Origin of the sequence: Aeromicrobium sp. S22 (assembly GCF_009661045.1) — a bacterium.
Classification (GTDB): Bacteria; Actinomycetota; Actinomycetes; order Propionibacteriales; family Nocardioidaceae; genus Aeromicrobium; species Aeromicrobium yanjiei.
The window spans coordinates 56124-113219 of sequence record NZ_WJWV01000002.1 but is presented as its reverse complement, the minus strand read 5'-3'; the positions used below and the strand labels follow the sequence as shown (position 1 = coordinate 113219).

Below are 57096 nucleotides of genomic sequence, written 5' to 3'. Positions count from 1 at the left end.
CCAGGGCGACCAGCACCTCCATCTGCGCTGCATCGCGCACATCACACACCGCTGACGCGGCCACGTCGGGACCACCCAGGTGAGCGACAGCCGCCCGGCCGAGATCGGCGTCGATGTCGCCAAGCACGACCCGCGCTCCTTCGGCGACGAATCTCTCGGCGATCGCGAGGCCGATGCCTTGGGCGCCTCCCGTGATCACGGCGACACGGTCTTGCAGCAACATGGATGTCCTTTCAGGGTCGCAGGTGCGAGGGAGTTCGGTCATGCGATGACTGCTCGCCGCCTGAGATCGTCGATCTCGGCGGCGGCGTAGCCGACTCCCGCGAGGACCGACGACGTATGGGCGCCGAGACCCGGGACGGGATCCATCCGGGCCGCCACGTCGCGGAACGTGACGGGTGGCAACAGCGCCGGGATCGGTCCCTTCTCCGTCTCCACCTCCGCCCAGCGACCTCTCTCCGCGAGCTGCGGATGGCCGACCATGTCGGCCACGCTGTTGAGCCGCGCCGCTGGAACCCCGGCCTCGACCAAGGCGTCGAGCAGCTCTCGACTCGTGAACCGGATGGTCTGACCGCTCACGAGCTCGTCGACGGTCTCACGATGACGGCAGCGCTTGACGTTGGTCTCGTAGTCGGGATGATCAGCCCACTCGGGTCGGTCGAAGACCTCGGTCACGAGCCTGACCCACCCCCGATTGTTCTGGACGCCGATGAGCACCTGGCCGTCCTTGGTCGGATAGGCGTCGTAGGGCACGATCGCGGGATGACCGATTCCCATCCGGGGAATCTCCTGCCCCGTGTACATCGACATGTACATCGGGTGGCTCATCCACTCGATCGTCGCGTCGAACATCGAGACGTCGACGATGGCACCCCTGCCGGTCCGGGCCTTGCGGAAGAGCGCACCGAGAACGCCGGACAGCGTGTACATTCCCGCCGCGAGGTCTGCCGTGGGCACGCCGGTCTTGGCCGGCTCCTCGGGCGTCCCAGTGACCGCGATGAGCCCTGTCTCGGCCTGCACGAGCATGTCGTAGGCGCGGTGGTCGCCGAATGGCCCGGACGTTCCGTATCCGGACATGTTGGCGATCACGAGTCCCGGATACCGTGCCGCGAGATCCTCCAGGCCGAAGCCCATCCGCTCAAGTGCACCGGGTGCCAGATTCTGCAAGAAGACGTCGGCACCCGCGACGAGCCGTTCGAGCACCTCGACGCCGGCGGAGCTCTTGAGATCCAGGGCGACCGACTCCTTCGAGCGGTTGAGCCAGACGAAATGACTGGCCAGCCCGTCCACCACATCGTCGTAGTCGCGGGCGAAGTCGCCGCCGTCGATGCGCTCGATCTTGATGATGCGCGCACCCATGTCCGCGAGGTGACGCGTTGCGAGCGGCGCGGCGACGGCCTGTTCGAGGCTCACGACGGTGACGCCCTCGAGCGGTCTCTCCCCCTGGGTGGGGCCGGAGGTGGTCACGACCCCTTGCCGACGTCGCGCAGCAGCTGCCGGCCGACGATGAGCTTCTGGATCTCGCTCGTGCCTTCGTACAGCCGCAGCAGCCGGATGTCCCGATAGATGCGCTCGACCGTCACGCCTCGCATGTAGCCCGAGCCGCCGTGGACCTGCACCGCGAGATCGGCGACCCGACCGGCGGACTCGGTGCAGAAGAGCTTCGCCGCCGACGGTCCGAGTCGGCGGTCAGCACCGCTCAGGTAGGCGGCGGCCGCCTCGGTGACGAGCGCTCGTCCGGCCATGCAGAGGGTCTTCTGCTCGGCGAGCATCGCCTGCACCAGCTGGTTCTCACCGATCGGGCGCCCGCCCTGACGGTTAGTCGATGCAAAGGCGACCGACTCCTCGAGGGCGCGTTCCGCCTGACCGATCGCGAGGGCCGCGATGTGCACCCGTCCACGAGCGAGCACGCTCATCGCCGCCCGAAAGCCCGTGTCGACATCTCCGCTGACGACGGCATCGTGACCCACACGCACGCCGTCGAAGACGACCTCTGCGGTCGAAGCGCCTTGCTGTCCCATCTTCTTGTCCCTGGGGCCGACCGACACTCCGGCGGAGTCGGCGGGGACCAGGAAGACCGCGATCCCCGTGCCGTTCTCGTCGGCAGGACGGGTGCGGGCGAAGACCACGAACAGATCAGCCTCCGGCGCATTCGTGATGAAGCGCTTGTTGCCTGTGATGACCCAGTCGTCTCCATCGCGTTCGGCCTTGGTCGTCAGCCCTGACGGGTCGGATCCGGCCTCGGGTTCGGTCAGCGCGAAGGAGGCGACCACCTGGCCCGACGCGATCGGCTCGAGCCAACGCGACTTCTGCTCCTCGGTGCCGAATCCCACCAGCACCTGACCCGCGATCCCGTTGTTGGTGCCGAACATCGAACGGAACGACAGCGACGTGTAGCCGAACTCCAGCGCGAGCTGGACGTCCTGGGTGATGTCGAGACCCAGGCCGCCGTGCTCGGCGGGAATCGCATAGCCGAACAGGCCCATGTCGGCGGCTTTGCGCCGGATGTCATCGGGGATCGCGTCGCTGTCGGCGATCTCCTCCTCCCTGGGCACCACGTCGTGGCGAACGAAGGCACGCACCTGCTGCCTGATCAGCTCGAAGTCCTCGGCACCGACTGTCGCCTGCTTGCTGGTCATGTGGGTCGCCCTTCAGTCTCATCGCCCGCGATCGAACTGTCGCTCAGCATACACGCATACAGTTCACTCAATAAACGACATGACCCGCGGTTACGAGACGGCGACAGGCGGCGCGCTGCCCAGGTAAGCCTGCTCGATCCGCTGCGGCGACCGGGCCAGATCCGACGCAGCCCCCCGCAGCACTTCTTGGCCATGAGCCACCACGACCGCGGTGTCGGCCAGGTCGAGTGCCAGCATGACGTGCTGCTCCACCAGCAGGATCGCCGCACCGGTGTCATCCGCGACCCGGCGCAGCACGGGCAGCAGCCCCTCGACGATCACGGGTGCCAGACCCATGCTCAACTCGTCGATCAGCAACACCTTGGGATCCTGCATGAGGGCCCGGCCGATCGCGAGCATCTGCTGCTCGCCGCCGGACAGCTGTCCTGCACCGACCTTGAAGCGCTCCTTGAGCGCCGGGAAGTACGACAGGACCTTGTCGACCGTGGTGCCCTTGCGCTGTCGGGACAGGCGCAGGTTCTCCTCGACCGTCAGCGTCGTGAACAGCGCACGGTCGTCAGGCACCAGCACGAGACCGGCGCGCACAGCCGCCCGCGCGTTGCCCGACTTCACCGGGGTTCCGTCGATCTCGATGCTGCCGGACAGGCTCGGCAGGAGGCCGGACGCGGTGAGCAACATGGTCGTCTTGCCTGCGCCGTTGGGGCCAAGCAGCGCGAGGATCTCGCCCTGCTCGACGGCCAGGTTGACGTCGCGGACGACGGGGCGTCCACCGGAGTATCCGGCTGCGAGGTCCTTCAGCTCCAGGATCGTGCTCATGACATGACCTCCACGGGGGCATGAGTGGTGCCGAGGTAGGCCTTGACCACTGCGGGATTGGACTGGATCTCCGCGGGGGTTCCCACGGCGATGACACGACCGAGATCCAGCACGATGATGCGGTCGCACACGTCGAGCACGAGGCCCATGTCGTGGTCGACCATCACGACAGTGACACCGGCGTCGCGGACGCTGCGCAGCCGCTCACCGAGCCACCGGCTCTCGGTGCTGTCGAGGCCGGCGGCCGGTTCGTCGAGCAGCACGACCTGCGGGCCGCCCGCGAGTGCCCGGGCGATCGACACCAGCTGACGCTGCCCCTGGGACAGCTCACCCACGGCGCGGTTCGCGTCGTCGTCGAGGTCGAGCAGGTGGAACAGGACATCGATGTCGGTGACCGAGCCCGCCTCGTCGGCGGAGCCGCGAGCCGCGACCGATCCCACGGCGACGTTCTCGCGGACCGTGAGGTCGTCGTACAGCTCGATGCCCTGGAAGGTGCGGCCGAGGCCGAGCCGGCTGCGCGCATGCGGCTTGACGCCTGCAAGCTTGGTGGAGCCGAGGGTCACCGATCCGGTGGCATCGGCGAAGCCACTCATCGCGTCGATGAGCGTCGTCTTGCCGGCGCCGTTGGGGCCGATCACACCCACGATCTCTCCGCCGAACACGTCGAAGGACACATCGTCCACTGCGACCACGCCGCCGTACCTCACCCCCACGCCGTCGACACTGAGCAGGCGCTCGTCGCTGACCGGCCGTGCAGCGATCTGCTCGACCACCGGCGGCGCCGGGTTCGCCGAGGCCGATCGCGCCGGCAGGAACCGGCGGACGAGCCGACGGACGCGGGCCGCGTGACCGTGCAGGTGGCCGATGAGACCCTCCGGGTACAGGATGACGGTCAGGATCAGCGCCACCCCGCTCAGCACGGTGTAGTAGTCGCCCACGTGCAGCCAGCGCTCGGCAGCCATGAAGATGATGCCGCCGCCGGCGAGCATGCCGGCCAGGATGCCGCCCGAGACCGAGGTGATGCCGGCCAGGTAGACCATCGCGAAGACACCGAGGCCGGCGATGGCCGAGTAGGACTCCGCCGAGGCGACCGACTGTGCGTAGCCCAGCAGCGCGCCGCCCAGACCCGCGATGAAGGCGCCGATGGCGAATGCCAGCACCTTGGTGCGCGAGACGTCGATGCCCGCCGCCGCGGCAGAGCGCTCATTGGCTCGCACCGCGAGCATCGAGGCGCCCAGGCGGCTGGTCCGGAGCTTGGCCACGCCGAGCGCGACCGCGACGAGCACGGCCAGGCACATCAGGCCGAACTGGATGCGCGGGTAGTTCTCGCCCGCGCCGATCCCGAAGTCCCAGCCGAACAGGGTCGGATCGCCGATCGGCGCGCCATCGAGCCCGCCGTTGAGGTCGTTGTTCTTGAACCAGAACGCCTCGAGCGCGACCGCGATGGCAAGCGTGACCACCGCGACGGGCAGGCCGCGGATGCGCAGTGCCGGGAGTCCGAGGACGACACCGATGACCATCGCGATCAGCGCGGCGAGCAGCGGGGCGAGCGGGAACGGGATGTCCAGCTGGTCACCCAGACGGCTCAGCGAGAAGGCGGCGACCCCCGCGAGCGTGAGCTGCACCAACGAGATCTGGCCCGCGAAGCCGGTCACCACGACCTGGGACAGGGCGATGATCGCCATCGTCAGGCTGATGATGAAGGCGGCACGGTAGCTGCCGGTGGTGAGGAACAGCAGCAGGACGGCAGCGGCGACGGCCAGCAGCGTCGGGCCGAGCAGGTGATTCGGCCGCGGAGCACGGCCGAGAGTCTGCTGGATGATGGCGCCCCGGGACGGCAGCGGGCGACCGCGGACCACGAGCAGGACCAGGATCATGACCAGCGGGATGAGCTCGGACAGGCCGGCCTGCGGGAACCACGAGATCGAGCTCTGCAGGTTCGTCATCTCGGACTGCAGCATGCCGATGCCGATGCCGGCGAAGACCGCCGGGCCGATCGCGTTGAAGTTGCCGACCAGGGCCGCAGCCAGGGCCGGGACGATGAACAAGGTGTACGACACCGGGATGAGCGGGACGATCGGCGCGATCAGGATGCCGCTGAGACCTGCGACGGCGATGCTGAGCGCCCAGTTGCCGAAGGCGATGCGGTCGGGCGAGAGGCCGGTGACCAGTGCCCCCTTCTCGGACTCCGCTGCGGCACGGGTCGCCAGGCCGAACTTGGTCATGCGGAAGGCGAGCGTCAGCGCCATGGCCAGGGCCACGATGATCACCGCGAACCAGACCCGGTCCATCGGGATGCGAACGGCGCCCACCTCGACACTGTTGTCGGGGAGGATCGGCTCGACCGAGACCGGCGTCGTGCCGACCCGCATGGCCATCAGCGCCTGGACCACCAGCATGACGCCCACCGAGGCGACTGCCTTGGCGACCGGCGGCGCCGAGCGCAGTGGTCGGAACACCAGGACGTAGAGGAGCGCGCCCAGCATCGCCGCCAGCAGCAGCGACAGCGCCATGGCCGGCACGAGTCCCATCGAGTCGCCGACCGAGACCGTGGTCGGCAGTCCGGGGATCGGGATCAGGAACTCGCCATTGCGCAGGAAGGCGTAGGTGTACGCCACGTAGAGAGCGACTGCACCGGTGCTGAAGTTGACCACACCCGAGCTTCGGTAGGTCAGCACCAGGGCCAGGGCGAGGGCGGCGTAGACCGCACCGTTGCCGAGGCCAAGCAACAAGAAGACAAGATGTTCACTCACCGGTGCAGCCGTTCTCTCAAGGGGTGGGACAGGTGTTGCAAGGGGATGCCCGGCGAGCGGAATCGCTCGCCGGGCCGATCAGACGTCGAGTCCGATCACTTGACGAGCTCGGTCTTCGTCAGCTCGCCGTCCTTCACGGTGCCCACGAGGATCGCCGAGCTGCAGACCGCGTTCAGGCCCGGAACCGCGGTGCCGTCACACGTGAACGTGGCACCCGGCACCAAGGGCAGCGGGACGTCCTTGGCACTCTTGATCGCGGTCATGATCGACTCGCTCGTCGGCTCGCCCTCGAGATCGGCGGTGGCGCGGACCAGGCCGAGCATGCCGGCGTAGCCGATCGTGGCGTAGCCACCGATCTCGGTCTTGGGCGAGTACTTGGCCATCACGGCCTTGTACAGGTTGGCCTCGTCGTTGTCGCCCGAGACATCTGCTGCGGTGAAGACCGCCGCGCCGTCCAGGCCGGAGCCGACGGCCTTGATGGTCGTGGGATCGAAGCAGGCCTGGATGGTCATGGCCGGCACCTCGGTGCCCAGGGTCGCCGCGGCCTTGAACACCGACGTGCACATCGAGGCATCGCCGATGACGATGTAGCCGCCGGGCTTGCCCTTGAGACCGGCGCTCACCTGCGGGGTGGCGTCGGGCAGGCCCAGGGGCACGGGGACGATGTTGATGTCGATGCCGGCGGCCTTGAAGGCCGGTGTGGCGAACGACTTGGCTCCGCCGACGGCCGAGGGAACGTTGATGACGAACGCCGTGACGCTCTTGTAGCCCTTCTGGGCCGAGTACTTGGCCATCGAGACCAGCGTGCCCGGGAAGCCACCGGTCCACATCGCCGCACCTTCGGAGGTCAGCTCCGAGGCAGCGCTGCCCGACGCCGAGACGTAGGGGATCTTCGCCTTGGTGATGATGGGCGCCATCGAGTCGCCGTTACCGGTGGTGGTGGACAGGACGGCGGCGACCTTCTCCTCGACCATCTTGTTGGCGCAGGCGCGCGCGGTCACGGGCTCCTCGTCGTGGTTGCACACGACGGCCTCGATCGGACGACCACCGATGCCGCCCAGGTTGTCGTTCGCGTACTTGACCGCCGCAGCCGTCGACTCCCGCGCCTGCGGGTAGGAGACGGCCGGGCCGCCCTCGGGGTTGACGACACCGATCTTGACCGGGGTGCCCTCCGCCTTGACGCCTTCCTGCGTCCCGGCGGGGAAGGCGGCGCTGCTGTCCTTGTCGCCGCCACCCCCCGATCCCTCGTCCGAGCTGCTGCCACAGGCAGCGGCCACGAGGGCGAGGGCTGACACGGCGGCACCGAACCTCAGCGCCTTCGTTGCGCGCGAGCGCCGGGTGATGCTTCGTGGTGTTGTCATTGACTTCCTTCGGCCTTGGACGGTCATCTCGAGCACGCGCCCGTCCCTGCTGGGCGCCCGGATGGCGTGATCGACGCATCGCGTGATGCACGTCACCTAGGTAGATGAATGAGTTGAATGTAGTCGGTAACCGGCTTCCTGTACACGGATTGGGCGCACTTCCTGGCCATCACCCGCGGCGCCGCGCCTGAATGTGGCGAAGCGACTGCGGTTCAAAGGAAATATCCCCGCGAGTGATCGTGTCTCCCGGAGGTACCAGCGCATCGATCCGGTCGAGCACTGCGGCATCGAGCCGTACGTCGGCGGCGGGGAGCTGGCTCTCGAGCTGCTCCATCGTGCGCGGCCCGATGATCGCCGACGTCACAGCAGGGTGCTCGAGCGTGAAGGCGAGGGCCATGCCGATCAGGTCGAGGCCGGCGCCCGCCGCCAGATCGGACAGTCGAGGCACCAGATCCGCCTTCCGATCCGATCCGGGCGCGTCCAGTCGCCACGTGCCGCGGTCCAGTCGGTCGAAGCGCGAGCCCTCGACCGCGGGTACGCCCCCCGAGTACTTGCCGGTGAGCCACCCGCCGTTGAGCGGGCTCCAGACGATCGCACCCATCCCGTAACGCAGGCAGGCAGGAAAGATGTCGCGTTCGGCACCTCGGACGAAGATCGAGTAGGGCGGCTGCTCGCACCGCACCTTGACGTGCCCCCGGCGCTCTGACGTCCACTGCGCCTCGACGATCGCCTCAGCGGGAAAGGTCGAGGTGCCGATCGCGCGCACCTTGCCCTGTCGCACGAGATCACTCAAGGCGCCGAGCGTCTCGTCGAGATCGGTGTTCTCGTCGAGACGATGCACCTGGTACAGATCGATGTAGTCGGTGTCGAGGCGCCGCAGGCTGTCCTCGCAGGCCTTGATGATCCACCGGCGGGATGCGCCACGCTGATTCGGCACCCGCCCCATGGGGTTGTAGAACTTCGTCGCGAGCACGATGTCGTCTCGTCGCCCCTTGAGGGCCCGGCCGACGATCTGCTCGGACTCTCCGCGCGAGTACACATCGGCGGTGTCGATGAAGTTGATGCCGGCATCGAGCGCGCGTCCGATGATCCTGAGGCAGTCATCCTGGTCCGCATTGCCCATGCTCCCGAAGGACATCGCCCCCAGGCACAGGTTCGACACCTGGATCCCGGTCTTGCCGAGTAGACGCATCTGCATGTGGGTGCTCCATGTCTCTAGCAGGGACGGGCCCGTCCGACCCCTTCATCAATTGAGTTGATGATTACACTTTTTGTGCGTTTCGTGGCACGGATGGGGCTATATCCTGGACGCGTGTCGACGCCGATCCAGACCCCTCCGCCCGCCCGGCCCCGCCCAGAGCTGACCGACCGGTCGCTGTATCCCCGGTGGTACGAGATCAGCACCCGTTTCGGCGACATGGATCCGGCCAAGCACGTCAACAACGTCGCCATTGCACAGCTCTACGAAGAGGGCCGCGTTCGGTTCCACCGCGAACGTGCGGGGAACGATCCGATCGCTGTCGTGGTCGCGCAGATCGCGATTCACTACCTGGGCGAGGTCCATTACCCGGCACCCGTGCAGATCGGGACGGGAGCAGCTCATGTCGGCCGGAGCTCGTTCACGACGTCCCAAGCACTCTTCCAGGGCGGCATCTGCGTGGGGCTGGCCCAGACGACCGCAGTCGTCGTCGACGGCGACGGCGCTGCCACACCGCTGCCCGACTGGTTCCGGGCGTACCTCGAGCAGAGCCGGATCGGCGCACCCGTCAGCGCGTAGACGCGTCCTGGAACCGCTGCATCAGCTCGCGCTTGAGTATCTTGCCGCTGGGCAGTCGGGGAACCGGCTCGAAGGAGACCGAACGAGGCGCCTTGAAGTGCGCGAGCCGGTCGCGGCAGAAGCCGATGAGAGACTCGGCCAGCTCGGGGCCCGGTGTCGATCCTTCAGCCACCTCGATCACGGCGTGCACCCGCTGGCCCATCTCACCGTCCGGCAGACCGATGACTGCGACGTCTCCGACGGCCGGATGCAACGTCAGCGCATCCTCGATCTCGCGGGGATAGATGTTGACGCCACCGGAGAGAATCAGATCGGTTCGCCGGTCCGACAAGTACAAGAAGCCCTCCTGATCGACATGACCGAGATCGCCGAGCGTGCTCCACCCCTTGTCGTTGTACGCGGCCGCGGTCTTCACGGGGTCCCCGTGGTACTCGAAGCGCTTGTTGTCGCTGAGCCAGATCGTGCCGATCTCATGCGGACCCAGCTCGCGGCCCTCGTCATCGCAGATGTGGACGACCCCGGTGAGCGCCGTGCCCACCGAGCCTTTGTGTGTCAACCAGGTCGGCGAGTCGATCATGAAGAAGCCGTTGCCTTCACTGCCGGCATAGAACTCGACCAGCGTGGGCCCGAACCACTCGATCATCCTTTCCTTGACCTCGATCGGGCAGGGTGCTGCCGCATGGATCGCCAGCTGCACGCTCGACACGTCGTACGCGGCCCTGACGTCGTCGGCCAGCTTGAGCATCCGGACGAACATCGTCGGCACGAACTGGGCGTGCGTGATGCGGTGCCGGTCGATCAGGCGAAGCACCGCCTCGGCGTCGAACTTCTCCATCACGACCGCCGTGCCACCGTTGCGCACGGCTCCGATGCACCACGCCAATGGTGCTGCGTGGTAGAGCGGGCCGGTGCTCAGGAACCTGGTCGCGGCGCTGAACGAGAACGCGGCGCGCATCGTGTGGTCGATACTGAGTCCTGTGCCGAATGACTCGCCCGACAGCTCCGGCAGTATGCCCTTCGGCCGTCCAGTCGTCCCCGAGGAATAGAACATGTAGTAGCCCTCGGCCTCGTCGGAGATCGGCTCGCGCGACAGATCCGCGATGGCGGAGTCCAGGTGCTCGACGCCCTCGACCCGCTCACCGACCACGAGTCGAGAGGTCAGCCGCGATGCGGACGCCGCCGCGGGGGCGGCAATCGACTCGAGCGATGACGACGAGATGAGCAGCTTCGCTTCGCAGTTGTCGACGATGTAGGCGGCTTCGGCCGGCGAAAGATGCCAGTTGACCGGCGTGTAGAGCAGGCCGGAGCGCTGCGCCGCCCAGACGATCGGGAAGATCTCGAGCCTGTTCTCCAGCAGGATCGCGATGTGGTCACCCGCCCCGAGTCCGTGTTCGCGGAACAGGTGCGCGATCTGGTTCGAGCGCGCTTCGAGCTCCCGGTACGACAGGGTCTCCCCCGACGCTCCCATGATGATCGCCGGCTTGTCGCCGTGCTCGGCCGCGAGCGTGGTCAGCTGCATCACGAAGTCCTTGTCTCCCGCACGGTCTCCCGCACGACCATCAGTTCTCGTCCCAGCCGAGGAACGAGGCGAAATCTCCGAGCGGTGCGCGTTCGGTCCGGTAGTTGTTCGCGGGCTCGTCCCGGTCCTCGTAGCCGACCGCCAGGCCACAGAACAGCATCCACTCCGGCGGCGGATCGACGATCTCGGCCACGGTCCGGTGGTACGCCGACCATGCCTCTTGGGCACAGCTGCCAAGACCACGCTCCTGGAGCAGAAGCATGACCGACTGCAGGTACATGCCGAGATCCGACCATTGCGCGGAACCCATCTGCTGGTCGACGTAGCAGAACAGTCCCACGGGCGCCCCGAAGAACTGGTAGTTGCGGGCGAACCATGCGCGCCGTGCCGCCTTGTCCTGACGCGGAATGCCCACAGCGCCGTAGAGCTGCTCGGCGTTGCGGAACCGATAGTCGCGATACGGCGAGCTGACCTGCGCCGGGTAGATCGGGAACAAGGACTCGTCGGGCTCGCCGCCCGTCTCGAGCCGTTCAGACATCCGCTTCGTCAGATGCCGCAGTGGCGCGCCGGTCAGCGCAACGATCCGCCACGGCTGGAGATTGCCGCCCGACGGCGCGCGCGACGCGATCTCCAGCACCTCTTCGATCACCGCCCGGTCGAGGGGCGTGTCGAGGAAACCGCGGACGGATCGACGACTGACCATCGCCTCGGTGACGTTCACATGCAGCTCCTGGCCTCGTCAAATATAGTTAACGAAGTTATAATAAATGTCATGAGGCAGCAAGGCACGGATCGTCTCGATGAGCGGAGTTCCCCATGACCGTCGGCGAAGCCCCCTCGAACGGCCGGTCACCCAGGACTGTCTCGCTCTCCGGCGCCGACGGGCTCAAGCTCGCAGCCGACATCTGGGGGCCCGACACCGGCCCCAGCGTGCTGATGCTGCATGGCGGCGGACAGACTCGACACTCGTGGAAGGCCACCAGTCGCGTCCTGGCAGATGCCGGACTCAGGGTCGTCGCGCTCGATCTGCGCGGGCACGGCGACAGCGACTGGTCGCCCGACGGCAGCTATGGATTCGAGAAGAACAGCGAGGACGTGCTCGAGGTGCTCGACCAGATCGACACCCCGACCACGATCATCGGCGCGAGCCTCGGCGGATTGACCGGCCTTCTGGCGACCGCGGCCGCGCCCGACCGGGTGAGGCGACTCGCGATGGTCGATGTCGTCCCGCGCTTCGAGGCCGCCGGGAGCGCCCGCATCCGCGACTTCATGCGCGGAGCACCCCGAGGCTTCGCAAGTCTCGATGAAGCGGCCGACGCGATCGCTGCCTATCTACCGCACCGGGAGAAGCCGCGATCGACCGATGGCCTTCGTCGCAATCTCCGGCTGCGTGACGACGGCCGTTGGTACTGGCACTGGGATCCCCAGATGATGGAGAAGCCGCCGACCACCACCCCGGGGGAACGGTCTGCCCAGCTCGAGGCCGCCGCGCGAACGATCACGGTCCCGGTGCTTCTCCTCCAGGGCAAGCTGTCCGATGTGATCAGCGATCACGGCGTCGAGGAGTTCCGCGGTCACGTGCCGCACCTCGAGGTCGTCACGCTGAACGGTGCCGCCCACACCGCGGCGGGCGACGACAACGACGCGTTCTCGGCCGCTGTCGTCGAGTTCTGCTCGCGCCCCTGACGCGAGCACGGCGGTCAGGCGCCGAGCATCGTCATGCCGCCGGTCACGGACAGCAGCTGCCCCGTCACGAAACGGGAACCCTCACCGGCCAGGAAGACCATCATGGGCCCGAGATCGCGCACGGGATCGCCGAGACCTTCCCCGGATGAGCTGCTGACAGCCATCCTCGTCGCCAGCGACGCATGCAACGCCGCCGCCCCCGCGGGGCCCATGTACTCGCGAAGCCGTTCTGCACCAGGCGTCTCGACCGCTGGCACCAAGGCGTTGACCGTGACTCCCGACGAGCCCCACGACCGGGCGGCGGCTCGCGTCCAGCTGTGCACAGCACCTTTGCTCAGCGAGTACGCAGCTGCGTGCGCCACCCCCGTGATCGCCTCGCCCGAGCCGAGATTGATGATGCGTCCCCCACCGCCGCTCATCGCCCGAAACGCCGCCTGATTGGCGAACACCGTGGCCTTGACGTTGGTGTCGAGCATGTCGTCGAGCTCCGCGCGAGTGACGTCCCCGGCCAGCCCGGGTGCCCACCTGCCGGCGGCGTGCAGGAGGACGTCCAGACCGCCCATCCCGCGCGCGGCCTCGGCCACCGTGGCTTCGGCGTCCTCCTCGTCGCGGAAGTCGCACGGGAGCCATCTCGCCAGTGCCTCGACGTCGGATCCCGGCCTTGAATGACGGTACGTCGCGGTGACGGTCGCACCCTCGGCCGCGAACACGTGCACGGCCGCCGCGCCGATGCCGGTCGCCGCACCGGTCACCAGGATCCTTCTGCCTTCGAGCTGCCTGCCAGTCGTCATGTCGCCCTCATCTCGATCACGACCTTGCCGGTCGCCTTCCGCTCGGCCACGAGGCCCAGCGCCTTGCTCACGTCGTCGAGCGTGAAGACGTCAGTGACCAGTGGCGCCATCCCTTGTGCCACGAGATCGGACATCGCGCGGGTGGCCTGCCGGGTCGCGTCGGGACGATGCGTGCCCATCGTGCGCAGCTCGACGCCACGGACGAGGACGTTCTTCAGCAGCACCAGGTTGAGCGGAATGCGGGGAATCTCCCCGGCAGCGAAGCCGACAGTCACGAACGTCCCGCCCCAGCGGATCGCCCGCAGGGCCTGCTCGGCATAGCGGCCGCCGACGGGGTCGACGACCAGATCGGCTCCGCGTCCGGTGATCTCCTTGATCCGCGACTTGAGGTCCTCCTCGTCGTACGCGATCCCCTCGTGAGCACCGAGATCGAGGCAGGTCTGCACGCGCTCTGCAGTCGACGCCGCCGCGATCACCCGCGCACCCAGGCGCGCGGCCAGGTCGACCGTCGCCGTGCCGACTCCTCCGGCCGCACCCAGGACGACGACCCAGTCGCCGCTCGCGACATCACCCACGGTGACAAGAGAGTGGTAGGCCGTCAGGTAGGTCACCCGGAAGCCCGCGGCATGGACCATGTCCAGACCGTCGGGAATGGCCGAGACGGCATCCTCGGGCACGCATATCTTCTCGGCGAATGCACCGGCACCGGTCGAACCCATGACCCGGTCCCCCACCCGGAAGGCAGTGACGTTCTCGCCCACCGCGCTGACCCGACCCGCGAACTCACTGCCGGGAGTGAACGGAAGGGCTGTCGAGATCTGATACTTGTCGGCGATCGTCAGCACGTCCGGAAAGTTCAACGCCGCCGCTTCGATGTCCACGACGAGCTGCCCCGCGCGCGCCTCGGGATCGGGGATCTCCCGGATCACGACACGGTCAGGGCCGCCGTACGCCTCAACCCTGGCCGCGCGCATGGCCGCCTTGCTGCTCGAAGATCGACCCGCTCATCGTCCCTGCCAGACCGGCGGGCGCTTCTCGGCGAATGCCAGCACGCCCTCCTTGGCATCTGCCGACGCACTGTTGCGAGCCGTCTCCTCGGCCGACAGCTGCCACCGCTTCTCATCGCCGTCGGGCACGCCGTCTCGGATGCCCAAGGCGATGCGCTTGCTGGCCTGGACCGCGAGCGGAGCGTTGGCCGCGACCTTCTCGGCCAGCGCGAGGGCTTCGTCGAGCAATCGATCGCCGGGGACGACCCGGTTGACCAGATTCAGCTCGAGAGCCCTCGAGGCGTCGATGGGCTCGCCCGTCAGGAGCATCTCCAACCCGACCTTCCTGGGCACCTGATCGAGGATGCGGAACGCCCCGCCGGCCGCCGCAATCAGTCCCCGCTTGACCTCGGGGAGACCGAACCGCGCAGTGTCTGCCGCAACGATGAAGTCGGCTGCAAGCGCGATCTCCATTCCTCCGCCCAACGCAACGCCGTTGACCGCAGCGATCGTGGGCTTGGAGAACACGCGGCGACTGAAGCCGGCCAGTCCCCACGCCTCGCGGCCGGGCGGGAGGATCGGCTCTCCCCTGCCGATCGCCTTGAGGTCGGCACCCGCGCTGAAGGCCGCGGTGCCCGATCCCGTGATGACGATGACGCGCACGTCGGGGTCGTTCTCCGCTGCATCGAAGGCATCGCCTGCCGCGGCAGCGAGTGCCATGTTGACGGCATTGCGCGCCTCCGGTCGGTTCAGCGTGACCACGACGGTGTGGCCGCGCCGCTCGACAAGCACTGGATCTGCTGAAACGTCTGTGTGGGCCGACATCGCTACTCCGTCACATCGCGGTCAATGAGTTATAGAATTGTATTCTTGCATATCCCCCGGCTCGTCGTCCCGTCAAGAATGCGGTTCCGTTAGGATGCGACGGGTGAACGTCAACGAACCGACGCGCCAGGACCTGCCGAGCTCGCTGGCTCAAGAGGCGATCCGGCGCAGCCTCAGCCGCCGGCAGGACGCTGCGGAGAACGACGTGCGCCGCATGATCGAGGTGGGGCGCGAGCTTCTCAGCGAAGGAAGCAATCCGCGTGTGGCCGACATCGTCGGGGCGGCCGACCTGTCGAACGACGCGTTCTACCGCTACTTCCAGAGCAAGGAGGACTTCGTGGCTGCGGTCGTCGAGGACGGCGGCCACCGGCTCTTGGCCTATGTCGAGCGGAAGATGGCCGAGCACGACCGCGCGGGGGCCCGCCTGCGCGCAGCCGTCAGCGCCATCATGAGCCAGGCCGGCGATGCCGAGATCGCCACTGCGACCCGCAACATCCTGGCAAGCTCGATCGGCCGCAATCAGCGTGCGACAGGCGCACGCAACCGACTCGAGGCCGCGATGAGCGGGCTCCTGCGCGATCCGCTGATCGAGCTCGGCTCAGCCGACCCCGACCGCGATGCCCGGTCGGTCGCGGCCATGCTCATGGCGCAGATGGAGAACTTCCTGTGGGATGAGCATCCGCCTTCGGAGGACGATCTCGAGCACGTCCTGACCTTCATCGAGAAGGCGGTCGCCCCTACGAGGTGATTGCGGTGCCACACTGGTTGAGTTGACTCTTTTGCCGCATTGCGATCCAACCAGGGAGCGAAGCATGACCGTCGCCGCACCGCCTTCGATCATCGACCTGACCGGAGAGGTGGCACTCGTCACCGGTGCATCCTCGGGCCTGGGTCGACATTTCGCCCTGACCCTCGCGGCCCACGGCGCCACTGTGGTGGCGGCCGGCAGGCGGCGTGACCGACTCGCTGACGTCGTGGCACAGATCGTCGATGCGGGCGGCGCCGCCACAGCCGTGCCGATCGACGTGACGGATCACGAGTCCATGCTGACTGGCTTCTCCACGATCGCAGATCTGGTCGGCGATCCGACGATCCTGGTCAACAACGCCGGCATCCCAGACGCGCAACGCGCCACCAAGATGCCCGTCGAGCTGATCGATCAAGTGATCGCCACCAATCTGCGCGGGCCGTACATCATGGCCTGTGAGTTCGCGCGCCGCCTGATGGCCCAGAAGCGCGGCGGCCGGATCGTCAACATCTCCTCGATGGCGGCATTCGACTACGGCGGCGACGGCGCGGCGCTCTACTCGATCACCAAGGCCGCCGTGAACCGGATGACGGAGGCTCTCGCCGTCGAATGGGCGAAGTTCGACATCAACGTCAACGCGATCGCGCCGGGCGTGTTCGCCTCCGAGATGACCGACGGGATGCTGAAGCGCATCGCCGACCCACGTGGCACCTTCCCCCGCCAGAGGATCGGCGACGCCGATCAGCTCGAGAGCACCTTGCTGTACCTCGTGTCCCCGGCATCGGGATTCGTCACGGGCACGGTGATCAAGGTCGACGACGGTCAGCTGCGCCGATGAGGGTCCCGAGCGTGCCGCGTCAGCCGACGATGTCGAGGGCCTCCTGCACCAGACGCGGGAGGGCCGGGAGCATTCGCCCGTTCGAGATGCTCATCCCGCCGCTCTTCAGATCGCGCTTGATCAACAAGGCTGTCGCGGCAGCCTCCTTGTACTTGGTGAGCGCGTCAAACCACGGAAGGTCCGCAAGGGTGGCGTCGGCCGCGGTCTCGTAGGCCCGGATCAGCTCCTGCCGAGTCGGTGTTCCCGCCACCACACCGGGCTCGACGGCCGGGTGCTGAGCCTCGTCGGTGAAGAAGGTGAACCAGGTCATGTCGATGCGCGGATCCCCGAGTGACCAGATCTCCCAGTCGATGATCGCGGTCAGCCGACCGCCTTCGCACAGCGTGTTGCCCAGCCGGTAGTCACCGTGATTGACCACCGGGGCCATCGCCTCCGGCACCGTGGCGTGCAGGGCTCGTGCGGCTCGCGCATAGTTGCCGCTCAGCTCCGTGGGGACTGTCTCGAAGGCGCGGGTCCAGCGATCGATCTCGTCGCCGAGCGTGACGACGGGCTCGTCGCCCAGGCCCACCGCGGCGGGCGACACCCGATGCAGTGCGGCCAGCACCTCCATCGCATCGAATGAGCGGGCCTTGGTCACATCAGGGCTCGGCCGGGCCTCGTCCGAGGCCAGGTTCGGCTCGACGCACTCGCCGGGCACCATGCTCATTGCGAAGAAGGGTGGGATCTCAGGCGGATCTCCGGCGTCCTCGAACAGGGCCCTCGGGACGAGCACTCCCTCCTGACCCTCGAGGGCGCGGAACAACCGCGCTTGACGAAGGACGTCGCGGTTGCGCAACGGCGGCAGACCTGGCGGCGCGACCTTCAGGACCACCTCGTCGCCGTCGGCGACTCCGCCCACGACATCGAGCACGAAGGTGAGGCTCGACGCGCCGCCGGTCAGGGGCCGCAGATTCTCGACGGCGCTCCCTTCAGACCACTGCGCCACAGCACGCTCAGCCCGGGCCGTGATGTCCAGCAGCAGCTCGTCGCTCACATGACCAACACGCACGATGCGCCTCACTTCGATATCGGGGCAGATTGAGAAACTATCTCGCCAGAACGTGATCCGAAGGTAGCAGAATGCTATTCTGCTCGGGCGATGCCGTTCGGCGACTGGCCCTACGACAGACCCGAGCACAGGAGACATAGCTATGTGGGACTTCTCGACCGACGCGGACTTCCAGGAGAAGCTCGACTGGATGGCCACCTTCGTCCGTGAGGAGTGCGAACCTCTCGATCTCTTGTTCGGCCATGCGGGCGATCCGTACGACGTGGACAACCAGGCCGCACGAAAGATCCTCAAGCCGCTGCAGGAGCGGGTGCAGGAGGAGGGCCTGTGGGCCTGTCACCTCGGCCCCGAGCTCGGCGGGCAGGGCTACGGGCAGGTCAAGCTCGGTCTCATGAACGAGATCCTGGGCCGCTCCTATTGGGCACCCACTGTCTTCGGGACCGCAGCACCCGACACCGGGAACGCCGAGATCCTCGCGATGTTCGGCACCCAGGAGCAGAAGGACCGCTATCTCCAGCCCCTCCTCGACGGCGACATCGTGTCGTGCTTCTCGATGACTGAGCCGCAGGCGGGCTCCGACCCCAAGGAGTTCACGTGCCGCGCCACCAAGGACGGTGACTCGTGGGTCATCGAGGGCGAGAAGTGGTTCTCGTCCAATGCCCGGTACGCCGAGTTCCTCATCGTCATGGCCGTGACCGATCCGACGGCCAAGGCCCATCAGCGGCTGTCGATGTTCATCGTGCCGAAGGAGACCCCCGGGCTCAAGATCGTGCGGAATGTGGCCACGATGCTGGAGCGTCCCGAGCTGGACGAGGGCACGCACGCATACATCCACTACGACCAGGTGCGGGTGCCGGCCGATCACATGCTCGGCGGCGTCGGCGAGGGGTTCACGGTCGCGCAGGCCCGCTTGGGCGGCGGCCGGGTGCACCATGCGATGCGCACGGTCGGCAAGTGCCAGCGGGCGCTCGACATGATGTGCGAGCGGGCACTCTCCCGGCGCACACAGGGTGAGCTCCTGGCCGACAAGCAAGCGGTCCTGCACTACATCGCCGACTCGCGGATAGAGCTCGAGCAATTCCGGCTCCTGGTGCTGAAGACCGCGTGGATCATCGACAACCAACCGCACGGCACAGCACGTGAGTACATCGCGATGTGCAAGGTGCAGATGGCCAAGATCTACCACGACATCATCCAGCGGGCGATCCAGGTGCACGGCTCGCTCGGCACCACGACAGAGCTCCCGCTCTACGACTGGTGGGCCGGCGGGCTGTCGCTCGCCCTCGCGGACGGTCCGACCGAGGTGCACAAGAACGGGGTCGGCAAGCAGACGCTCAAGGGGTACACCGCCGCTCCCGGGCTGTTCCCGACCGAGCACATCCCACCCAGGCTCGAAGCCGTCCGGGCCAAGTACGCCGACGTGGTCGAGGAGTTCGCGCTGTGAACGATCTGTTCTCACTGGAAGGCAAGGTCGCCCTGGTCACCGGCGGAAGCCGGGGACTCGGTCGAGAGATGGTTCTCGCCTTCGCGAAGGCCGGCGCAGACGTCGTGATCACGAGTCGCAAGGTCGAGGCGTGCGAAGAGCTGGCCACCGAGGTCCGGGCCCTGGGACGGCGCGCCCTGCCGGTGGGCTGCCACGTCGGCAGATGGGACGAGATCGACGCGCTCATCGAGCTCGCGTACGCGGAGTTCGGCACGATCGACATCTTGGTCAACAATGCCGGCATGTCGCCTCTCGCGCCGTCGTCGGAGGAGACCAGCGAGGAGCTCTTCGACAAGGTCATCGGCGTGAACTTCAAGGGCCCGTTCCGTCTCGGCGCCGTCATCGGCCGGCGGATGGCCGAAGGCGCGGGCGGCTCGATCATCAACGTCTCGTCGAGCGGCGCATTCATGCCCCAACCCAGATTTGGCCCCTACTCGGGCGCCAAGGCCGGGCTCAACGCCTTGACGTCGGTCTTCGCCCGTGAGTACGGGCCCACGGTGCGCGTCAACACGATCTCGGCCGGTCCGTTCCTGACCGATATCTCGAAGGCATGGACCGAGGAGTCGCGGCAGGCGACGCGCAGTGCGATCGGCCACCCGGGCCGGCCCGAGGAGATCGTCACCACAGCGCTCTATCTCGCGAGCGATGCGTCCAGCTACACCACCGACTCGCTCATTCGCGTCGACGGCGGCCTCTACTGACGTGACCGGATCCCTCACCGACCGCAAGGTCATCATCACGGGCGGCGGCAGCGGCATGGGAGCTGCGCTGACACGCGCATTCCCGGCGCTCGGTGCCGATGTCGTCTCCCTGGACATCGATGAGGAGTCCGGCAGGCTGACGGCTCGCGAGTCCGATGCCTCGTTCGTCCGCTGCGATGTGTCGAGCCAGGAGTCCGTCGACGAGGCCTTCGCCGCGGCCGTGGAGCTTCTCGGCGGACTCGACGTGCTGATCCACGCAGCCGGTATCGCTCCCGCGAGTCCCGCGGCGGAGACCGATGTGGCGTTGTGGAACCAGGTGATGGCGGTCAATGCCACCGGCACCTTCCTGACGAACGTGGCAGCCTTCGCTCACCTCCGCGATTCCGGTGGCAGGATCATCAACTTCGCGTCGGGCGCGGGGGTCAAGGGATATCCACTCAAGGCCGCTTACGCGGCCAGCAAGGGAGCTTCCCTCGCCTGGATGCGTTCGATCGCGGTCGAGTGGGCACCCTTCGGCATCACGGTCAATGCGATCGCACCAGCGATCTGGACGCCGATGTACGACCGGACCCGCGCATCCATGTCACCCGAGGCGCTGCTCCAGCACGACCAGACCATGTCGAGAACCGTCCCGCTCGGCGGCAAGCTGGGTGACGCCGGGACCGATCTCGTGCCCGTGCTCGAGTTCCTCGCGGGTGACGGTGCCCGATTCATGACGGGGCAGGTCTTCCCAGTCGACGGCGGCCTGCTGATGATGCGGTAGGCGCATGAAGCGTTCAGATCGAGAGGGGCATCCCGCCGCTCACCCTGAACGTCTCGCCCGTGATGAAGCTCGAGTCGTCCGAGCACAGGTAGAGCATCATCGTGACGATGTCGTCGATCTCACCGAGGCGGGGTATCAGCTGCTTGCCGTGAACGATCGAGTCGACGAGCTCCTGCGGCAGGTCGGCGATCGCATTCGCGATGCGGATGAGCCCCGGCGAGATCGCATTGCAGCGGATGCCCGAGGCCGCAAGCTCGTGGGCGAACGCGATCGTCAAGCCTCTCACGGCCAGTTTCGAGACGCCGTAGGGAGATGCCGAGCTGTTGCTCGCCATGGAGGCGATGTTGACGACGCGACCGCCGCCGCGCTCCTTCATGGCCGCGGCGGCCGCGACCGTGCAGTTGACGACGCCCATCACGTTGACGTCGAACAGAGCGCGCACATCGGCTCGGTCCAGCACCGAGAACGGCTGGTTGTACTTGGTCAGGTGCAGGCCCGCATTGTTGATGAGGATGTCGATGCCGCCGTGCTCGGCCACGGTGGTCGCGATCGCCGCCTCGACCTGGCTCTCATCGGCCACATCGCACCTCACCGCGCGGGCGTCGATGCCCTCAGCCCGCAGCGCGGCGGCCGTCTCCTGCGCGACCGCCTCATCGAGGTCGGCGAGGACGACCGCCGCACCTTCGCGGCCCAGGGCCTCGGCGAAGGCCCGCCCGAATCCCCTCGCGCCGCCCGTGATGAAGGCGACCTGGCCTGCAAAGCGCGTCATCTCACAGCAGCCCGAAGGTCTCCGCGTAGCTCTGCAGGGCGTCAACCGTCTGGGCGACGCTCTCCCCAGGAGGCTGCAGGACGAACGAGTCGACACCGGCCTCCGCGAGCCGGCCGAGGTGGTCTCGGTGCTCCTCCACGCTGCCGGGGCTCCTCAGGTACCTGCACTCAGGCGTCTGCACCTGGATCTGGATCGTCGTGCCATCGCCCTGCTCGGCAACGGCCAGCTCGCGCACCTCGGCGATCCGCGCGGCGAGAGCCTCGATCGTCGCGAGCGCCGGGGTGCGGCTGGTCCGGGCGATCTCGGCGCTGACCATCAGGGGGCTCCAGCCCTGGTTGCGCGCGGCTCTGCGACGCGCCAGTCCGCTGTTGCCGCCGATCATGATGGGTGGCCCACCGGGCTGCACCGGACCGGGAACCGAAGCGACTCCCCTGCCCTCGAAGTGCTTGCCCTTGTGGCTGAACGGCACCTCGGTCCAGAGCCCCCGCATGACCTCGATCGACTCGTCGAACAGCTCATTGCGGTTGTCCATGTCGACGTTCAGCGCGAGGAACTCCGAGCGGAGATAGCCGGCTCCCGCGACGATCGACGCCCGACCAGCCGAGAGCCGGTCCAGCGTCGCGAACGCCTTCGCCGCGACGAAGGGATTGTGATACGGCAGGACCACGAGATACGTCATCAGCCGGATGCGCTGCGTGACGGCTGCGCAGAACGAGAGCGACGAGAACAGATCGAGAGACTCGTGTCCGCCGGCGTCGAGCCACTTCTTCGACGGTGCCGGGTGCTCGGTGAAGGCGATCGCGTCGTAGCCCCCGGCCTCGACCGCGCGGGCGATCTCGGTCATCCCCTCGGGGCCCACGAGAGCGGGGTCGTAACCGGGCGCACTGACGGGATACTCAACCGTGAACTTCATGCATTCTCCTCGAGGACTCAGGTGTCAGGACTGCTGTGCAGCGCGGCCGAGCACGTCGAGCACATCGCTCGTCGTGGTGACCGTGGCCAGGAGCGGGAGCGTGTGCCGGACCTGCCAGTCGTGCGACTCCGTCGACGAGCCCGCGATGCAGTCCTCGGGGACGACGACGCGAAATCCGCGGTTGATCGCCTCGAGGCTGGCACCGGGGATGCCGACGTCGGTCGAGACTCCAGCGAGGATCACGGTCTCGATGCGCTGATGGCGCAGGTAGGCCTCCAGCTCGGTGCCATGGAACGGCGTCAGTCCATGTACCCGCCGGATGCGGATGTCGCTGTCGTGCGGCGTCAGGTCCGGATGAATCTCGGTTGCCGGCTTGCCGGCCACGATCCCACCCTTCTTGACCAGACCCCCGAGCAACAGGCAGGAGGCGTCGGTGCCCACGTAGTCCGGACGGGGCTCGATCGTCGAGTGGAAGACCGGCATGCCCCGCTCACGGCAGGCGGCGGCGACCGCGGCGATGTTGTCCACGACACCGCGGCTCTTCGCATGCGCGGCCAGCGGCGCATTCGTGGCGATGTCCGGGTTGATCATCCCGTTCTGGCATTCGTGCATGACGAACGCGATGCGCTCACCCTTGTCGAGACTACGCACACTCATGGTCAACCCTTCGTCGATTCTGACATCGTCTTGATGAGCCCCAGACTTGCTCGGGCATACGCCTCGCGGCGCCGGTGGCCCACGAGGAAGGATGGCGAAGCCAGGTAGGCGACGTCCGCCGCCAAGGAGTCGCCGCGACTCTTGAGCGTGGACAGAGCGTCTGCGGTGCTGCCGCACACGGCGATCGCGCCGAGCATCTGATCGGTCACGGCTCGGGCCATGCCGTCGGTGTCGCCCGATGCGAAGGCGTTGCGGATCGTCTCGACCTGCGACTGCCAGCCGTGGTGCTCGACGTACGGATCGTAGGTCTTGACCGTCAGGTAGAACGCGACCATGCGGCGGGCGTCCTCGACCGCGCGCTCCGGATCGTCGTCGTTGACGGCCGTGATGACCCAGCCGTGCTCGACCGCCTTCACATCCCGCTCTGACTGGTTGGCGCCGCGCACCATCGCCGGCCGGACGATCTCGTCCCACCAGCTGCTGGTGAAGAGGCCGTGCCCGATGACTCCGTCGCCGACCCGCGCGGAAGCCGCGGCCATGCGCTTGTTGAATCCGGCCAGCAGCACCGGGGCATCGATCCGGCCGAGCACCGGCGCGCCGACCTTGGCGTTGATCTTGAAGTACTCACCGTCGTACACGACAGGCTCGCCGTTCTCGGCGTGCAACCAGGCCCGGACAGCGCCGATCAGATCGCTCATCCTCTCGACCGGGCGATCTGCCTCGACGCCGAACCAGTCCCGGTTGATCGTGTAGGCGCCCGAGCCCAGGCCCAGGAACAGCCGGCCGGGTGCGATCTTCCACATCGAACGGATGGCTGCGGCGTGCGCGTACGGTGTGCGCGCGAAGGCGTACGCAATGCCTGGCCCCACGGTCGCGCGCTGCGTCCCCGCCACCATCTCTGCCAGTGTCGAGTAGGCCTCGTGATCGACGAACTCACCGCTGCAGAAGTAGGAGACCCCCGCTTCTTCGGCTTCGCGGGCAACGTCTGCTCCGGGCCATGGCAAGCCAAACTGCATGTCGACACCTCTTCAATCGTTTAGACTTTTATACTATATGGCCGGGCGCGCAGTCCAGCGATGGACGGCCACGTCAAGACGTGAAGCGAGCTCGCCACCTCTCGAGATCCTGCGGCGAGGCGCCGTGATCGACGAGCCAGGAGCTCGCGCCCCCCGGCCAGTCCATGAATCGGGCGACGACGTGTCGGATCGCATCTTCGGGCGCGAGCAGCCATGCGGCGGGGATGTCGGGGCGGCCGGGCAGTGGAACCTTGCCCTTGCGCTTCCAGCGCGTCCGCAGCGACTCCATGTTGTCCGCTGTGACCACATAGTCCGCGACCACCGCCTCGGGCTCGACATCGGCCGCCAGCAGCAATGCAGCAACCGCGATCCCGGTGCGGTCCTTGCCGGCCGCGCAATGGATCAGCAGAGGCCCGTCCGCCTGTGCGGCCACGGCCAGGACCCCCGCGATCCGCTCGGGGACCGAATCGAGGATGTCGGCGTAGAGGCCCGCCAGATGAGGTGATCGTTGCGAGGTCGGCGCAGCCGCGTCATGCAAGGGGTGGTGATGCAGGCGCGTCTCGCCGGTCCATGCGTGTCCGATGACATCCCGTTCAGCCTGGGAGCGCAGGTCCAGGACGGCTGCGGGCGGCCAGATCGGGACGTGGTCCGGATGTTCGTCATCGGGATATGGGGCGTCGCTGCGGTAGAGGACGCCCGCCTCCGTGACTCCCCCGCCGACGACCGGCAGGCCGCCCAGGTCGCGCAGGTTGACCAGCCCCTCGACGACCGTCATCGCCCGATCTCGTTGAACGGCACGTCCTTGTCGACCCGCGGCTCGGGCGGCAGCCCCAGCACGCGCTCCCCCAAGATGTTGCGCATGACCTCAGATGTCCCGCCCTCGATCGTGTTGGCCTGCGACCTCAGGAAGCCGTAGCGCACGTCGCGCTTGGTCCCGTCGACACCTCCGCTCATCGCGTAGGTCTCGGGGTACAGGGCGCCGGCTGGGCCGAGCAGTTCGACGCAGAACTCGTACACGTCCTGATTCAGCTCACCCGCCAAGAGCTTGGCCGTGGAGCCCTCAGGACCCGCAGTGCCACCGGCTTTCGCGAGCTCACGCGCACGCACGTTCGTCAGGCGAAGCACCTCCGAGCGCACCCACAGACCCATCAGACGATCCTTCAGCTGCTCCGGTCGGCCCGCCTCCTGCCACAGTGCAACGGCTTCGCCGATCGGCCCTTGACCGCGCGGAGTCATCCGGCCGCCGATCGCGACTCGCTCGTTCATGAGTGTCGTGATGGCGACCTTCCAGCCTTCGCCGACCGCCCCGAGCCGAGACGAGTCGGGGATCCGAAGCTCGGTGAAGAAGACCTCGTTGAACTCCGCATCGCCGGTCGCCTGGCGGAGCGGGCGCACCTCGACTCCGGGAGCATGCATGTCGATGAAGAAGTACGTCAGCCCCGCATGTTTGGGCACCGTCGGATCCGTGCGGGCCAGCAGCAGGCCCCATGTCGCCCGATGCGCCAAGCTGGTCCAGACCTTCTGGCCTGTGACAACCCACTCATCGCCGTCGCGGACCGCTCGCGTCGAGAGCCCGGCGACGTCCGAGCCGGCAGACGGCTCACTGAACAGCTGGCACCAGACCTCTTCTCCCGTCAGGAGCGGGCGCAGCTTCTGGTCCAGATCGTCCGGAGCGGCAAAGGCCAACAGCGTGGGAGCGGCCATGCCATAGCCGATCGGATTGACCGTGAACGGGTGCGGCGCCCCCGCATCGCTCAGGGTCCGGTCGATCAGCGACTGCAGCTCCTGAGGTGCGCCGAGACCTCCGCGCCCTTCGGGGTACGACACCCAAGCGAGCCCCAGGTCGAACTGCGCACCGAGGAAGTCACGCACGTCCGTGCTGGCTGGAGGATGCCCGCTCAGCAGGGTCTCGAGGCGTTGTCTGACCAGTTCTTCGAGCATTGGGGCACTCTTGTCGTCGATCAATAGATGAATGAGTAAACTATCACGCTGCCCTGGCGCCGGACGGGCGCGAGAGGGGTCAATTCGCAACGCGGACAGAAAGTACGTCAAGCAGTACAATCATCTGCCGGTTAATACTATATTGTGCGAAGAAGCCCTGGAGCATCGAGGAAAGAAGTGGTCACAGTGAGCAGCACCGACACACCCCCCAAGGAAGCCGCCTTCGGCGTACTGACGGAGGCCGCCCTCGAGCGCTCGCGTCAGCGCCTCGGCATTCCCCAGCCTTTGCACAACCCGCCTCACAACTTCCAGGTCACTTGGGACGGTTCTCGCCACTTCGCCTTCGGCTACGGTGACGACAATCCGCTGTACTGCGACCCGGACTATGCGGCGGCCACCCGTTGGGGCGGACTCATCGCGCCGCCGACCTTCCTCTACACGATGGGCCAGGACGCTGCACCCAAGCCCGACCCCGAGACCAAGGCGCTGTTGAAGGGCGATCCCTTCGCGGGACTCGGCTCGTACCAGGCCGTCATGGAGTTCGAGTGGTGGCAGCCGCTGCGCGAGGGCGACCGGTGCCATGTCCTCGCCGCCCAGGTCGGCGTGCAGGAGAAGAAGAGCAGCTTCGGTGGCCGCACGGCCCACGTCACGAACGACTACCTCTACACGAACGGCGAGGGCGAGATGCACGCGGTGCGTCGCGGCACCTGGATCAACGCGGAGCGCCACACGTCCAAGGAACGCGCCAAGGAGAAGCTGGAGCTCAAGCCCTACACGGACGAAGAGCTTGCCGAGATCGACGCCTTGTATGAGGCCGAGACCCGGCGCGGCGCGGAGACCCGATACTGGGAGGACGTGGAGATCGGCGAGGAGCTCCAGCCGCGGGCCAAGGGCCCGCTCAAGACCACCGATGTCGTGGTCTGGCACCTCGGCTGGGGAATGCAGCTCACCCCGCCCGGATCGTTCAAGCTCTCGTACAACATCCGCAAGAAGGCCCCCGGCCTGTATCCCAAGAATGCGCTCAATGTGCCCGACACGGTCCAGCGTCTGCACTGGGAGCCCCTGCGGGCCCAGGAGCTCGGCCTCCCCACGTCGTACGACTACGGCGGAATGCGGGAGACCTGGCTCGTCCATGCCCTGACCGACTGGATGGGCGATGACGGCTGGCTCTGGAAGCTGCGCTGCGAGCACCGGAAGTTCAACTACATCGGTGACACCACGATCGTTCGTGGGAAGGTGATCGACAAGGTCCAGGTCGACGGCCGCAACGAGGTGCACGTCGAGGTGAGCTGCCACAACCAGCGCGGCGAAGTCACCACCCCGGGCACTGCAGTCGTCCTGCTCCCGACGAGGGACCAGGCCGTTGAGCTGCCCAAGCCGCCCGCGGCGACCCTGGACGGAATGGTCCAGCACGAGCTCGAGAAGTTCAGCGTCACCAAGTAGGTCCGGCAACAGCGCCGCGGACACACCGACGCGTCCGTCCGCGGCGCTGTCCCGTCCCCTTTCGAAGGAGCATCCCATGGACCTCGGCCTCTCCGGCGCGGCCGTGTGCGTGCAGGGCGGGACCAGGGGCATGGGGCGCGCCGCGGCCGAGTGCTTCGCTCGCGAGGGCGCGCGTGTCGCAGTCCTCGCCCGAGGGCAGGACGGGATCGACGAGACCGTCGACCGGCTGCTCGAGCTCGGCAGTCCCGACGCCTTCGGAGTCGGCACCGACCTCTCGGACACCGGCGAGATCGACGAGAGCTTCTCCCAGATCGCCGACCGCTGGGGTCACCTGAACACCCTGGTCAATGCCGTCGGTGCGCCTACCCATCACCACCCTTGGCATGAGGCCACGGACGAGCAGTGGGGCCTGGCCTTCACCCTGGGCGTGCTGGCCGCCGTCCGCTGCGCCCGCGCTGCCCACCCGCTGCTCAAGGCCGCGCCGTGGGCCCGCATCGTCAACATCTCCGCCATGTCGACCCGCAATCACGGCCCCGGTCTGATCGAGTACACGGCCGGCAAGTCGGCCCTCAACTCCGCCGGGAAGAGCCTCTCGCTCGAGCTCGGCGCCGAGGGCATCTTGGTCAACACGGTGTCCCCCGGCGCGGTCCTCTCCGATCAGGTCCTCGCGAATCTCGCGAAGCTCCCGTCGGATCGACGGCCCGATCTCGACGATCTCGGATCGGTCATGCGCTACATGACCGCCACGTTCGGCACCCGCTCCGACATCGGCCGGGTCGGAGAACCAGCGGAGGTCGGCGCCGTGGTGTGCTTCATCGGCTCGGCCGCCAACAGCTACATGACCGGAGCCAACATCAATGTGGATGGCGGATCTGCCTTCTACGCCTAGCAGGAAGCTGAAGAATGACTGCACAGACGATCGATCAGGACACCCCCTTCGTTCCGGAGGACGACAACTATCACCAGCTCTCGGACGATCCGTGGGAGACCGAGACGACCTGGTGGACCTTCAACATCCCTGAGCGCCACCTGGGCTGCTGGCTGCATGCCGCCTACATGCCCAACAAGGGGACGGTCACCTGGCGCGTGTTCGTGTGGGATCCGACGGGCGCCGATCCTGGCCGGCTTGCGTACTACAAGACCATGCCCGACGTGCCGATGAGCCCTGATGTGGATCTGCGCGACATCACGTTCCCGGAGGGTGGCTTCAGCGTCAAGATGATCAATCCGTTGATGGATTACGAGATCACCTATCGCGATGACGCCGCCGACTTCGCGATCACGATGCAGCACCGCAGTGTGCACCCTCCTCACCGCTTCACGCCCGGCGAAGCACCCATGCTGGGCAGCCCGCACCTGGACCAGCTGGGCCACGTCACGGGAACCCTGACACTGCGCGGTGAGCAGATCCCGATCGACTGCCACACCGTGCGGGACCGCACCTGGGGCCCTCGCGGCGGCCATCACTCCCAGAGCCAGAAGAAGGAGCACGTCAAGGGGGTGTACCCGGTCAAGAACCCCGGCGGGCCGAAGTGGCGGGAGGTCGAACGACAGCGCGGTCGCGGACGCATCCAGTACATCTTCGGCCACACCGACGCGACGACCGGATTCCTGGGGTTCGTCCGCCCGCAGGACGGCGAGGCCGACGGCTGGTCGCCCATGAACACCGGATGGCTGCTCAAGGACGGCGAGTTCCAGCGCCTCGACAAGACCAAGAGCCGCATGCGCAACTACCGTGATCCGCGCACCGGCTGGAGCGCGCACATGGAGGTCGAGCTGACCGACGTCACGGGTCGCACGATGCGTGCCGAGGGCTTCACGGTGAGCCACATGAGCGAGCGTGGCTCCGGATCGAATGCGTCGATGCGCTGGGAGTACGACGGCTTGATCGGCTGGGGCGAAGACCAGGACGGCTGGAAGGTCGACCACTTCCAGGAGATGCTCCGCGCGCTACGCGCGACCCGGAACGACTGAGTCGCCGACTGGAGTGGCGGCGGGATCGGGCACCGAAGCGGTCGCCCGACCCGGCCGCCACCACACTCCCGTGAGCGCGAGCAGGGCTGCGCTCACGGCGAAGGCGAACTCGACCGAGACGACATCGGCCAGCACCCCGTCGATCGCCGCTCCGATGGGTCGAAATCCGATGAACGCGATCAGCCACAGGGCCATGACCCGTCCTCGCAGGACGTCCGGCACTCGTTCCTGAATGAGGGTGGCCGCGGCCGTGAACGCTGCCATGAAACCGAATCCGGCCACCGCGAACGACGCCGTCGCCATGGGAGCCACGGTGCTGACCGCGCTGAGCACCAGCCCGCCCGCCATGATCCAGATCCCCAGCGAGGTGATCGCGGCATGGCTGAGCCACCGGCCGAGCGGCGAGAGCAGCACCAGCCCGAGGAGCGCGCCCAGACCGAACGCGGACGAGAGCTCCCCCACCAGCCGGGCGGCGCCGCCGACGTGATCGGCCAGCGGCGGTGCCAGCGTGACCGAAGGCTCCGACGCGAAGCCGAGGGCCGCGGTCACCGCGAGAAGCATCAACAGGGTCCGATCGGACCAGACGTGTCGTAGGCCGGCCCTGACGCTGTAGTCGGTGGTTGCCAACCGCTCCGGTTGGGCCGGGAAGCGGATGAAGAACAGCAGGATCAAGAAGGCGAGCTGCGTGAACACGGCGACCGAGAATGCGGCGACTGCACCGAAGTGGACCGTCAGGAGCGCGCCGACGGCCGGTCCTGCCACCCGTCCGATCGTCATGGGCGAGGAGTTGAGCGCCATGGCCTTCGACAGCTCACCAGGACGGATCATCCGCGGGATCATCGACTGCATCACGGGTCCGCCGACCACGAAGCCGAGGCCGATGATGCACGAGGCGAAGAACACCGGCACGACATCGCGACCGCTGTCCGGATCGGGCACCAGATAGGCCCAGACCGCCAGGATGACCGAGCCGACGAAGCACAGCCCGCGCCCGGCCAGCACCTGCTTGAACGCGCTGTAGGTGTCTGCCCACTTGCCCGCGAGCGGGGTCAGGAGCAGCTGGGGCCCGAACTGGAAGACCGACACCAACCCCACCATGAGCGCCGAATCGGTCGCCTCGAACACCACGATCGCCGCGACGATGCTCTGCACGAGCGTCCCGGTGACGGTGAGCAGCTTGCCCCAGAACAGCGAGCCGAACGATCTGTCGAACATCAGACCGACATAGCCCCGGGGCGGTTGCTCGATCACGGCTGGCCGGGACGGAGCTCGACGAACAGGCCCTCCGCATCGGCCACGAGCAGATCGCCGTCGCGGAGCTCGCCCGAGATCACCCTCTTGCGGCCATCCTCCCTGACGTGCCTGGCCGTCAGCGTGAGCCGGTTGCCGATCCGAGCGATCGACCGGAAGTTCACCGTGAGGTAGGCCGTGCGGGATGCTCTGCGACCCCCTGCGTTAGCGAGGCGACCGAGCGCCGCGTCGAAGAGCAACGGGATCGTCCCGCCGTGGGCAGCCCCGTTTCCTCCGACGAAGTACGGACGGAACGTGACATGGCCGGTCACGCTCTGAGCGTCCTGCTCGTCTATGAAGAGCTGCGGGGTGAGGCTCTGGCCCCGGCCCTGGACCGACAGACGCGCGAAGAGCCGCTCCCGTTCGCTGACCTGGCGGTCGGCAAGTCCTGCACTCAGCCGATCGAGCGTGGCCGCGACCTCGGCCGACTCCTCGGCCGTCGGACGGGCCCCCGCGACCCGATCGAGGAATGATCGCAGCGAGTCGATCATGGACGCATAGCCGGCTTCCTCAGCCGTCATCGCAAGGTCCACTTCGGTTTGGCGAACCCCTCCCGAGACACCTGCGCCGTGCCGATGGGATTGCCGACGAGCGGATAGTTCCAGCCGGACTGCTGGGCGTCCTCCCGACCCATGTCGAGCGTCTCCCAGACGGCCTTGACCGTGCCCTGCACTGCGATGGGGGGCTTCGCCGCGATGATGCGGGCCAGCTCGTCGGCGCGCGACCACAGATCGGCGTACGGCACGAGCTCGGACACCAGCCCGATCTCTCGGGCACGCGCGGCCGACATGCGCTCGTCGAGCCCGATCAGCGCCCATCGAAGCGCCTCACCCAGCGGGATGCGTCGGGCGAGGCCGATCGGCTCGAGGGCCGAGACCATGCCGTAGCTGACATGCGGATCGAAGAACGTCGCGTCGTCGGCGCTGATGATGATGTCGCACTCGTTGAGCCAGTAGAACGCGCCGCCGGCCACCATGCCGTGGACCGCCGCGACGACGGGCTTCCAGACTCGGTTGTGCTTGGGCGCCAGGCCCGTGCCCGGATCCTCCTGGCTCCAGAGGTTCTCCGCCTTGTCGATCCCGTCCGACACGTCGACGCCGGTGCAGAATGCGCGGTCCCCCGCGGCGCGCAGCACGATGACGTGGACGTCGTCATCCAACCGGACCCGCGCCCACAGTGAGCGGAACTCGTCGACCATCAGCTGGTTGAAGGAGTTCAGCTTCTCGGGGCGGTTGAGCGTCACGGTCGCGACGTGATCAGCCAATGAATAGGTGATGGTCTGGTAGTCGGGCTGCTCGGTCACGTGTTCTCCTCGGTTCATCAGTGTGCGGTCCAGCCGCCGTCGACGGTCATGGTCTGACCGGTCATGAATGTGGATGCGTCGCTGGCCAGGTACATCAGCGCGCCGTCGAGCTCGTGGGCCTGACCGAACCGTCGCATCGGCGTGCCCTTCTCCACGTAGGCGATCGACTTCGGGTTGGCGACCATCTCCGCGGTGGCCTCCGAGACGAAGAAGCCAGGCGCAATCGCATTGACCCGCACGCCTCCCTTGGCCCACTGGCACGCGAGCTCGCGCGTGAGCTGGACGACGCCGCCCTTGGACGCGGTGTAGCCGCCGTTGGGGATGGGCCACGACGAGCCGAGCCCATAGATCGACGCGATGTTGACGATCGATCCCTTTCCGGTCTCCAGCATGGGCCGCGCGACCAGTCGGGCCAGGTTGAAGACGGCGACGAGGTTGACCTCCAACGTGTACCGGAACGAGTCCAGGTCCTCGTCGAGCGCCCGCTCGGAGGTCCCCATGCCGGCGTTGTTCACCAAGATGTCGATGCGGCCGAAGCGATCCATCGTGTCGTCCACGAGCCGCTTCAGCGCGACATCGTCGGTGACGTCGGCCGCGTGGGGCACGATCCGCTCATGCTCGGCGGCGAGGGCTTCGAGCCGATCGACCCGCCGTGCGACGGCCACGACATGAGCACCTGCGTCGTGGAGAACCCGCGCGAATCGCTCGCCGAGCCCACTGGAGGCACCGGTCACGATCGCAACCTGCCCCGTCAGGTCGAACATCGACCGGGGATCGTACGGCGTTGCTGACATGTGTGTCCTCAGGCTGGTGGGATTGGTGGGACTGGTGGGATTGGTGGGCCGGGCTCGTTCAGCCCACGACTCCCCTGACGCGAAGATCTGCGATGGACTGGTCGTCGAGACCGAGGTCACCTGCGAGTATCGAGGTCCCGTGCTCGCCGAGGCCCGGCGCCCGGCCCGGCTGATTCGCGCGTCCGTCGAACTGGACCGGCGCCGTGACGAGCCTGAACGACTCGCCGTTCGCGCTGATCGTCTCCATCAGGTAGTCGTTGGCGATCACCATGGGGTCGTCGGCGATGGTCACGGTGTCCTGTACCGGCGACCACTGCCCCTTCAGACCCTGCAGACGCTTCGTCCACGTCTCGAGGGTCTCGGAGGCCACGACGTCGTCGATCAGGTCGGCTGCGACCCAGCCGTTGCTGAACAGGAGCTCCCTCGTGGCGAATCGGGGATCGTCCACCCATGCGGGTCTGTCGATCGCGGCGCAGAACGCCGGCCAGTACTCGAACGCCTGCAGCATGCAGAACGAGATGAACCTGCCGTCGGCCGTGCGGTGGTTGCCGATGAGTGGATTGCGAGGGGCGTCGCGATCGTCCGGTCTCGGCACATGGGGGATGCCCGTGCGCTGTGCCGTCGCGATTCCTGCGCTCATCATCCACATGCCCGCCGCGAGCAGCGAGACGTCGACGAGCGGCGCCTCGCCGGTGCGCTCGCGGTGCAGCAGAGCAGCGGAGATGCCACCCGCGATGTACATCGCGCCGACCGAGTCACCGAAGGCCGGCGCGGACTGACGCGGGAGATAGTCGATCTCGGGCGCCTTCACCGATGCCGCCACGCCGGCCCGGCTCCAGTAGGCCAAGGCGTCGTATCCGCCCAGATCGACGTCGACGCCCTTCGAGCCGTATCCCGTGCCCTGCGCATAGATGATCGTGGGCTGATGGGCCCGGATGTGCTCGACATCGATCTCGAGCTTGGCCCTCACCGCGGGGAGCTTGTTGGTCAAGAACACGTCGCACGTCGCGGCCAACCGGTACAGCAGCTCCCGCCCATCTGCCGACGTCAGGTCCAGGCCGATGCTTCGCTTGCCGCGATTGGCATGCTCCAGCAGGACGTTGATGTCGCCGCCGCCTGTCTCGACGCCCGCTGTGGCACCGAGGCTGCGCGTCGCGTCACCCCGTCCGATGTGCTCGACCTTGATGACCTCCGCGCCCCAGTCGGCCAGGATCGCCGACGCGAGCGGCACGAAGGTGTGCTCGGCGACCTCCAAGATCCGAATCCCAGACATCACCTGTGTCATGGCGTCCCTTTCCTGCTGTGAACGTAGTGCGGGCGTGCTCAGATGTGAGGCACGCCCGCACCGCGTCAGTCGATCAGTCCGCGATTCCGACGTAACGCAGATCGGGGATGCCCTGGAAGTAGGACTGTCCCATCGTGTCAGCGCCGACGACCTTGTCGCTGTATGCGACCTGGGTCGGCAGGGCACAGATGAAGACATCGAGCGCCTGCTCGTTGATCGCAGCCGATGCGCTCTCGAGTGCCTTGAGGGCTGTTGCCTCCTCCACGCTCGGATCGAATCCCTTGTTGATCGACTCGAGGATCTCCGCGGGCAGCGTGCCGGGGAACGTCGCGGGGTTGTCGAAGTTCTTCTGCAACGTGATGGCTGACGACGGCCCGGCGACGCGGGTCTGGAGATATGAGTCGAAATCAGACTTGCTGTAGTTGCCCGATGCCTGGGCGAGATCCTGCTCGACGATCTCGGCGTCGACGCCGATCTCCTTGAACTGGGCCTGCAGCACGGGCGCCATCTTGTCCTGCGGCGAGAGGCCCGCGCCGACCAGCAGCTGCATCTTGAAGCCGTCGGACACACCGGCCTCCGCCAACAGCGTCTTGGCCTTGGCCGGATCGTAGTCGTACGCGACCGGGGGATCCTCGAGGAACCCGTCGAAGCCCTGCGTCAGCGGCTGGTTGTTGGGACGGCACTGACCGTTCAGCAACGAGTCGTTGATGGCGTCACGGTCGATGGCCCAGTTGAGGGCCTGGCGCACCTTGACCTGGTCGAGATTCTCATGGTCGACATTGACCTGCAGCGCATATGTCGCAGCCGCGGGATAGGAATGGAAGCCGAAGTTCTCGCCGAGCTTCTTGGCCTGGTTCGCCTGGCCGACCTTGGAGATCATCATGTCGATCTGCCCCGAGCGCAAGGCGTTCAGACGGGCATTGTCGTCGGCGATGCCGCGGATCACGATGGTCTTGGCCTGCTGCGCCTTCGGGTCCCAGTAGCCCTCGCGACGCGTGTAGGTCGCGGACTCCCCGAGCTTGATCTCCTTCAGCACGTACGGTCCCGAACCCACGGGCTTGACGTCGAGATCGGGGTTGTCGAGCGCCTTGGGGCTGATGATGCTGCCGTAGGAGCCCGCCAGCGTGTAGGGAAGATCGGCGGCCGGCCGCTTCGTGCTGATCTTGACCTCGGTCGGGCTGACGACCTCGACCGACTCGATCATGTTGAGCTTGGTCGGCGCGGTGGTCTTCGGATGGGTCAGGGCCCGGTCGAGGCTCTTCTTGACCGCTTCGGCGTCGAGCTCGGCACCGTCGGAGAAGGTGACGCCTTCGCGCAGGGTGAACGTCGCCGACTTCCCGTCGGGAGCGAACTCCCACTTCGTCGCCAGCATGGGCTCGAGCTTGGGGCCGTCGGTGATCTGCGTCAGACGGTCGTACAAGGGGGCGACGAACGCATACTGGCCTGTGTCGGTCACGGTGGTGTGCGGATCGAGCGGCATCGCCGGCACGGTGAACCCGAACCTCAGCGTGCCGTTCTTGTCGACGTCACCGCCCCCATCGCCCTTGCCACCGCTGTCGGTGCTTCCGCCGCACGCGGCCACGACGAGGGCGGATGCCATGGCCAGGGCGATCGCCCGGCTGGTCTTTCCCATCATTTGAATCTCCATCATTTCTGAGTGCGCCAGGTGGCGCGAGGTGTTGTCGGCGAAGTCCTGAGGGCTACACGCCTGCGGCAGCGCGGGGGGCTCCGGGCTTGGCTTTGGCGGCCTTGCGGATGCGGATGACGCCGCGTCCTTCGAGTGCATCGCGCAGGCCGTCGCCGAACGTCGAGAACGACAAGATCGTGAGCACGATCATGAGCGCGGGAGCGACCATGAACCACGGCGAGTCGTAGATGTTGTCGAACGCATCGCGGAGCATGGTTCCCCAGCTCGATTGCGGCGACTGGACGCCGAGTCCGAGGAAGCTGAGGCTCGCCTCTGCGATCACGATGATGCCGGCTGCGAAGGTCACCTGGACGAGCAGTGGCGAGCTCGCATTGGGGAGCACATGTCGCCACATGATCCGCCACGGCGAGCAGCCCATGGCCCGGGCGGCCTCGATGTACGTCTCGGTCGAGACGGACTGCGCGGCGCCGCGTGCGAGGCGGAACTGCGGCGGAGCCAGCACGATGCCGATCGCGATCATTGCGTTGGTGAGGCCAGGTCCGAGGATGCCGACGATCGCGATGGCGAGGATCAGCGGGGGCAGGCTCAGGAGCGCATCAGACACGCGACTCAGCAGTGCATCGACCCAGCCGCCGACATAGCCCGCGAGCAGGCCCAGCGGAATACCGAGCAAAGAGGCAAGGGCCAGCGCCTGCAGGATCGCGATCAGCGTGACTCGCGCCGAGAACAGCAGCCGCGTGTACACGTCGCGGCCGTACATGTCGGTGCCGAGCCAGTGCTCGGAGCTGGGGCCCTGCAGCTGCTTTGACAACGTCTGGGCGGCCGGGTCCTGCGTCGTGAGCAGCGGGGCGAGCGCAGCGACGATGATCAGCAGCAGCAGGAAGATGCCGGACACCATCGCGGCCCGGTTGCCGCGCAGCTGCCGAAGCGGCCTGCTCCTCTTGAGGGAGGACAGCAGGCTGCGCCTCGGGACGACACGCGACGCGGCGGTGCCGTGGGACTGAACCGGATTCTCACTCATGATTTCCTCGATCTCGGGTCCCTGACACGAGGTCAGGACCGAACCTTCGGGTTGAAGTAGCCGTAGGACAGGTCGACGATCACATTCGCGATCAGCACGACGATCGCGCTGATCAGTACGACGCCCAGGATCACGGGCATGTCGCGTTCATTGACCGAGCTCACCGCGAGGCTGCCGAATCCGGGGATCGCGAACACGAACTCGACCGTGACCGCGCCGGCCAACACGCGACTGACCTGCACGCCGAAGATCGTGACGATCGGGACGCCCGCATTCTTGAGGGCGTGCTTGCCGATGATCTTGGTGCGGGTCAGTCCCTTTGCCCGCAGGGTGCGGATGAAGTCGGTCTGCAAGATGTCGACCAGGGCACCGCGGGTCTGACGGGCCAGCTCAGCCGTCGAGATGGCCGCGATCGCAAGTGCAGGCAGGATCAGGTGCCGCAGCCACTCGAAGACCCCGCCGTCTGCGATCGGCATGTATCCGGTTGCCGGGAACCAGGCGAGGGAGATCCCGAACAGCAGGACCAGGACCAGGCCCACCACGAACGGGGGCAGGGCCATGCTCAACGAGGCAAAACCGCTGACGGCCCGGTCGACCCACGAGTTGGCGCGAACCGCCGCGATGACCCCGAGCGGGATGCCGACGAGCAGCACGATGACGAGCGAGACCAGTGCCAGAGAACCGGTCACCGGCATCCGGTCGAGCAAGATGTTCACGACCGACTCCGAGCTGTACAGGGAGGTGCCGAGATCGCCTTGCAGGGCCGCCCCCAGCCACTCCAGGTACCTGACGATCAGTGGATCGTCGAGACCCAGGCGGGAGCGGGTCTCTGCGATCTGCTCGGCTGTCGCGCCTTCACCGGCGAGGGTCTGCGCCGCATCTCCGGGGGTGAGATCGATCAGCACGAAGACGAAGAAGCTGATGAAGAGCAAGAGCGGGATGGCCGACAACAGACGCCGGCCGGCGAGGGTCAGCATCATGCCTCCTTGGCGTGTGAGACTGCCGACCGGCGCTGACGGCTCGGACGGGGCGACGGGATGGCTGAGATCAGCTTTTGCGTGTAGGGGTGCTGCGGATCCGAGAACAGCTGCTCGGTCGGACCGGCCTCGACGACCTCGCCCATGTACATCACGACGACGTGGTGCGCGAGGAAGCGGACCAACGACAGATCGTGCGAGATGAACAGGTATCCGAGACCGCGCTCCTGCTGAAGATCGACCAGGAGGTTGAGCACCTGCGCCTGGATCGAGACGTCCAGTGCCGCGACCGGCTCATCGCACACGATGAAGTCCGGCTCGGTCGTGAGTGCCCGCGCGATCGCGATCCGCTGCAGCTGACCGCCCGAGAACTCACGGGGATACCGGTCGAGCTGATCTGCGCGCATCCCCACCCGCTCGAGCAGCTCGAGCACGCGGGTGTCGCGCTCCTCACCTCGAAGCCCTTGATGGACGGTGAACGGCTCGCCGACGGCATCGCGGATGACCATCCGCGGGTCGAGCGAGCTGAAGGGATCTTGGAAGATCATCTGCGCGCGCTGGCGCAATGAGCGGAGATCCTTGTGGCCCAGCTCGAGGAGGTCCTGGCCGTCGAAGACCACCCGACCGCTGTCGGGCTCGATGAGCCGCAGCACGAGTCGACCGACGGTGGACTTGCCGGCACCCGTCTCTCCGACGATGCCGACGGTCTCGCCTCGCTGCAGGCTGAACGACACATTCTTGACCGCGTGCAGGGTCCTCGTGGGCCTGCCGAGCACGTTCCGCTTGGTCACATACGACTTGTTGAGGTCCGAGACCTCCAGCAGTGTGCTCATCAGACGATTCCCTTCAGCTCGAGCTCGCCGGCGCGAACGCAGCGAACCGCATGGCCGGGCTGCACCATCGCCAGATCCACCGGGCCCTCATCGCATCGGCCAGGAACGGCATGTGCACACCTGGCGAAGAATCGACACGAGACCGGCCACTCCCTCGGCGCCGGCACCGCGCCCGGGATCGAGCGGAGCCGGCCACCGCGCGGCACCGATTCGGGGATCGCCGCGAGCAAGCCCTCGGTATACGGATGCTGCGGCGTCTCGAAGAGCTCGTACAGGCCGGTGGACTCGACCACCTGACCCGCGTACATGACGTTGACGTCATCGCACATCTCGGCGACGACGCCGAGATCGTGGGTGATGAACAGGATCGAGACGTCGAAGTCGGCCTGCAGCTGATTCATCAGCGCGAGCATCTCCTTTTGCACCGTGACGTCGAGGGCCGTGGTCGGCTCGTCGGCGATCAGGAGCTTGGGCTTGCAGGCCAGCGCGATGGCCAGCATGACCCGCTGACACATGCCACCGCTGAACTGGTGCGGATAGGCCTTGGCCCGGCTCTTGGCATCGGGGATGCCAACCTTCTCGAGCATCTCGACGGCCTGCGCGAAGGCATCCTTCCTCGACACGCCTTCGTGCCGGCGAATGACCTCGGCGATCTGATCGCCGACCGTGAAGGCGGGATCGAGGCTGCGGCGGGGCTCCTGGAAGACCATGGCCATCTCGGAGCCGCGCAGATGTGACAGCTCCCCCTCGGAGAGCCCCACGAGCTCGCGGCCAAGAAGCTTCACCGAGCCGGTCAGCCGGGTGTTCTTGCCTGCAATCAGCCCCATGATGGCCAGCGACGTCACGGTCTTGCCCGATCCCGACTCTCCCACCAGACCGAGCGTCATACCTGCGCCGAGTGAGAGATTCACGTTGTCAACGACGCGAACCCACCCCTCCTCGGTGTGGAACTCGACTGAGAGGTCCTTGACGCTGAGAACGTTGCCCGTCGTCTGCACGGGTGTCTCTGCTGCAATGGCCGTCATATGTGCGCCACTCCTACGTGTCGTCTGCTTCTGTGATGCCCGTCACGGTTCCGTAGAAGAATAGCACCATACAGGGGAAAGATATACCTCTTTGTACTCTATTTTGGTGGGCGCGGGGACGCGTGCTCAGCGAGGCTCGCGCGGCAGACCGTACGACCGCTCTGCCACCACTGTGCGCAGCACCTCATTGGCGCCACCGGCGATCGTGAGGGCGCGCGCGTACATGAACGCGTCCTGCCACCACCCGTTGGCCACTGCGCTCTCGTCGCCCTCGACCGCCAGGCCGTCGACGCCCTGCAGCGACACCCCGAGCTCGGCGGCGGCGTGGTTGACCTCGCTGTAGAAGATCTTCACGAGCGGCGCGTCGGCGGCATCCTCGGTGCCGTGGACCATCCGCGACTGGACGACCTTGCTCATCAGATCCGTCACGTGGATGTCGGTGGCGACCTTGCCGATGCGCTGTCGCACGCCGCTGTCACGCAGCGCCGGCCGCCCGACGAAGGTCGCGTCCTGGGCGAAGTCGAGCAGATCGTCGAGCATCGCGAAGAGCTCGGCGCCGCGTGCTGCGACCCCACTGCGCTCATGTCCGAGGCTCGAGTTCGCGACTCGCCACCCGTCGTTGACCTCGCCGATCACGCGATCGGCAGGGATGCGGACCGAGTCGAGGAACACCTCGTTGAAGTCCGACGTCCCGGTGATCTCACGCAGCGGGCGAATGTCGACACCCGGCGTCCGCATGTCGATCGCGAACGCCGTGATGCCGCGATGCTTGCTCACCGTCGGGTCCGTGCGGGCGAGCAGGTAGCCGATGTCCGCATGTTGGCCGTTGGTCGTCCAGACCTTCTGCCCGTCGACGACGTACTCATCACCGTCGAGCCGCGCGCGCGTCTGCAGTCCGGCCAGATCACTGCCGGCGCCGGGCTCACTGAAGAGCTGGCACCACAGATCCTGACCTGAGCGGATCCTGGGCAGAAGATGCTGCTTCTGCGCATCCGTACCGAACTCGATGAGGGCATTGGCGCCGAGCGATCCTGCGCCGATCTGCTCCCACGCCCGCGCACGCGCAAGCTCCTCCGCCACGATGAACGCATGCTCCGGTACCGGGTCGGCCTGCCCACCGAACTCCTCGGGCCACGACATGCCCAGGTAGCCGGCCTCGAACAGGGCCGCGATCCAGGCCCGGATGGCGGGCACCTGCTCGGCCTGGGGTGCGCGAACTCCAGCATGAGGTCGACTCCCCGGCGCACTCTGGGCGACGAAGGTGCGAACCTCGTGCCGAAAAGCTTCCAGCTCGGGAGAGATGTCGAGCCGCATGATGAGCCTCCAAGGGTTGAACGAACGAGCCTGTCGACTAAATAGTTATATCAGCGATATCATAACCCCATGCGTGACGATGAGACTCGGACGCCGACGGAAGGGTGACGACCAGATGGACTTCGAATTCAATGAGGAGCAGGCGACGCTGCGGGAGATTTCCCGGAGCGCACTGCTCACACACTCCTCCCCGGCCCACGTCCGGAGTTTGGCCGAAAGCGGCCACGATGTCGATGACAAGCTCTGGCGCCTAGGGACCGACCTGGGCTGGACCGGCCTGGCCATCGGCGAGGACTTCGGCGGATCCGGCCAGAGCCTGGTCGAGCTGTGCATCGTCGCAGAGGAGCTCGGCCGAGCATTGGCGGCGGGCCCGTTCATCACCTCGTCGCTGGTCGGGCTCGCCGTCGAGCGGTTCGGCTCGGACACGATCAAGGACGAGCTGCTCCCCCGCCTGGCGGACGGTTCATTCCGTGCGACCTGGGCGCTGGCCGAGCCCCGCGGCGCCTGGACTCCTGCCTCGGTCACGACCAACGCGATCGCCACTGACGGCGACTACATCCTGCACGGGCGCAAGACGGCAGTCCAGGACGCCGGTTCGAGCAACGGGATCTTGGTCAGCGCAGTCCTCGGCGGCGCGCCCGCCCTGTTCATGGTGGATCCGGCCTCGACGGGCGTGACCTTGCGCAAGCAGAAGACGCTGGATGAGTCGCGCTCGTTCTACGAGATCGACTTCGACAACGTCCGGGTCGGCGGCGGCCGACGCCTCGAGGTCGACGCTTCGGCCGTGCAGTGGCTGTGCGATGCCGCGGCCGTCCTCACCAGTGCCGACTCCCTGGGGGCCGGACAGCGACTGATGGAGATGACCGTCGACTACGTCAAGGTCCGCGAGCAGTTCGACCGGGCGATCGGCAGCTTCCAGGCGGTCAAGCACAAGATCTCCGACATGGCCATCGGCGTCAAGGGCACCTTCGCCGCGACGTACTACGCCGCGATGTCCCTCGACCTCGGATCGCCCGACGCGTCCCGCGACGCAACCGTGGCGAAGTCATTCTCGTCCGATGCGATGAGCCGGCTCGCGGGCCAGGCCCTGCAGAGCCACGGCGGCATCGGTTTCACCTGGGAGCACGATCTGCACCTGTACCTGCGCCGCGTCAAGACTGACGAGACCCTGTACGGCGACACCCCTGCACACCAAGAACGGCTCGCGGCGCTGCTGATCGACGACCGTCCCGCCACCTGACGCACGCAAGGCGCGGCCGCCACGGTTCACGCCATGAGCGGGCAAACGCGTCCGGGCGCGGCCAATTGGCCGCGCCCGGACGCGTGAAGACGCCGCTACCGAGGCGGCATGCCGGGATCGTGCGGCAGCTTCAGGACCTGCTCGGCCACGGTGTTGCGCTGGATCTCGGAGGTTCCGGCGCCGATCGTCGACGCCCTCGTCCGCAGGAAGCCGGTCAGCCAGCGCGCGCGCTGCACCGCGTGTGGCGAATCCTTGGTCAACAACCCAGCGGGGCCCAGCAGGCCGATCGCGAACTCGTGCAGATCCTGCTCGAAGGCCGTGATCAGCATGCGCGAAACCGATGACGCAGCCCCCGGCTCACCCTTCGTCAGGATGTCCGAGATGATCCGGGCGGCGTTGTAGCGCATGATCCGGACGCGGATCTCGAAGTCCGCGAGCTGGTCGCGGATGAGCGGCTCGGACGCGCGCCCACGTTCACGGGCCAGCGCGGTGAGCTCGTCGAGAACCCGGCGGTAGACCGCCGCCTGGTTCATCGCGCCCGCGGCACGCTCATGCCCCAGGCTCGTGCGCACCAGCGGCCAGCCCTCGTTCTCCTCGCCTATGCGGTGAGAGACCGGGACGTGCACATCGTCGAAGAAGACCTCGGCGAAGCCCGCACCCCCCGTGATGTCGCGCAGCGGACGCACTTCGACACCCGGTGCGTGGGCATCGATCAGCAGGTACGTGATGCCCTTCTGACGAGACTCCTGCGTACCCGTGCGGACCAGCGTGAACAGGACATCGGCATTCGTGGCCTGGGTGGTCCAGACCTTCTGGCCGTTGACCACGTATTCGTCGCCCTCGCGCCGTGCCGTCGTTCGTAGACTCGGCAGATCGGATCCGGCGCCCGGCTCGGAGTAGCCCTGGCACCAGATCTTGTCACCGCGCAGCATGGGCGCGAGGAACTCTTCCTTCTGAGCCTGGGTGCCGTACCTGATGATGGTCGGGGCAGCGATTCCGAGCCCCGTGCCCATCGGCCCCGGAACCCGTGCGCGCGCGAGCTCTTCTTGGTAGATGACCTGATGCGCGAAGCTCAGCTCCATCCCCCCGAACTCCTTGGGCCAGCTGGGACCTGAGAACCCCGCGTCGAACATCGTGGCATTCCACGCCTTCTGATGTGCGAGTCGCTCCTTCGGATCACGCGGCGGCTTCCCGGGATGATGATCGGTGAAGAAGGTGCGGAGTCGTGCGCGGAAGTCGTCGTCGCTCTCGATCTCGCTCGGAATGTTTGCCTGCTGCACAGTCATGTCGTCCCCTCAGATCCCGACGAGATCGGCAAGACGCTCGCGATGTCTGGCAGGCGAGCCGAACAGCAGCTCCGACGACTTCGCGCGCTTGAGGTACAGATGCGCGTCGTGCTCCCACGTGAAGCCGATGCCTCCGTGGATCTGGATGTTCTCCTTCGCCGCGTGCGTGAACGCCGTCGAGCAGTACGCCTTGGCGAGGGCAGCTGCGATCGACGACTCGTGGTCACCCGCCGCGACCACAGAGCTGGCGTAGTACGACGCGGACTTGCCCGACTCGACTTCCAGGAGCATGTCTGCGCACTTGTGCTTGATGGCCTGGAAGGAGCCGATGGGACGCCCGAACTGCTCGCGGATCTTGGCGTAGTCGACTGCCATCTCGAGGCACTTCGCTGCACCGCCGATCTGCTCGGCAGCGAATGCGGCCAGGATCAGATCCGTTGCCTTCACGAGCATCTCGGTGGCGTCCCCGCTGCCGATGCGGACGGCCGACACCCCGTCGAGCTCGACCCGGCCCAGATCTCGCGTGAGGTCGACGGAGTCGAGCTTGCTACGCGTGACACCGGCCGCAGCTCCGTCGACCGCGAAGAGACCCAGCTCGTCCCCCGCGCGCGCAACCACCAGCAGGAGGTCTGCTGTGGCGCCGTCGAGGACGTACATCTTGGTGCCCGTGAGCGACCACTCGTCGCCGGCCTGCGCGGCGGTCGTCTCGACGCTGTCGAGCTCCCACGAGCCCGACTCCTCGGCGATGGCCAGCGTCGCGGTGAGCGAACCGTCGGCGATGCCCGGCAGCCAGCGCTGCTTGGCGGCTTCGTCATCGCTCAGGGCCAACGTCTGCCCGGCGATCGCAACGGTCGAGAAGTACGGCGCCACCAGCAGCGTGCGGCCCATCTCCTCCAGCACGATTCCGAGCTCGACGGGACCGAATCCGGATCCGCCGTAGGCCTCCGGGATCGACAATCCCTGGAGTCCCAGCTGATCGGCCATCTGCGACCAGATCTTGTCGTCGCGATTGTCGTCTGAGTCCATCAAGCGACGCACGTGCTCGCTGGAGGACTTCTCTTCGCAGAAACGGCGCACCAGTTGGCGCAGCTCCTCTTGCTCGGCGGTGAAGCTGAAGCTCATGGCGGGCCTCTCTTGTCATCTCGACGTATGCGTCGAGAGTTTGCCCACTTCTCGGGCATTCTGTTGGTCGCCACCTTACCGCAAAGGCTCTACCTATTACAATCAGTAACCTGATTGCGGGCGGGCCTCAGCGCCCCAGCCAGACCGGCTTGCGCTTCTCCAAAAAGGATCGGACGCCCTCCTGGGAGTCCTCGCTGCCCACGAGCGCCTCCTTCGCGTCCTCCGTCGCCTCCCACCCGGCCCGCGTCCCGGCGTCGAGCGTCACCTGTATGGCTCGTAGACAGGCCTGGACCGATGTCGGCGAGTTCTCACAGATTCGCTCGGCGAGCAGCACCGCCTGCTCGAGCGCCTCGCCGGGCGGGGTGAGCTGATTGACGAATCCGGCCTGCCACGCCCGCTCGGCTCCGATCGGGCGGCCGGTCAGAATCAGCTCGCGAGCGAGGTTGACCGGAAAGATCTGCGGAGCACGGAACAGCGCCCCGCATGTCGGGACCACGCCGATCGCGACCTCAGGTAGACCGAAGACGGCAGCGGAGGAAGCCACCACCAGATCGCAGCTCAACAGGATCTCGAGACCGCCCCCGAGAGCCGGACCCTCGACCGCCGCGATCAGCGGCTTGCTGCGCGCCCGGCGGATGATGCCGTACTCACCGCCGCGTTCGGTGACATAGTCCCCGCCTGCGGTCAGGTCGCTCCCGGCGCAGAAGGCCTGGGGCACCCCTTCGAGGACGCCCGCCCAGAGCTCGTCGTCGCCCTCCAGCAGGTTGAGCTCACGGTCAAGAGCGTCGGCCATGTGCCGATCGATCGCATTGCGCTTGTCGGCGCGGGCCATCGTGATGATCAGCACGTGCCCCTGTCGCCGGGAGCTGACCCGTCCGTTGAGCGCATCTTCTTCAAGCATGTCGGTCTCCGTGATGATCAAATTGGTTAACCTATCGTGTCATATGATCGTCGCCGACATTCCGAGGGAAGACCCATGAGTTCCCGCGCCCTCCACCCCGATCGCGGGCCGCACCGGCCCGTAGAGGCAACTCCCGCCCGCGCACCACGCTCGGCCCGACGAACTGCGACGATGGACTCGATCCGCACCGACGGTCTCACCGGACCGCTGCGCCTCATTGGACACTCGCGTGACGTCGTCACGCTTGCCGACGGACAGCTCGAAGTCGTCGGCGACTCGCACCTGGAGGCCCGGGTCGAGTACCTCGACAGCCGTCGGATCTCTGAGCTCAGGTCGCAGCCGGCCGACCGTCGACTCGACGGGCTGGTCGGCGCCAGCGCGGCAAGCGGCTTCCGCGGCAAGATCCTGCATGCCCTGCCCGACCAGGTTGCCCAGGCCACCAGGCTGCACCTCCTGCTCGACGACATCCCGGTGGCAACCCTCGTCTCCGGCCACGCGGTCGTCTCGGGCGGTGTCAGGTCCGTGAACCCCGCGTCGGACTACGCGCCACCAGCCGATCTGTGCTCAGGCTGGCGCAGCGGGGGCACGATCATGCTCCAGATCGAGAAGTCTGGTGCAGCCCCGATCGTGACCGGCCCCGCGACCCCCGATCTGATCGATGCCGGCGATCCGGCGGCATGGCATGAGCTGCCTCCACTTCCCCCGCATGGCATGCGCAGGGCCCGCCGCCTGGACGTGAGCGTCCAGGGCGCCGACGTCGTGCTCGACAGCCATTTCCGCGACAGCCATGTCGACGCGCTCGGGTTCGAGCAGACCGTGCACGAGTACAACGTCACGATGCGGCTCGATCGCGCGTCACTGGTGATCCACGAGGTCGAGGCGACGACCCGCGTACTCCCCTGGGTCGAGTGCCCCCACGCGACGCGGAGCTCCGAGCGCCTGCTGGGGCTGGACGTGCGCGAGCTGCGGCCTTGGGTCCGTGCCGAGATGACCGGCATCGACACCTGCACGCATCTCAACGATCAGTACCGTTCGATGGCCGACGCCGTCGCCTTGCTGGACGTCCTCGCCGCTCATAATCTTGATTAATTGTATTAACTAAATATATGCTTGTCGGAGTTTTGACGTGGCCCGGCCACCGGTCGACGGCCCCTAGCCCCCGGAACATCAGAGGAGACGTGCAGATGAACATCACAGGTGCAGTAGCGCTGGTCGCCGGCGGCGGCGGCGGATTCGGTGCGGCCACGGCCCGCCGCCTCCACGCGGCAGGCGCGAGCGTCGTGATCTGCGACCTCGACGCGGTCAAGGGCAAGGCTGTGGTCGAGGACCTCGGCGAGCGTGCGGTCTTCGTCGAGACTGACGTGACCGATGAGGCGAGCGTCCAGGCGGCCATCGACGCCGCTGAGAAGCTCGGCAGCCTGCGCATCACCGTGATCGCCCATGGTGGACCCGGCGGCGGACGCACGCTGAACCGCGAGAACGAGCCGATCGCACAAGATGACTTCATGCGCGTCGTCAACATCTTCCTCGGCGCCTCCTACAACCTCATCCGCATGACCGCAGCGAGCATGGCCAAGACCGAGCCGCTCGAGACCGGCGAGCGCGGCGTCATCATCAACACCGCCTCGATCGCGGCGTTCGACGGCACGATCGGTCAGGCCGCCTACAGCGCGGCCAAGGGCGGCATCGTCGGGATGACGCTGCCCATCGCGCGCGATCTCTCCCCCATCGGCGTCCGGGTGATGACCATCGCCCCCGGCACGTTCCTCACCCCCGCGTTCGGCGACGCCGACCCGGTCAAGCTCGACGCCTACTGGGGCGCGGCGGTGCCGTTCCCCAAGCGCATGGGACGCCCCGAGGAGTACGCCCAGCTCGCCCTGCAGATCTGCGAGAACCCGTATCTCAACGGAGAGACGATCCGCCTCGACGGCGCGCTTCGCTTCACGCCCAAGGGCGCCTGACCAGCCCCCGACCAGAAGTGCGGAGTCTTGCACGGTTCGAACGCTTAGAACCGTGCAGGACTCCGCACTTTTGGTCTGGGGGGAACCGGGATCAGACCGTGGCCTGATCTTCGAGCAGCTTGGTCAGCACCGTGCGTCGGACCAGCTTGCCGGTCACAGTGCGCGGCAGCTCATCCCAGTACACGATCCGGTCGGGAGTCTTGCTGCCACGCAGCGCCGATCGGACGAATGCGCGCAGATCTTCGGCTGACACGTCGACGCCGGGCCTGATCACGGCAGCCGCCTCGATCCGCTGGCCCCACTCCTCGTCGGGCACGCCGACGACTGCGACATCCAGGACGGCCTCGTGGCGCAGCAGCACCTCCTCGATCTCCGCCGGGGCGATGTTCTCCGCGCCACGGATGATCGTGTCGTCGAGTCGGCCGGCGATGAACAGGTAGCCCTCCTCATCGACGTACCCGTTGTCGCGGGTGTCGAAGAAGCCGCGCTCGTCGACGGCCTTGCCGATTCCGGCGTACTCGGCCGAGACCTGATCGCCGCGCACGCAGATGCGGCCCGTGATGCCAGGACCCACCGGCTGATCGTCGTGGCCTCTGATCTCCAGCTCGATGCTCGGAACGATCTTGCCGACCGAGGACAACCGTGCGCGGACTGCAGGATCGTCGCTCGCGAGCGCGACGCGGTGATCCTCCGGACCGAGCACCGCGACCGTCGAGCTGGTCTCGGTCAGTCCGTACGCATTGACGAAGCCGATCTCCGGCCACATCGCGAGGGCCTTCTCGATGACCGCCGACGGCATCGGCGCTCCCCCGTACGCGAGGGTCTGCAGCCGAGGAAGCTCCTTGGGAGCATCGGACTCGACGATGCGCGCCAGCATCGTGGGGACGACCAGGGCGTTCGTGACTCCCTCTTCCCGGGCGGTGTCAAGCCACTGGTGCGGAGCGAACTGCTCGAGCACGATCGACCGGCGACCGGCGAAGAGATTCGTGATGACATTGGCCACTGCGGCGATGTGGTACGGCGGGACGCTCATCAACGCCGCATCGTCCGGGTCGGCCGAGGCGAACTCGACGGAGCCCAGGACGTACGAGACCAAGTTGTCGTGATGCAGGAGCACCCCCTTGGGCGCGGAAGTCGTCCCGCTCGTGTAGATGATGACCGCCGGCGAATCCGACTCCACCTCGATCGGCGCAGCCACACCGCGACTGACCTCGAGCCACTGCTCGGGGGTGACCGCCGAGATGCCGGCGCGCTCGAGGAGCGGAAGCTGCGCTTCGTCCGCGATGCCGTACGCGCGAGGGTGGTTGGCCAGCAGCGAGCTGAGCTGCTCGTCACCGAGGCGATAGTTGACCGGCACGATCGGGACACCGGCGAACGCCGCGGCGAACATCGCCACTGGGAAGGCCGGGCCGTTGACAGCCAGGTACACGACCGAGTCGGCTTCGGCATCGCGGATGGCAGCAGCCCCCGACTCGGCCATGGCCTTGAGCTCCGCAGCGCTCAGGCCACCGTCGAGTCGCCCAATGACCGTGCGGTCGCCGAATCCATCGGCCGCCATCTCGAGCAGCATCGTCAGCTTCACGGCGCGCTCCTCAGTCCGACGACGGCAGGGGCTTGGCAGTCTTGATCGTCAGCGCGACGCCGTCGACCGACAACGAGGCCTCTCCCGCCTTGGTGGCGAGCAGCTCGATGCTGCCCGTCTCGTCGACATAGCGCTTGCCGAGCTGCGTGCCGCCCATGTGCGCCGGATCGGCCTCCCCTGAGCTCGCCGCTCCCGTCTTGGCGTCGTACATCTCCACGCCGCCGCATGCGACAGCGACGTCGGCATCGGGCGCTTTGACGACGATGACCGTCGTGGTGTCGACCGCACTCGACAGGGTCTGTCCAACACTCAGCTTCACGATGACTCCACAACTAGATTCTCGGAAATTACTGCTAATGACTATATCAGTGAACTGTTACCGAAACTAGCGTCTGAGCTCGTTCCGAAGGTCTACTTTCCTGATCTTCCCAGCAGCCGTCCGGGGCAGCTCCTGAACGATCCGGACGAGCTCCGGCGTCTTGGCCTTCGCGATGCCGGCGGCGGCGCAATGGGCGGCCAGATCTGACAGCTCGAGGCTCTTGCCGTCCCGCACGATGACGAAGGCAGCCACCCGCTCGCCAAGTCGTTCGTCGGGGGCACCGACCACCGCGACATCTGCGACGTCGGGGTGCGTCGCCAGGACGTCCTCGACCTCCTTCGACGAGATGTTCTCGCCGCCTCGCACGATGATGTCCTTCTTGCGGTCCGTGACGGTCAGATAACCCTCCTGGTCGAGGGTTCCGATGTCGCCGGTGATGAACCACCCGCCCTCGAGGAACGCCTCGGCGTCGAGCGAGGTGTCGCGGTATCCGACGAACAGCTCGGCGCCGCGGGTGACGATGTTGCCGGCCTCGCCAGGAGCAACGTCAACCCCGTTGTCGTCGACGATACGCAGCTCGTTGCCGGCAATCGCCGGACCGTCGGTGTTGGCACGGCGGTCGAGGGAGTCCTCGATCCGCCCCACCGTCACCGTGGGATGCTCGCTCGAGCCGTAGCAGCGATAAGCCACCACACCGGCTCGATCGGCCCGCTCGATCAGTGAAGGAGAGACGCTGGCACCGCCGACGAGGAACTCCTTGAGGGTCTCGAGGGCGGCCTCGCCGTTGTCCTTCGCGTCGAGAAGCCCGCTCAGATGCACGGGCGCCCCCGACGTGAAGGTCACGCGATGCTCGTCGATCAGACGGGCGGCGGTCGCCAGGTCCCAGACATCCATCGTGACCGTCGGCGCGCCCTTGACGAGAACGCGTAGCAGTCCGAGCAGCCCGGCCACATGGCCCGACGGGAAGACCGCAAGGGTCGACGATCCTGCAGCCGATGCGCTCGCGGACGAGTCCGACCACACCTCGGCCAGCAGCGACTCATGACTGTGCTGGACGCCCTTCGGGTCCGCCGTGGTCCCCGAGGTGTAGACGAGCATCGCGATCGACCGGGGATCAAGGACCGGCATCGACCACGGCTTGGCCAACGGGCCGATCAGATCGTCCCAGGACAGCGCTCCCGCCGGCACGTTGTCGCCGATGACGACGACCTGCTCGAGATCGGGCAAGGATCCCATCGCCGGGAGCATGTCCGGATAGTAGCGACCTCGCCACTCGCCGGGGATGACCAAGACCCGGGCGCGTGATTCTCGAACGATGAACTCGACCTCACGGCGCTCGTAGATCTGCACGATCGGCAGGACCACGGCGCCCACGAGAGCAGCCGCAGTCTGCAGGACCGCGCCCTCGTACCAATTCGGCAGCTGGACCGCCACCACATCGCCGGCCCCGACCCCGAGGCCTTGCAGCGCACCTGCGGCCAGCTTGGCCTCCTCGACCAGCTCGCCGACCGTCGTGGCATGCGGCCGCACCTCGCTCGCGACAACGAAGCGCGTGGCGCCGAATTGCGCGGCGCCGTCCAGCACAGCCCCGGCGAGCGTCGCCGACCTGACGGCGGTCACGCGGACTTGCCCAGCAGCATCGAGTGCTGAACGGCGTCGAGGAGATCGACGCGGCTCACCTTCGACGACGGCGTGCGCGGGAGCTCGTCGAGCACCACGACGTGCACCGGCACCTCGTACGGCATCAAGAACTCGCGGCACAGAGCGATGAGCTCCTCAGGTGCGGGCCGCAACGCCCCGGGGACCAGCTCGACACCTGCGACGGGAACATGCCCCAAGCGGTCGTCGGGGAATGGAGCGACCGATGCCTCCCGCACCGAGGGGTGCCGCTCGAGCACCTGGGCGACCTCGGTCGGCTGCACCTTGAATCCACCTCGGACGATCGCATCATCGGCGCGACCGACGATGAAGACGAATCCGTCGGCGTCGACGCGGGCCAGATCGCTCGTGCGAACCCACGTCCCGCTTCCCGCCGACGACTGGGCGCTGCGCACTTCGAGCAGTCCCGTCTCTCCTACCGGCAGCGCGTCACCGTCCGGGCCGACGACCTGCAGGTCGACCCCCGGCATGGCTCGGCCCGCACTTCCCGACTTGCTCGCCCACCACTTCTGGTGCATCGGGAGGGTCCAGGCCGCGATCGCCCCGGCGAACTCGGTCGCCCCATAGGTCATCAGCACGCGGATGCCGTACTTGTCGAAGAAGGCATCTGCCAGGTCCGGCGGGCAGAAGGTCGTTCCGCTGGTCACGACCTGGAGGCTCGACAGCTTCTCCACGGGAACATCGGCGTCAAGGACAGCACGCAGCGCGCCCGGGACCAGGCCAGCCGCTCGCGGCCGATGCCGCTCGACGGAGTCGACCCACTGATCGAGGACGAACCGGTGCATGAGCACGATCTTGCGACCGGAGTAGAGCGCCGAGACCGCGCCCCACAGTCCGCCGATGTGCACCAAGGGCGTATAGACCAGGCTGACGCCGTTGCGGAAGAGCACATCAGGCTTGGGCTCCGGAACGCTGGTCTCAAGGGATCGGTCGAACTGTCGATCGCTGAGTCGCACCCGCTTGGGTGGTCCGGTCGTCCCCGAGGTCAGCATCTCGATCGCGGTGTCGGGGCTCGCGGTCGACGTCGAACCGATCGAGGCACCGCTGACGCTCACACGGCCAGTGGGATCCAGCTCGATGACGTGACCGACCTTCTCGATCGACTCACGGATGCCAGGACGCGCGAGCATCTCCGTCGAGACCACGACGAACGGGACGTCGCTGCGCTCGATGTCGGCAGACAGCCGCTCGGGGGGCTGCAAGGGACTGAGGGTCACGAGACAGCGTCGCGTTGCCATCAGGCCCAGCATGGCCCCGACGTGCTCGGGCCGGTTCTCCAGCACGATCCCGACCCGTGTGCCCTCACCGAATGAGTGCTCATGCAGGATCGCGTCGATGGCTCGCGACACCGATTGGAGCAAACCCCACGAGACCCACCGGCCCTCGAACTCGATGGCCGGCGCCCCTTCCGGGGCCTCGTCGAGCAGTTGCGCGAAACGACTGCGAAATCCCACAACATCTCCTTCAGCAAAATAACTCAAGTATACCAAAGAGTTATCTATTAGATGGATGAATTCGTGGCTATCGGCCGCGGGCGGCTCGCCACTGCTTCATGGACCACACGTCTTGGTCCTCGCCATGCACCTCGCGTCCGTCGACCTGCCAGCGCATGACCGAGTTGACGCACACATTCGTCGCGCCCGCCAGCACCATCCTGCTGCGCGCCTCGCCCGTGACCGAGACCCGATTGCCCTGCTCGTCGGCGGCATCGATCGTCATCGCGGTGACCCAGCCCTCTGCCGGGTCACGGTCGACCGTTCGCTGCCCGGAGACCAGCCTCGAGACCTTGCCGTCTCGACGCAGGTAGCCCGCGTACACCTCGTCGACGCCGTCGACGGGACGCGAGAAGGCCAGCACCGACACGTCACGATCGGCCAGCCAGGTGTAGCCGATCCGGGGGTAGCCGCGTTCGGTACGCGGCCCCCACGAGCGGTCGCGCATCGCGAAGCAGTCGACGTCGACCCGTTCGCCGTCCAGGACCAGATGGCCCGTGACGTGGCCGGTCTGGTCGAAGTGCGAAGCCGTGGGATACGGCGGAGCGCCCGCGCGCAGCGGCACGGGAGGCTCGAGACCCTCGAATCGAAGCTGGACGCTCGTCCCGTCACGATCGGTGTGAGCCAGGTCGTAGACCATCCCCGACTCGATCGTGGTGATCGTGATGCCATTGGGCAGCGCCACCCGGTCCGGGCCGACCTCCGTGGGAGGCTTGAGCCACGAGAAGTACTCGTAGAACGGCAGATCCGCCGGCTGGGTCGCGGTGTCGTCCCAGACGAACAGCCCTCCGGTGCTCACGCCGGCGTTCTGCCGGACGCCCGAGTAGAGCCAGGCGCCCATCGCGCGCTCGGGGACGAAGAAGGAGAACCAGAACGTCTCGTTCTCGTAGAAGTTGTCGGTGACGCCGTGCAGCGCGTCATCGGCCGGTTGGAAGTGCTGATCCCAGTCCGTCGTCAGGTGGTCCATGCGAGATCCCTTCAGCTGAGCGGGTCGAAGTGACGGTCGGCGAGCACGCCCATCGCAGGCCGCATGATCTGCGTCTGACGGATGGACTGACTCTGGAAGAACGCCACCGCCGCGGCGGCGTCGATCGTGTCGTCGGACAGCGCGCGCACCAGTGCCGCCGATCCCTCCACGACCGAGCCAGGACGTGAGCCGAGGACGGACTCGAGATCGTCGAGGTCGCGAGAGGCCGCGGGATCGGCCAGCCTGTCCGCCTCGCGCAGATACTTCAGGATGCGCGCAAGGCCCTTGCTGCGCTGGATCACGAACGGATCCTCGCTGCGGGGCACGATGATCTGCGAGATCTGGGCCAGGGCCGCGTCGTACAGCCACTCCTGAGACGTCGCCGGGGCCTCGATCGCTTCGGGCGTCGACAGCGTGAGCCCCAAGACGTCGGCCATGGCCTCGATGAACAACCGCCGGTGCAGCGCGCCGTAGATCAGCGAGTTCCCGATCTCCGAGAGCGGACTGGCGTTGCCGACCTTGTTGTGGCCGAGGATCAGGATGCGCAGCTCCGCGAACACGCGGTAGTAGCGGATCCGGTCAAGATCGATCTCGCGACCGCTCGCCGCGGCATAGTCACGAAGGCGATCGGGCATGTGCGTGAAGGGCTCCTGGACCGCGCGCACCGTGAGCCAGGCCAGGTCGTCGTGCGGATCGCCGAGATGCGCCAGCTCCCAGTCGAGGACGGCCGTCACCCGGCCGTCCTCGTACAGGAAGTTGCCCGGCCCTGTGTCGCCCTGCACCAGGACGACCGGCCCCGCGACGTCGGGGACGTTCTTGCGAAGCCACACCAGGCCGAGCTCGATCAGCGGGTCGGCCGGGGCGACGCCCGCCCGGTAGAGCTCGGTCCAGCGCTCGATCTCGTCGACGACCACGTCGCGGAGATCGCGATCAGGATCCGTGCGATCGCCCGGCAGGTCGACGCCGTGGAGGTCCACCGCGTGCAGGCCCGCGAGGATCGTCATGAACTCGCGCGCGATGGCGAGCCGCTGCTCCTCGTCCCGCAGCTGGGAGAACCAGGCCTTGCCGGGCACCCGCGACGAGACGATCGCCTGCTCGACCGGGTGCACCGCATAGATCTTCGGCACGGGAACTGCGGAGTCCTGGAGCGCGAGGAAGTACTTGGCCTCGTCCTGGAGCGTGAAGGGATCGCCGGCGGCCTCGCGGTCGGTGCGGTCGTACCGCAGGAACAGCTCGCGCACCTGGCCGTCGGGCGTCTCGACGTCGACGTACCACGCCTCTCGCCGTCCTCCACCCGGCTGACGGTCGGCGTAGGTGATCTTGCCGCCCAGGGACTCCTCGACCCAGGAGAGGATGTCCGCGCTGAGATCGGTCGACTGCTGTTCTTCGGTATGCGTCACGGGTTCGGGTTCCTCAAGTCGTAGCGGGATGGATCGGGTCTCAGAGAGTCTCGGGGTGGGCGATCTGTTCGTGAAGTGGCACGAAGAGCGGCATCCGCAGGCCCCTACGCAACCAGTTCGCACCGTCGAGCACCAGCGTGTGGCCACTGAGGTAGGTCGCGTACGGCGAGCACATGAACGTCGCGGCCCAGCCCAGCTCGTGCAGCTCACCGACCCGTCCGGCGGGGATCCGCTCAGCGGGGTCGATCGAGCCGGCGTTGCGCAGCGCGAGCAGGGCCGTGGGATGGTCATCGTGCGGGAACGTGCCGGGAGCCAGGCAGTTGACGCGGATGCCGAAGGGTGCCCACTCGACGGCAAGGCTCTGGGTCAGATTGGTCACGCCGGCCTTCGCGGCGGCAGACGGCGACGTGCCCGGTCCGCCGGTCCACGAGTACGTCGCGCCGATGTTGAGGATGCTCGCGGGACGTCCCGCCGCCTTGGCTCGCCGCGCGAGCTCGGTGCTGCAGATGAAGGTGCCGTCCAGGACGATTCCCGTCACGGCGCGCCAGCCGTTGATCGACAGCTCCTCGGCCGGGACCTGGAAGTTCCCGGCCGCGTTGTTGATCAGGACGTCGATGGGGCCGAGCTCGGACTCGACCAGGTCGAAGGCGGCCGCAACCTGTTCCGGCTCCCGCACATCGACCTCGACGCCGAGACCTCGTCCGCCGACCGCCTCGATCGCGGCCACGCCGGACGCTCGATGCTCCTCGCGGCGGCTCGCGATCGCGACCGACGCACCGAGGCGGGCGAACTCGACCGCCATGGCCTTGCCGAGTCCGGTGCCTCCGCCGGTGACGAACACGACCTGCCCGGCGTACGTCCCTGCGGGCAGCGCTGTGGCGCCGAGAGCCGGCGGTTTCGGCAGACCGGTCATCGTGCGGCCGCCTGTCGCTTCTGCTTGAGCTCGAGATACTCCGGGCTTCCGAACAGCGCCACCTGCGCGAGCAGCTCGGCTCGGATGCCCGTGTGCAGCGCGGTGTGCCACATCTCGTCGACCACCTGCTTGATGCTGCCGAGCGCGAGCTCTCCGTGCTGGGCGATCTCGTGGGCGAGGGAACGAGCGGTGTCGTCGAGGTCTTCGGGCGCGACGAGCTCGTCGACCATGCCCCAGGCCAGCGCCTGCTCGCCCCCGATGCGCCGGCCCGTCATCAGCATGAGCTTGGCGCGCGACGGGCCCGCGAGCACGGTCGCGAACGCCGCACCGCCGGTGTCGGTCATGAGCCCGTAGCCGATCTCGGGGAACGCCATCTGCAGATCCGTCGAGGCGATCCGGATGTCGGCCGCCAGCGCCATCTCGAGGCCACCGCCCAGGACGTTGCCCTTGAGTGCAGCGATCACCGGCTTGGGGCAGTCGACCTGCGCGAGCCGAGAATCCTGGTGCCGCCGCACGAAGGAGAAGTCGGACTCGCCCTCGACTCGACGGCCCAGCTGTGCGGTGTCGCGGCCCGAGCAGAACGAGCGGCCCTCCCCCCTCAGCAGGATGACCGAGACATCCTTGCTGCCGGCCGCTTCTCGGAAGGCAGCACCGTAGGCCGCACCCGTTGCGTCGTCCACCGCATTGTGTCGCTCGGGCCGGTTGAGCGAGATGATGCACACTCCCCCGTCCATCTCGGTGGATACGGTCATCACTTCTCCTCACTCGGTCGGCGATCCATGCGAACCGCTAGGTCATCATCGCACGCAATGCTTAAATGAGATAGATCGTCTACCTATAACTGGTTGGAGAAGTCGTGGACCTGCTGCTGCCCCGCGAGATGGCCGACTTCCGCGAGGAGGTGCGCACCTGGCTAGCCGAGAACGTCCCACGCACGCCGCGTCCGCCGGTCAGCACCGAGGCACGCGACTTCGACCTGGCCTGGCAGCGCACGCAGTTCGAGGGCGGATGGGCCGGCATCAACTGGCCGAAGGAGTACGGCGGCCGCGGACTGTCCCTGCTCGAGCAGATGATCTGGTACGAGGAGATGGCGTGGGCGGAGGCACCGTACATCGGCGTGTGCTTCGTGGGCATCAATCACGCAGGGCCCACGCTCATCGCCCGTGCGAACGAGGAGCTCAAGGCATTCCACCTGCCCAAGATCCTCAAGGGCGAGAAGGTCTGGTGCCAGGGCTTCTCAGAGCCCGGAGCCGGCAGCGACCTGGCCGGGCTCTCGCTACGCGGCGAGATCGACGGCGACCACCTCGTGGTCAACG

55 protein-coding genes (2 of these 55 running past the window's edge) are annotated in these 57096 nt (G+C 67.1%); 14 read left to right on the top strand and 41 right to left on the bottom strand.

Annotation, left to right across the window (positions count from 1 at the left end; all coding sequences use genetic code 11):
* From fabG to GEV27_RS09170, 7 genes are all read right to left on the bottom strand, one after another.
* Positions 1 to 223: the beginning of a 3-oxoacyl-ACP reductase FabG gene (gene fabG / locus GEV27_RS09200; protein WP_208430942.1), read on the bottom strand. It extends 515 nt beyond the left edge of the window; only the first 223 of its 738 coding nucleotides appear in the window; its start codon is at positions 221 to 223; the stop codon falls past the left edge of the window.
* Between the two features lie 38 nt (positions 224 to 261).
* The gene (locus tag GEV27_RS09195; protein ID WP_309222139.1) at positions 262 to 1467 is read right to left on the bottom strand and encodes a CaiB/BaiF CoA-transferase family protein; all 1206 of its coding nucleotides are present in this window, start codon (positions 1465 to 1467) and stop codon (positions 262 to 264) included.
* Complete coding sequence (locus tag GEV27_RS09190; RefSeq protein WP_153652814.1) at positions 1464 to 2639, bottom strand: acyl-CoA dehydrogenase family protein; 1176 nt, start codon at positions 2637 to 2639, stop codon at positions 1464 to 1466. Before GEV27_RS09190 ends, GEV27_RS09195 begins: the two co-directional genes overlap by 4 nt.
* A 90-nt stretch (positions 2640 to 2729) precedes the next feature.
* Positions 2730 to 3455 carry an ABC transporter ATP-binding protein gene (locus tag GEV27_RS09185; protein ID WP_153911219.1) on the bottom strand — a complete coding sequence of 242 codons (726 nt, stop codon included), beginning with the start codon at positions 3453 to 3455 and terminating at the stop codon, positions 2730 to 2732.
* Positions 3452 to 6208 (bottom strand): ATP-binding cassette domain-containing protein, encoded by a 2757-nt coding sequence (locus GEV27_RS09180; protein WP_309222138.1) that lies wholly within the window; start codon positions 6206 to 6208, stop codon positions 3452 to 3454. The genes GEV27_RS09185 and GEV27_RS09180 overlap by 4 nt, the downstream gene beginning before the upstream one ends.
* A gap of 95 nt (positions 6209 to 6303) precedes the next feature.
* Complete coding sequence (locus GEV27_RS09175) at positions 6304 to 7569, bottom strand: ABC transporter substrate-binding protein (protein ID WP_153652817.1); 1266 nt, start codon at positions 7567 to 7569, stop codon at positions 6304 to 6306.
* A gap of 169 nt (positions 7570 to 7738) precedes the next feature.
* The gene (locus GEV27_RS09170; RefSeq protein ID WP_153652818.1) at positions 7739 to 8767 is read right to left on the bottom strand and encodes an aldo/keto reductase; all 1029 of its coding nucleotides are present in this window, start codon (positions 8765 to 8767) and stop codon (positions 7739 to 7741) included.
* A gap of 114 nt (positions 8768 to 8881) precedes the next feature.
* Here GEV27_RS09170 and GEV27_RS09165 point away from each other — a divergent pair, with 114 nt between their 5' ends.
* A complete protein-coding gene (locus GEV27_RS09165; RefSeq protein ID WP_194839804.1) occupies positions 8882 to 9346 on the top strand; it encodes a thioesterase family protein in 465 nt (154 codons plus the stop codon).
* Here the strand turns inward: GEV27_RS09165 and GEV27_RS09160 are convergent.
* Together GEV27_RS09160 and GEV27_RS09155 are read right to left on the bottom strand one after the other, a co-directional pair.
* Positions 9336 to 10865 carry an acyl-CoA synthetase gene (locus GEV27_RS09160; protein ID WP_153934095.1) on the bottom strand — a complete coding sequence of 510 codons (1530 nt, stop codon included), beginning with the start codon at positions 10863 to 10865 and terminating at the stop codon, positions 9336 to 9338. The genes GEV27_RS09165 and GEV27_RS09160 overlap by 11 nt on opposite strands.
* A gap of 40 nt (positions 10866 to 10905) precedes the next feature.
* Entirely contained in the window at positions 10906 to 11586 is a 681-nt protein-coding gene (locus tag GEV27_RS09155) for a nitroreductase (RefSeq protein WP_309222137.1), read from the bottom strand.
* A gap of 95 nt (positions 11587 to 11681) precedes the next feature.
* Between GEV27_RS09155 and GEV27_RS09150 the strand changes: the two genes are divergently transcribed.
* The gene (locus tag GEV27_RS09150; RefSeq protein ID WP_153934094.1) at positions 11682 to 12551 is read left to right on the top strand and encodes an alpha/beta fold hydrolase; all 870 of its coding nucleotides are present in this window, start codon (positions 11682 to 11684) and stop codon (positions 12549 to 12551) included.
* Between the two features lie 14 nt (positions 12552 to 12565).
* On the opposite strand, the gene GEV27_RS09145 is transcribed toward GEV27_RS09150, so the two are convergent.
* Genes GEV27_RS09145 through GEV27_RS09135 form a run of 3 tightly spaced genes read right to left on the bottom strand, consistent with a single transcriptional unit; the run spans position 12566 to position 15120 of the window.
* Positions 12566 to 13342 carry an SDR family NAD(P)-dependent oxidoreductase gene (locus GEV27_RS09145; protein WP_153934093.1) on the bottom strand — a complete coding sequence of 259 codons (777 nt, stop codon included), beginning with the start codon at positions 13340 to 13342 and terminating at the stop codon, positions 12566 to 12568.
* Positions 13339 to 14316, bottom strand: coding sequence for an NADPH:quinone oxidoreductase family protein (locus tag GEV27_RS09140; RefSeq protein WP_153934092.1), 978 nt, complete (start codon positions 14314 to 14316; stop codon positions 13339 to 13341). Before GEV27_RS09140 ends, GEV27_RS09145 begins: the two co-directional genes overlap by 4 nt.
* A gap of 30 nt (positions 14317 to 14346) precedes the next feature.
* Positions 14347 to 15120 carry an enoyl-CoA hydratase-related protein gene (locus GEV27_RS09135; RefSeq protein WP_309222136.1) on the bottom strand — a complete coding sequence of 258 codons (774 nt, stop codon included), beginning with the start codon at positions 15118 to 15120 and terminating at the stop codon, positions 14347 to 14349.
* A 136-nt stretch (positions 15121 to 15256) separates the two neighbouring features.
* Here GEV27_RS09135 and GEV27_RS09130 point away from each other — a divergent pair, with 136 nt between their 5' ends.
* Positions 15257 to 15901 carry a TetR/AcrR family transcriptional regulator gene (locus GEV27_RS09130; RefSeq protein WP_194944174.1) on the top strand — a complete coding sequence of 215 codons (645 nt, stop codon included), beginning with the start codon at positions 15257 to 15259 and terminating at the stop codon, positions 15899 to 15901.
* A gap of 64 nt (positions 15902 to 15965) precedes the next feature.
* A complete protein-coding gene (locus GEV27_RS09125; RefSeq protein WP_153934089.1) occupies positions 15966 to 16739 on the top strand; it encodes an SDR family NAD(P)-dependent oxidoreductase in 774 nt (257 codons plus the stop codon).
* Positions 16740 to 16758: 19 nt separating this feature from the next.
* Here GEV27_RS09125 and GEV27_RS09120 read toward each other — a convergent pair whose 3' ends face one another.
* Entirely contained in the window at positions 16759 to 17925 is a 1167-nt protein-coding gene (locus GEV27_RS09120) for a phosphotransferase family protein (RefSeq protein ID WP_153911211.1), read from the bottom strand.
* A gap of 4 nt (positions 17926 to 17929) precedes the next feature.
* Between GEV27_RS09120 and GEV27_RS09115 the strand changes: the two genes are divergently transcribed.
* The 3 genes from GEV27_RS09115 to GEV27_RS09105 are packed head-to-tail and all read left to right on the top strand — an operon-like array spanning position 17930 to position 20734.
* The gene (locus tag GEV27_RS09115; protein ID WP_153911210.1) at positions 17930 to 19231 is read left to right on the top strand and encodes an acyl-CoA dehydrogenase family protein; all 1302 of its coding nucleotides are present in this window, start codon (positions 17930 to 17932) and stop codon (positions 19229 to 19231) included.
* Positions 19228 to 19971: an SDR family NAD(P)-dependent oxidoreductase gene (locus GEV27_RS09110; protein WP_309222135.1), complete on the top strand. Its 744-nt coding sequence runs from the start codon at positions 19228 to 19230 to the stop codon at positions 19969 to 19971. The genes GEV27_RS09115 and GEV27_RS09110 overlap by 4 nt, the downstream gene beginning before the upstream one ends.
* Before the next feature lies 1 nt (position 19972).
* A complete protein-coding gene (locus tag GEV27_RS09105) occupies positions 19973 to 20734 on the top strand; it encodes an SDR family NAD(P)-dependent oxidoreductase (protein WP_309222134.1) in 762 nt (253 codons plus the stop codon).
* Between the two features lie 13 nt (positions 20735 to 20747).
* On the opposite strand, the gene GEV27_RS09100 is transcribed toward GEV27_RS09105, so the two are convergent.
* The 6 genes from GEV27_RS09100 to GEV27_RS09075 form a co-directional block, all read right to left on the bottom strand.
* The gene (locus tag GEV27_RS09100; protein WP_153934087.1) at positions 20748 to 21503 is read right to left on the bottom strand and encodes an SDR family NAD(P)-dependent oxidoreductase; all 756 of its coding nucleotides are present in this window, start codon (positions 21501 to 21503) and stop codon (positions 20748 to 20750) included.
* 1 nt (position 21504) lies between these two features.
* The gene (locus GEV27_RS09095; RefSeq protein ID WP_153911208.1) at positions 21505 to 22416 is read right to left on the bottom strand and encodes an LLM class F420-dependent oxidoreductase; all 912 of its coding nucleotides are present in this window, start codon (positions 22414 to 22416) and stop codon (positions 21505 to 21507) included.
* Between the two features lie 24 nt (positions 22417 to 22440).
* On the bottom strand, positions 22441 to 23073 hold the full coding sequence (locus tag GEV27_RS09090; protein WP_153911207.1) for a cysteine hydrolase: 633 nt from the start codon (positions 23071 to 23073) through the stop codon (positions 22441 to 22443).
* Positions 23074 to 23075: 2 nt separating this feature from the next.
* Positions 23076 to 24089 (bottom strand): LLM class flavin-dependent oxidoreductase, encoded by a 1014-nt coding sequence (locus GEV27_RS09085; RefSeq protein ID WP_153911206.1) that lies wholly within the window; start codon positions 24087 to 24089, stop codon positions 23076 to 23078.
* A gap of 73 nt (positions 24090 to 24162) precedes the next feature.
* Complete coding sequence (locus tag GEV27_RS09080; RefSeq protein WP_153652835.1) at positions 24163 to 24864, bottom strand: tyrosine-protein phosphatase; 702 nt, start codon at positions 24862 to 24864, stop codon at positions 24163 to 24165.
* Positions 24861 to 26030 carry an acyl-CoA dehydrogenase family protein gene (locus GEV27_RS09075; RefSeq protein WP_153934086.1) on the bottom strand — a complete coding sequence of 390 codons (1170 nt, stop codon included), beginning with the start codon at positions 26028 to 26030 and terminating at the stop codon, positions 24861 to 24863. The genes GEV27_RS09080 and GEV27_RS09075 overlap by 4 nt, the downstream gene beginning before the upstream one ends.
* A 186-nt stretch (positions 26031 to 26216) precedes the next feature.
* Between GEV27_RS09075 and GEV27_RS09070 the strand changes: the two genes are divergently transcribed.
* From GEV27_RS09070 to GEV27_RS09060, 3 genes are all read left to right on the top strand, one after another.
* The gene (locus GEV27_RS09070; protein ID WP_153652836.1) at positions 26217 to 27473 is read left to right on the top strand and encodes a MaoC family dehydratase N-terminal domain-containing protein; all 1257 of its coding nucleotides are present in this window, start codon (positions 26217 to 26219) and stop codon (positions 27471 to 27473) included.
* 76 nt (positions 27474 to 27549) lie between these two features.
* Positions 27550 to 28362, top strand: a complete 813-nt coding sequence (locus GEV27_RS09065; protein ID WP_153934085.1) for an SDR family NAD(P)-dependent oxidoreductase — start codon at positions 27550 to 27552, stop codon at positions 28360 to 28362.
* A gap of 14 nt (positions 28363 to 28376) precedes the next feature.
* Positions 28377 to 29447: a hypothetical protein gene (locus GEV27_RS09060; protein ID WP_153652838.1), complete on the top strand. Its 1071-nt coding sequence runs from the start codon at positions 28377 to 28379 to the stop codon at positions 29445 to 29447.
* On the opposite strand, the gene GEV27_RS09055 is transcribed toward GEV27_RS09060, so the two are convergent.
* From GEV27_RS09055 to GEV27_RS09005, 11 genes are all read right to left on the bottom strand, one after another.
* Positions 29424 to 30662 (bottom strand): MFS transporter, encoded by a 1239-nt coding sequence (locus GEV27_RS09055; protein WP_153934084.1) that lies wholly within the window; start codon positions 30660 to 30662, stop codon positions 29424 to 29426. The genes GEV27_RS09060 and GEV27_RS09055 overlap by 24 nt on opposite strands.
* A 32-nt stretch (positions 30663 to 30694) precedes the next feature.
* Positions 30695 to 31258, bottom strand: coding sequence for a PaaI family thioesterase (locus GEV27_RS09050; protein ID WP_228765140.1), 564 nt, complete (start codon positions 31256 to 31258; stop codon positions 30695 to 30697).
* Complete coding sequence (locus GEV27_RS09045) at positions 31255 to 32040, bottom strand: enoyl-CoA hydratase/isomerase family protein (RefSeq protein WP_243838684.1); 786 nt, start codon at positions 32038 to 32040, stop codon at positions 31255 to 31257. Before GEV27_RS09045 ends, GEV27_RS09050 begins: the two co-directional genes overlap by 4 nt.
* Positions 32041 to 32057: 17 nt before the next feature.
* A complete protein-coding gene (locus GEV27_RS09040; protein ID WP_228765139.1) occupies positions 32058 to 32834 on the bottom strand; it encodes an SDR family NAD(P)-dependent oxidoreductase in 777 nt (258 codons plus the stop codon).
* A 58-nt stretch (positions 32835 to 32892) separates the two neighbouring features.
* Positions 32893 to 34107: a CaiB/BaiF CoA-transferase family protein gene (locus tag GEV27_RS09035; RefSeq protein ID WP_255489168.1), complete on the bottom strand. Its 1215-nt coding sequence runs from the start codon at positions 34105 to 34107 to the stop codon at positions 32893 to 32895.
* 85 nt (positions 34108 to 34192) lie between these two features.
* The gene (locus GEV27_RS09030; RefSeq protein ID WP_194944173.1) at positions 34193 to 35752 is read right to left on the bottom strand and encodes an ABC transporter substrate-binding protein; all 1560 of its coding nucleotides are present in this window, start codon (positions 35750 to 35752) and stop codon (positions 34193 to 34195) included.
* Positions 35753 to 35819: 67 nt separating this feature from the next.
* Entirely contained in the window at positions 35820 to 36788 is a 969-nt protein-coding gene (locus tag GEV27_RS09025) for an ABC transporter permease (protein WP_153652843.1), read from the bottom strand.
* A gap of 32 nt (positions 36789 to 36820) precedes the next feature.
* The gene (locus tag GEV27_RS09020; protein ID WP_208430816.1) at positions 36821 to 37768 is read right to left on the bottom strand and encodes an ABC transporter permease; all 948 of its coding nucleotides are present in this window, start codon (positions 37766 to 37768) and stop codon (positions 36821 to 36823) included.
* A complete protein-coding gene (locus GEV27_RS09015; protein ID WP_153911200.1) occupies positions 37765 to 38598 on the bottom strand; it encodes an ABC transporter ATP-binding protein in 834 nt (277 codons plus the stop codon). Before GEV27_RS09015 ends, GEV27_RS09020 begins: the two co-directional genes overlap by 4 nt.
* Positions 38598 to 39623, bottom strand: coding sequence for an ABC transporter ATP-binding protein (locus GEV27_RS09010; RefSeq protein WP_153652845.1), 1026 nt, complete (start codon positions 39621 to 39623; stop codon positions 38598 to 38600). The genes GEV27_RS09015 and GEV27_RS09010 overlap by 1 nt, the downstream gene beginning before the upstream one ends.
* A 126-nt stretch (positions 39624 to 39749) precedes the next feature.
* Entirely contained in the window at positions 39750 to 40937 is a 1188-nt protein-coding gene (locus GEV27_RS09005; RefSeq protein ID WP_153934083.1) for an acyl-CoA dehydrogenase family protein, read from the bottom strand.
* On the opposite strand from GEV27_RS09005, the gene GEV27_RS09000 reads away from it, so the two are divergent.
* Entirely contained in the window at positions 40924 to 42177 is a 1254-nt protein-coding gene (locus GEV27_RS09000; protein WP_375335588.1) for an acyl-CoA dehydrogenase family protein, read from the top strand. The two genes, GEV27_RS09005 and GEV27_RS09000, sit on opposite strands and share 14 nt — an antisense overlap.
* A gap of 95 nt (positions 42178 to 42272) precedes the next feature.
* On the opposite strand, the gene GEV27_RS08995 is transcribed toward GEV27_RS09000, so the two are convergent.
* The 3 genes from GEV27_RS08995 to GEV27_RS08985 all read right to left on the bottom strand — a co-directional run bounded on the left by GEV27_RS08995 (position 42273) and on the right by GEV27_RS08985 (position 45486).
* Positions 42273 to 43463 carry an acyl-CoA dehydrogenase family protein gene (locus GEV27_RS08995; protein WP_153934082.1) on the bottom strand — a complete coding sequence of 397 codons (1191 nt, stop codon included), beginning with the start codon at positions 43461 to 43463 and terminating at the stop codon, positions 42273 to 42275.
* A gap of 9 nt (positions 43464 to 43472) precedes the next feature.
* The gene (locus GEV27_RS08990) at positions 43473 to 44585 is read right to left on the bottom strand and encodes an acyl-CoA dehydrogenase family protein (RefSeq protein ID WP_153652849.1); all 1113 of its coding nucleotides are present in this window, start codon (positions 44583 to 44585) and stop codon (positions 43473 to 43475) included.
* 127 nt (positions 44586 to 44712) lie between these two features.
* Positions 44713 to 45486 (bottom strand): enoyl-CoA hydratase/isomerase family protein, encoded by a 774-nt coding sequence (locus tag GEV27_RS08985; RefSeq protein WP_153652850.1) that lies wholly within the window; start codon positions 45484 to 45486, stop codon positions 44713 to 44715.
* Between the two features lie 171 nt (positions 45487 to 45657).
* On the opposite strand from GEV27_RS08985, the gene GEV27_RS08980 reads away from it, so the two are divergent.
* Both GEV27_RS08980 and GEV27_RS08975 read left to right on the top strand, forming a co-directional pair.
* Positions 45658 to 46575: a DUF2889 domain-containing protein gene (locus tag GEV27_RS08980; protein ID WP_194944172.1), complete on the top strand. Its 918-nt coding sequence runs from the start codon at positions 45658 to 45660 to the stop codon at positions 46573 to 46575.
* Positions 46576 to 46670: 95 nt separating this feature from the next.
* Positions 46671 to 47447: an SDR family NAD(P)-dependent oxidoreductase gene (locus GEV27_RS08975; RefSeq protein ID WP_153652852.1), complete on the top strand. Its 777-nt coding sequence runs from the start codon at positions 46671 to 46673 to the stop codon at positions 47445 to 47447.
* A 91-nt stretch (positions 47448 to 47538) separates the two neighbouring features.
* On the opposite strand, the gene GEV27_RS08970 is transcribed toward GEV27_RS08975, so the two are convergent.
* From GEV27_RS08970 to GEV27_RS08935, 8 genes are all read right to left on the bottom strand, one after another.
* Positions 47539 to 49029: a long-chain fatty acid--CoA ligase gene (locus tag GEV27_RS08970; RefSeq protein ID WP_309222132.1), complete on the bottom strand. Its 1491-nt coding sequence runs from the start codon at positions 49027 to 49029 to the stop codon at positions 47539 to 47541.
* Between the two features lie 10 nt (positions 49030 to 49039).
* Positions 49040 to 49348, bottom strand: a complete 309-nt coding sequence (locus tag GEV27_RS08965; protein ID WP_153652854.1) for a hypothetical protein — start codon at positions 49346 to 49348, stop codon at positions 49040 to 49042.
* Between the two features lie 66 nt (positions 49349 to 49414).
* Entirely contained in the window at positions 49415 to 50968 is a 1554-nt protein-coding gene (locus tag GEV27_RS08960) for an AMP-binding protein (RefSeq protein ID WP_309222131.1), read from the bottom strand.
* Complete coding sequence (locus tag GEV27_RS08955) at positions 50965 to 52461, bottom strand: long-chain fatty acid--CoA ligase (RefSeq protein ID WP_309222130.1); 1497 nt, start codon at positions 52459 to 52461, stop codon at positions 50965 to 50967. The genes GEV27_RS08960 and GEV27_RS08955 overlap by 4 nt, the downstream gene beginning before the upstream one ends.
* Before the next feature lie 67 nt (positions 52462 to 52528).
* A complete protein-coding gene (locus tag GEV27_RS08950; protein ID WP_153934079.1) occupies positions 52529 to 53467 on the bottom strand; it encodes a hypothetical protein in 939 nt (312 codons plus the stop codon).
* Positions 53468 to 53478: 11 nt separating this feature from the next.
* Complete coding sequence (locus GEV27_RS08945; RefSeq protein WP_194840032.1) at positions 53479 to 54867, bottom strand: phosphotransferase family protein; 1389 nt, start codon at positions 54865 to 54867, stop codon at positions 53479 to 53481.
* 40 nt (positions 54868 to 54907) lie between these two features.
* Positions 54908 to 55780, bottom strand: a complete 873-nt coding sequence (locus GEV27_RS08940; RefSeq protein ID WP_153652858.1) for an SDR family oxidoreductase — start codon at positions 55778 to 55780, stop codon at positions 54908 to 54910.
* The gene (locus GEV27_RS08935) at positions 55777 to 56532 is read right to left on the bottom strand and encodes an enoyl-CoA hydratase/isomerase family protein (protein WP_153934078.1); all 756 of its coding nucleotides are present in this window, start codon (positions 56530 to 56532) and stop codon (positions 55777 to 55779) included. The genes GEV27_RS08940 and GEV27_RS08935 overlap by 4 nt, the downstream gene beginning before the upstream one ends.
* Before the next feature lie 104 nt (positions 56533 to 56636).
* On the opposite strand from GEV27_RS08935, the gene GEV27_RS08930 reads away from it, so the two are divergent.
* On the top strand, positions 56637 to 57096 hold the start of the coding sequence (locus GEV27_RS08930; protein ID WP_309222129.1) for an acyl-CoA dehydrogenase family protein. The gene runs 710 nt beyond the window's last position; 460 of the gene's 1170 nt are visible here — the first part of the coding sequence; the start codon lies at positions 56637 to 56639; its stop codon lies beyond the right edge, outside the window.

Bases quoted from the DNA above. Each gene is read 5' to 3' on its own strand.
- GEV27_RS09040 (WP_228765139.1), bottom strand. From the start codon at position 32,834: ATGTCAGCAACGCCGTACGATCCCCGGTCGATGTTCGACCTGACGGGG.
- GEV27_RS09160 (WP_153934095.1), bottom strand. From the start codon at position 10,865: ATGCAGCTGACCACGCTCGCGGCCGAGCACGGCGACAAGCCGGCGATC.
- GEV27_RS09190 (WP_153652814.1), bottom strand. From the start codon at position 2,639: ATGACCAGCAAGCAGGCGACAGTCGGTGCCGAGGACTTCGAGCTGATC.
- GEV27_RS09185 (WP_153911219.1), bottom strand. From the start codon at position 3,455: ATGAGCACGATCCTGGAGCTGAAGGACCTCGCAGCCGGATACTCCGGT.
- GEV27_RS09000 (WP_375335588.1), top strand. From the start codon at position 40,924: ATGTCGAGCCGCATGATGAGCCTCCAAGGGTTGAACGAACGAGCCTGT.
- GEV27_RS09125 (WP_153934089.1), top strand. From the start codon at position 15,966: ATGACCGTCGCCGCACCGCCTTCGATCATCGACCTGACCGGAGAGGTG.
- GEV27_RS09030 (WP_194944173.1), bottom strand. From the start codon at position 35,752: ATGGGAAAGACCAGCCGGGCGATCGCCCTGGCCATGGCATCCGCCCTC.
- GEV27_RS09140 (WP_153934092.1), bottom strand. From the start codon at position 14,316: ATGCGCGCGGCCAGGGTTGAGGCGTACGGCGGCCCTGACCGTGTCGTG.
- GEV27_RS09025 (WP_153652843.1), bottom strand. From the start codon at position 36,788: ATGAGTGAGAATCCGGTTCAGTCCCACGGCACCGCCGCGTCGCGTGTC.
- GEV27_RS08995 (WP_153934082.1), bottom strand. From the start codon at position 43,463: ATGACTGTGCAGCAGGCAAACATTCCGAGCGAGATCGAGAGCGACGAC.
- GEV27_RS09010 (WP_153652845.1), bottom strand. From the start codon at position 39,623: ATGACGGCCATTGCAGCAGAGACACCCGTGCAGACGACGGGCAACGTT.
- GEV27_RS09090 (WP_153911207.1), bottom strand. From the start codon at position 23,073: ATGAGTGTGCGTAGTCTCGACAAGGGTGAGCGCATCGCGTTCGTCATG.
- GEV27_RS09145 (WP_153934093.1), bottom strand. From the start codon at position 13,342: ATGACGACTGGCAGGCAGCTCGAAGGCAGAAGGATCCTGGTGACCGGT.
- GEV27_RS09075 (WP_153934086.1), bottom strand. From the start codon at position 26,030: ATGCTCGAAGAACTGGTCAGACAACGCCTCGAGACCCTGCTGAGCGGG.
- GEV27_RS09175 (WP_153652817.1), bottom strand. From the start codon at position 7,569: ATGACAACACCACGAAGCATCACCCGGCGCTCGCGCGCAACGAAGGCG.
- GEV27_RS08975 (WP_153652852.1), top strand. From the start codon at position 46,671: ATGAACATCACAGGTGCAGTAGCGCTGGTCGCCGGCGGCGGCGGCGGA.
- GEV27_RS08950 (WP_153934079.1), bottom strand. From the start codon at position 53,467: ATGGACCACCTGACGACGGACTGGGATCAGCACTTCCAACCGGCCGAT.
- GEV27_RS09065 (WP_153934085.1), top strand. From the start codon at position 27,550: ATGGACCTCGGCCTCTCCGGCGCGGCCGTGTGCGTGCAGGGCGGGACC.
- GEV27_RS09085 (WP_153911206.1), bottom strand. From the start codon at position 24,089: ATGCAGTTTGGCTTGCCATGGCCCGGAGCAGACGTTGCCCGCGAAGCC.
- GEV27_RS09020 (WP_208430816.1), bottom strand. From the start codon at position 37,768: ATGATGCTGACCCTCGCCGGCCGGCGTCTGTTGTCGGCCATCCCGCTC.
- GEV27_RS08985 (WP_153652850.1), bottom strand. From the start codon at position 45,486: ATGCTTGAAGAAGATGCGCTCAACGGACGGGTCAGCTCCCGGCGACAG.
- GEV27_RS09100 (WP_153934087.1), bottom strand. From the start codon at position 21,503: ATGACGCGCTTTGCAGGCCAGGTCGCCTTCATCACGGGCGGCGCGAGG.
- GEV27_RS09170 (WP_153652818.1), bottom strand. From the start codon at position 8,767: ATGCAGATGCGTCTACTCGGCAAGACCGGGATCCAGGTGTCGAACCTG.
- GEV27_RS09005 (WP_153934083.1), bottom strand. From the start codon at position 40,937: ATGCGGCTCGACATCTCTCCCGAGCTGGAAGCTTTTCGGCACGAGGTT.
- GEV27_RS09035 (WP_255489168.1), bottom strand. From the start codon at position 34,107: ATGTCTGGGATTCGGATCTTGGAGGTCGCCGAGCACACCTTCGTGCCG.
- GEV27_RS09095 (WP_153911208.1), bottom strand. From the start codon at position 22,416: ATGAAGTTCACGGTTGAGTATCCCGTCAGTGCGCCCGGTTACGACCCC.
- GEV27_RS09050 (WP_228765140.1), bottom strand. From the start codon at position 31,258: ATGACGGCTGAGGAAGCCGGCTATGCGTCCATGATCGACTCGCTGCGA.
- GEV27_RS08935 (WP_153934078.1), bottom strand. From the start codon at position 56,532: ATGACCGTATCCACCGAGATGGACGGGGGAGTGTGCATCATCTCGCTC.
- GEV27_RS09150 (WP_153934094.1), top strand. From the start codon at position 11,682: ATGACCGTCGGCGAAGCCCCCTCGAACGGCCGGTCACCCAGGACTGTC.
- GEV27_RS09055 (WP_153934084.1), bottom strand. From the start codon at position 30,662: ATGTTCGACAGATCGTTCGGCTCGCTGTTCTGGGGCAAGCTGCTCACC.
- GEV27_RS09120 (WP_153911211.1), bottom strand. From the start codon at position 17,925: ATGTCTCCTGTGCTCGGGTCTGTCGTAGGGCCAGTCGCCGAACGGCAT.
- GEV27_RS09115 (WP_153911210.1), top strand. From the start codon at position 17,930: ATGTGGGACTTCTCGACCGACGCGGACTTCCAGGAGAAGCTCGACTGG.
- GEV27_RS09015 (WP_153911200.1), bottom strand. From the start codon at position 38,598: ATGAGCACACTGCTGGAGGTCTCGGACCTCAACAAGTCGTATGTGACC.
- GEV27_RS09080 (WP_153652835.1), bottom strand. From the start codon at position 24,864: ATGACGGTCGTCGAGGGGCTGGTCAACCTGCGCGACCTGGGCGGCCTG.
- GEV27_RS08980 (WP_194944172.1), top strand. From the start codon at position 45,658: ATGGACTCGATCCGCACCGACGGTCTCACCGGACCGCTGCGCCTCATT.
- GEV27_RS08940 (WP_153652858.1), bottom strand. From the start codon at position 55,780: ATGACCGGTCTGCCGAAACCGCCGGCTCTCGGCGCCACAGCGCTGCCC.
- GEV27_RS08990 (WP_153652849.1), bottom strand. From the start codon at position 44,585: ATGAGCTTCAGCTTCACCGCCGAGCAAGAGGAGCTGCGCCAACTGGTG.
- GEV27_RS09060 (WP_153652838.1), top strand. From the start codon at position 28,377: ATGACTGCACAGACGATCGATCAGGACACCCCCTTCGTTCCGGAGGAC.